Origin of the sequence: Streptomyces pyxinicus, from assembly GCF_024753135.1 — a bacterium.
Taxonomy (GTDB): domain Bacteria; phylum Actinomycetota; class Actinomycetes; order Streptomycetales; family Streptomycetaceae; genus Streptomyces; species Streptomyces pyxinicus.
The window spans coordinates 1-47,905 of sequence record NZ_JANUGP010000043.1; the positions used below are offsets into that span (position 1 = coordinate 1).

At 72.6% G+C, this 47,905-nt stretch carries 39 protein-coding genes; 16 read left to right on the plus strand and 23 right to left on the minus strand.

Going from position 1 to position 47,905, the window contains the following annotated elements; translation table 11 throughout:
- Positions 1 to 245: 245 nt before the first annotated feature.
- On the minus strand, positions 246 to 1,253 hold the full coding sequence (locus NX794_RS33255; protein ID WP_258783403.1) for a stage II sporulation protein M: 1,008 nt from the start codon (positions 1,251 to 1,253) through the stop codon (positions 246 to 248).
- Positions 1,254 to 1,396: 143 nt separating this feature from the next.
- Between NX794_RS33255 and NX794_RS33260 the strand changes: the two genes are divergently transcribed.
- Complete coding sequence (locus NX794_RS33260) at positions 1,397 to 2,296, plus strand: RDD family protein (protein WP_258783404.1); 900 nt, start codon at positions 1,397 to 1,399, stop codon at positions 2,294 to 2,296.
- 24 nt (positions 2,297 to 2,320) lie between these two features.
- Here NX794_RS33260 and NX794_RS33265 read toward each other — a convergent pair whose 3' ends face one another.
- The 8 genes from NX794_RS33265 to NX794_RS33300 form a co-directional block, all read right to left on the minus strand.
- On the minus strand, positions 2,321 to 2,935 hold the full coding sequence (locus NX794_RS33265) for a hypothetical protein (RefSeq protein WP_258783405.1): 615 nt from the start codon (positions 2,933 to 2,935) through the stop codon (positions 2,321 to 2,323).
- A 186-nt stretch (positions 2,936 to 3,121) separates the two neighbouring features.
- The gene (gene ahcY, locus NX794_RS33270) at positions 3,122 to 4,579 is read right to left on the minus strand and encodes an adenosylhomocysteinase (RefSeq protein ID WP_258783406.1); all 1,458 of its coding nucleotides are present in this window, start codon (positions 4,577 to 4,579) and stop codon (positions 3,122 to 3,124) included.
- A gap of 313 nt (positions 4,580 to 4,892) precedes the next feature.
- On the minus strand, positions 4,893 to 5,876 hold the full coding sequence (locus NX794_RS33275; RefSeq protein ID WP_258783407.1) for a cation diffusion facilitator family transporter: 984 nt from the start codon (positions 5,874 to 5,876) through the stop codon (positions 4,893 to 4,895).
- Between the two features lie 149 nt (positions 5,877 to 6,025).
- On the minus strand, positions 6,026 to 7,177 hold the full coding sequence (gene manA, locus NX794_RS33280; protein WP_258783408.1) for a mannose-6-phosphate isomerase, class I: 1,152 nt from the start codon (positions 7,175 to 7,177) through the stop codon (positions 6,026 to 6,028).
- 101 nt (positions 7,178 to 7,278) lie between these two features.
- A complete protein-coding gene (locus NX794_RS33285; protein WP_258783409.1) occupies positions 7,279 to 8,406 on the minus strand; it encodes an SIS domain-containing protein in 1,128 nt (375 codons plus the stop codon).
- Between the two features lie 76 nt (positions 8,407 to 8,482).
- On the minus strand, positions 8,483 to 8,653 hold the full coding sequence (locus NX794_RS33290; protein ID WP_014673093.1) for a Trm112 family protein: 171 nt from the start codon (positions 8,651 to 8,653) through the stop codon (positions 8,483 to 8,485).
- A 659-nt stretch (positions 8,654 to 9,312) separates the two neighbouring features.
- Entirely contained in the window at positions 9,313 to 10,677 is a 1,365-nt protein-coding gene (locus NX794_RS33295) for a phosphomannomutase/phosphoglucomutase (protein ID WP_258783410.1), read from the minus strand.
- Positions 10,678 to 10,765: 88 nt separating this feature from the next.
- Entirely contained in the window at positions 10,766 to 11,143 is a 378-nt protein-coding gene (locus NX794_RS33300; protein WP_258783411.1) for a DUF3499 domain-containing protein, read from the minus strand.
- Between the two features lie 331 nt (positions 11,144 to 11,474).
- On the opposite strand from NX794_RS33300, the gene NX794_RS33305 reads away from it, so the two are divergent.
- Positions 11,475 to 11,927 (plus strand): metallopeptidase family protein, encoded by a 453-nt coding sequence (locus NX794_RS33305; RefSeq protein WP_258783436.1) that lies wholly within the window; start codon positions 11,475 to 11,477, stop codon positions 11,925 to 11,927.
- Positions 11,928 to 11,958: 31 nt separating this feature from the next.
- On the opposite strand, the gene NX794_RS33310 is transcribed toward NX794_RS33305, so the two are convergent.
- The 3 genes from NX794_RS33310 to NX794_RS33320 all read right to left on the minus strand — a co-directional run bounded on the left by NX794_RS33310 (position 11,959) and on the right by NX794_RS33320 (position 17,787).
- Positions 11,959 to 13,467 (minus strand): DUF5719 family protein, encoded by a 1,509-nt coding sequence (locus tag NX794_RS33310; protein WP_258783412.1) that lies wholly within the window; start codon positions 13,465 to 13,467, stop codon positions 11,959 to 11,961.
- The gene (locus NX794_RS33315; protein WP_258783413.1) at positions 13,464 to 17,318 is read right to left on the minus strand and encodes a glycosyltransferase; all 3,855 of its coding nucleotides are present in this window, start codon (positions 17,316 to 17,318) and stop codon (positions 13,464 to 13,466) included. The genes NX794_RS33310 and NX794_RS33315 overlap by 4 nt, the downstream gene beginning before the upstream one ends.
- A gap of 205 nt (positions 17,319 to 17,523) precedes the next feature.
- A complete protein-coding gene (locus NX794_RS33320; RefSeq protein ID WP_010986447.1) occupies positions 17,524 to 17,787 on the minus strand; it encodes a WhiB family transcriptional regulator in 264 nt (87 codons plus the stop codon).
- Positions 17,788 to 18,461: 674 nt separating this feature from the next.
- Between NX794_RS33320 and NX794_RS33325 the strand changes: the two genes are divergently transcribed.
- The 4 genes from NX794_RS33325 to NX794_RS33340 all read left to right on the plus strand — a co-directional run bounded on the left by NX794_RS33325 (position 18,462) and on the right by NX794_RS33340 (position 22,453).
- Positions 18,462 to 18,956, plus strand: a complete 495-nt coding sequence (locus NX794_RS33325; RefSeq protein WP_258783414.1) for a cupin domain-containing protein — start codon at positions 18,462 to 18,464, stop codon at positions 18,954 to 18,956.
- A 113-nt stretch (positions 18,957 to 19,069) separates the two neighbouring features.
- Positions 19,070 to 20,029, plus strand: coding sequence for a 2-phospho-L-lactate transferase (cofD, locus tag NX794_RS33330; protein WP_258783415.1), 960 nt, complete (start codon positions 19,070 to 19,072; stop codon positions 20,027 to 20,029).
- Positions 20,026 to 21,351, plus strand: a complete 1,326-nt coding sequence (locus tag NX794_RS33335) for a coenzyme F420-0:L-glutamate ligase (RefSeq protein WP_309506058.1) — start codon at positions 20,026 to 20,028, stop codon at positions 21,349 to 21,351. The genes cofD and NX794_RS33335 overlap by 4 nt, the downstream gene beginning before the upstream one ends.
- A 79-nt stretch (positions 21,352 to 21,430) precedes the next feature.
- Positions 21,431 to 22,453: a DNA-3-methyladenine glycosylase family protein gene (locus NX794_RS33340; RefSeq protein ID WP_258783416.1), complete on the plus strand. Its 1,023-nt coding sequence runs from the start codon at positions 21,431 to 21,433 to the stop codon at positions 22,451 to 22,453.
- A 60-nt stretch (positions 22,454 to 22,513) separates the two neighbouring features.
- On the opposite strand, the gene manB is transcribed toward NX794_RS33340, so the two are convergent.
- The gene (manB, locus tag NX794_RS33345; protein ID WP_258783417.1) at positions 22,514 to 23,596 is read right to left on the minus strand and encodes a mannose-1-phosphate guanylyltransferase; all 1,083 of its coding nucleotides are present in this window, start codon (positions 23,594 to 23,596) and stop codon (positions 22,514 to 22,516) included.
- 196 nt (positions 23,597 to 23,792) lie between these two features.
- Positions 23,793 to 25,163: an N-acetylmuramoyl-L-alanine amidase gene (locus NX794_RS33350; RefSeq protein ID WP_428986008.1), complete on the minus strand. Its 1,371-nt coding sequence runs from the start codon at positions 25,161 to 25,163 to the stop codon at positions 23,793 to 23,795.
- Positions 25,164 to 25,274: 111 nt separating this feature from the next.
- Here NX794_RS33350 and NX794_RS33355 point away from each other — a divergent pair, with 111 nt between their 5' ends.
- The 4 genes from NX794_RS33355 to NX794_RS33370 all read left to right on the plus strand — a co-directional run bounded on the left by NX794_RS33355 (position 25,275) and on the right by NX794_RS33370 (position 31,128).
- Complete coding sequence (locus NX794_RS33355) at positions 25,275 to 26,030, plus strand: TIGR03089 family protein (RefSeq protein ID WP_258783419.1); 756 nt, start codon at positions 25,275 to 25,277, stop codon at positions 26,028 to 26,030.
- A gap of 136 nt (positions 26,031 to 26,166) precedes the next feature.
- Positions 26,167 to 27,366: an LCP family protein gene (locus tag NX794_RS33360; protein ID WP_258783420.1), complete on the plus strand. Its 1,200-nt coding sequence runs from the start codon at positions 26,167 to 26,169 to the stop codon at positions 27,364 to 27,366.
- 231 nt (positions 27,367 to 27,597) lie between these two features.
- Entirely contained in the window at positions 27,598 to 29,352 is a 1,755-nt protein-coding gene (locus NX794_RS33365) for an LCP family protein (protein WP_258783421.1), read from the plus strand.
- A gap of 177 nt (positions 29,353 to 29,529) precedes the next feature.
- Positions 29,530 to 31,128 carry an LCP family protein gene (locus NX794_RS33370; protein ID WP_258783422.1) on the plus strand — a complete coding sequence of 533 codons (1,599 nt, stop codon included), beginning with the start codon at positions 29,530 to 29,532 and terminating at the stop codon, positions 31,126 to 31,128.
- Between the two features lie 76 nt (positions 31,129 to 31,204).
- On the opposite strand, the gene NX794_RS33375 is transcribed toward NX794_RS33370, so the two are convergent.
- Positions 31,205 to 32,236, minus strand: a complete 1,032-nt coding sequence (locus NX794_RS33375; RefSeq protein WP_258783423.1) for a glycosyltransferase family 2 protein — start codon at positions 32,234 to 32,236, stop codon at positions 31,205 to 31,207.
- 129 nt (positions 32,237 to 32,365) lie between these two features.
- On the opposite strand from NX794_RS33375, the gene NX794_RS33380 reads away from it, so the two are divergent.
- Positions 32,366 to 33,889 carry an LCP family protein gene (locus tag NX794_RS33380; protein ID WP_487416685.1) on the plus strand — a complete coding sequence of 508 codons (1,524 nt, stop codon included), beginning with the start codon at positions 32,366 to 32,368 and terminating at the stop codon, positions 33,887 to 33,889.
- Between the two features lie 362 nt (positions 33,890 to 34,251).
- Here NX794_RS33380 and NX794_RS33385 read toward each other — a convergent pair whose 3' ends face one another.
- The gene (locus NX794_RS33385) at positions 34,252 to 34,800 is read right to left on the minus strand and encodes an acyl-CoA thioesterase (protein ID WP_258783424.1); all 549 of its coding nucleotides are present in this window, start codon (positions 34,798 to 34,800) and stop codon (positions 34,252 to 34,254) included.
- Positions 34,801 to 34,919: 119 nt separating this feature from the next.
- Here NX794_RS33385 and NX794_RS33390 point away from each other — a divergent pair, with 119 nt between their 5' ends.
- A complete protein-coding gene (locus tag NX794_RS33390; protein WP_258783425.1) occupies positions 34,920 to 36,191 on the plus strand; it encodes an LCP family protein in 1,272 nt (423 codons plus the stop codon).
- Positions 36,192 to 36,259: 68 nt separating this feature from the next.
- Here NX794_RS33390 and NX794_RS33395 read toward each other — a convergent pair whose 3' ends face one another.
- Positions 36,260 to 36,619, minus strand: coding sequence for a four-helix bundle copper-binding protein (locus tag NX794_RS33395; protein ID WP_258783426.1), 360 nt, complete (start codon positions 36,617 to 36,619; stop codon positions 36,260 to 36,262).
- A gap of 99 nt (positions 36,620 to 36,718) precedes the next feature.
- Complete coding sequence (locus NX794_RS33400) at positions 36,719 to 37,876, minus strand: acyl-CoA dehydrogenase family protein (protein WP_258783427.1); 1,158 nt, start codon at positions 37,874 to 37,876, stop codon at positions 36,719 to 36,721.
- A 200-nt stretch (positions 37,877 to 38,076) separates the two neighbouring features.
- Between NX794_RS33400 and NX794_RS33405 the strand changes: the two genes are divergently transcribed.
- Entirely contained in the window at positions 38,077 to 39,420 is a 1,344-nt protein-coding gene (locus NX794_RS33405; protein ID WP_258783428.1) for a UDP-glucose dehydrogenase family protein, read from the plus strand.
- Between the two features lie 183 nt (positions 39,421 to 39,603).
- The gene (locus NX794_RS33410; RefSeq protein WP_258783429.1) at positions 39,604 to 39,993 is read left to right on the plus strand and encodes a VOC family protein; all 390 of its coding nucleotides are present in this window, start codon (positions 39,604 to 39,606) and stop codon (positions 39,991 to 39,993) included.
- Between the two features lie 82 nt (positions 39,994 to 40,075).
- Here NX794_RS33410 and NX794_RS33415 read toward each other — a convergent pair whose 3' ends face one another.
- The 3 genes from NX794_RS33415 to NX794_RS33425 are packed head-to-tail and all read right to left on the minus strand — an operon-like array spanning position 40,076 to position 42,917.
- A complete protein-coding gene (locus NX794_RS33415) occupies positions 40,076 to 41,254 on the minus strand; it encodes a dipeptidase (protein ID WP_258783430.1) in 1,179 nt (392 codons plus the stop codon).
- Positions 41,255 to 41,259: 5 nt separating this feature from the next.
- Positions 41,260 to 41,781: a 5-(carboxyamino)imidazole ribonucleotide mutase gene (purE, locus tag NX794_RS33420; RefSeq protein WP_258783431.1), complete on the minus strand. Its 522-nt coding sequence runs from the start codon at positions 41,779 to 41,781 to the stop codon at positions 41,260 to 41,262.
- Positions 41,778 to 42,917, minus strand: a complete 1,140-nt coding sequence (locus NX794_RS33425) for a 5-(carboxyamino)imidazole ribonucleotide synthase (RefSeq protein WP_258783432.1) — start codon at positions 42,915 to 42,917, stop codon at positions 41,778 to 41,780. Before NX794_RS33425 ends, purE begins: the two co-directional genes overlap by 4 nt.
- Before the next feature lie 194 nt (positions 42,918 to 43,111).
- On the opposite strand from NX794_RS33425, the gene NX794_RS33430 reads away from it, so the two are divergent.
- A complete protein-coding gene (locus NX794_RS33430) occupies positions 43,112 to 43,606 on the plus strand; it encodes a GtrA family protein (RefSeq protein WP_258783433.1) in 495 nt (164 codons plus the stop codon).
- A gap of 16 nt (positions 43,607 to 43,622) precedes the next feature.
- Here the strand turns inward: NX794_RS33430 and NX794_RS33435 are convergent, their stop codons facing one another.
- Complete coding sequence (locus tag NX794_RS33435) at positions 43,623 to 44,894, minus strand: ATP-binding protein (protein WP_258783434.1); 1,272 nt, start codon at positions 44,892 to 44,894, stop codon at positions 43,623 to 43,625.
- A 32-nt stretch (positions 44,895 to 44,926) separates the two neighbouring features.
- Entirely contained in the window at positions 44,927 to 45,604 is a 678-nt protein-coding gene (locus tag NX794_RS33440) for a response regulator transcription factor (protein WP_030653180.1), read from the minus strand.
- 489 nt (positions 45,605 to 46,093) lie between these two features.
- Here NX794_RS33440 and NX794_RS33445 point away from each other — a divergent pair, with 489 nt between their 5' ends.
- Positions 46,094 to 47,632, plus strand: coding sequence for a peptide MFS transporter (locus tag NX794_RS33445; protein ID WP_258783435.1), 1,539 nt, complete (start codon positions 46,094 to 46,096; stop codon positions 47,630 to 47,632).
- Positions 47,633 to 47,905: the final 273 nt, after the last annotated feature.

Consider the following 47,905-nt stretch of genomic DNA (forward strand, 5'->3'; position numbering starts at 1 on the left):
CGGCGGTTCCGACTTTATCAGAAGTTCTTGGCCGGTCTGACCGGCCGTTCATTTCCGAGTAATCGGGAGGATGCTTCTTTGGAATGTCGATGTTCGACTTCTGTGAAGCGAAGTAGAGTCTAGCGGCTGCCTCCGAACTTGTCCAGTTCTAGGCAACTGTTTGAATCTACCTCCCCGCGCCTGCCGTGTCAACAGCTTTTGCGGGGCGAAGAGGAGACTAGCAGCTCAGGAGGGCCGGATGCACATCAGGCGGCCGTGGGCACGGCCGCACTGCGCTCGTCCGTCTCCAGGTCGCCCGTCTCTCCGGCGTGTGCCGCCCGGCCGCCGAGGACGTAGACGTATGCCAGGAAGGCCAGCTCGGCGACGACCCCGATGGTGATGCGGGCCCAGGTGGGCAGGCCGGACGGGGTGACGAAGCCTTCGATGGCGCCGGAGACGAACAGGACCAGGGCGAGGCCGATGGCCATGGCGATGGCCGCGCGGCCCTCCTCGGCCAGGGCGGTGCGCCGGGTGCGCGGGCCCGGGTCGATCAGCGTCCAGCCCAGGCGCAACCCCGTACCGGCCGCGACGAAGACGGCGGTCAGTTCCAGCAGGCCGTGCGGGAGGACCAGGCCGAGGAAGGTGTCGAGGCGGCCGGCCGAGGACATGAGGCCGAAGCCGATGCCGAGGTTGAGCATGTTCTGGAAGAGGACGAAGAGGACCGGCAGGCCCAGGAAGATGCCCAGGACCAGGCATGTCGCGGCGGCCTGGGCGTTGTTCGTCCATACCTGTGCGGCGAACGAGGTCGCCGGATGGCTGGAGTAGTAGGTCTCGTACTCGCCGCCCGGGCGGGTCATTTCGCGGAGCTGGCTGGGGGCGGCGATGGACGCCTGCACGTCCGGGTGGCCGCCGATCCACCAGCCGAGCAGGATCGCCACGGCGGTGGAGACGAGTGCCGTGGGCACCCACCAGTGCCGCGCGCGGTAGACGGCGGCCGGGAAGCTCCGCCCGAGGAAGCGGGTGACGTCGCGCCACGAGGCACGGCGGGTTCCGGTGACGGCGCTGCGCGCGCGAGCGACGAGTTGGCTGAGCCGTCCGGTCAGCTGCGGGTCGGGAGCGCTGGACTGGATGAGGGAGAGATGGGTGGCGGTGCGCTGGTAGAGGACCACGAGTTCGTCGGCTTCGGCTCCGTCGAGGCGGCGCCGACGGCGCAGCAGGGTGTCGAGCCGGTCCCATTCGGGACGGTGACGGGAGACGAAGACGTCCAGGTCCATCGGGTCTGTCTGCTCCTTGGCCGGTCGCCGGCCGCTGGTGGCGGATGCTCGTAGCTGCTGTCAGCTTGTCGTACTGCGGCGCGATGCGCCCACAGCTTGGCAGACTTGCGGTTCACCGGGTGGACCAGGGAAGGGCGGCGGGCGTGAGTGAGCTGGTGACGGGCGAGGCGGTGGCCCTGGAGCTACGGCCCGCGAAGCTGCCCAGCAGGGCGTTGGCGGTGCTGCTTGATCTGGCGGTGGCCTTGGTCGTCTACGTCCTGGTGACCGCGGTGCTGGTGGCGACGACGTCCTCGCTGGACGACGCCGCGCAGACGGCGCTGGCGATCGCGGCGTTTCTGCTGGTGCTGGTCGGCGGGCCGATCGCGGTGGAGACGCTCAGCCACGGGCGTTCGCTGGGGAAGCTGGCGCTCGGGCTGCGGGTGGTGCGGGACGACGGCGGGCCGATCCGGTTCCGGCACGCGTTGGTGCGCGGTGCGATCGGGGTCGTGGAGATCCTCATGACGTTCGGGGTGGTGGCCTGTATCGCCTCGCTGGTGTCGGAGCGCGGGCGGCGGCTCGGGGACGTGTTCGGGGGCACGCTGGTCGTGCGGGAGCGGATACCCGTCGGGCGGGGTGGTGTCGTGCCGCCTCCGCCGCCGTGGCTCGCGGACCGGTTCGGCGGCCTCGACCTGTCGGCGGTTCCGGACGGGCTGTGGCTGGCGGTCCGGCAGTATCTGAGCCGGATGCATCAGCTCGATCCGCAGGTCTCCCTGGGGATGGCGCGGCGGCTCGCGGACGATCTCGCGGCGCGCACGGCCGCTCCGGTGCCACCGGGGATCGCGCCGGCGGCCTTCCTGGCAGCCGTGGTGCACGAGCGGCAGTCGCGGGAGGCCCGGCAGGCTTTCGGTGCCGGTGCGTACAGCGCCGGTGGGTACGCGCCCCCTCCCCCGGTTCCCTGCTCCACCTCCCCGCTCCCGGCCCCCGCTCCCCCCGTTCCGGTGGCGCCGCCCGAGGAAGCGCGCTCCGGGGACCGTCCGGCCACCGGGTTCGCACCGCCCGCCTGACGCGCCGGTCCGCCGGGTGTGCGGTCAGGCGAAGCGGGAGGGCGGTGCGGCGAGGTCCTCCAGCTCGATGCCGGGCGCGGCCAGGACGACGTCGCCGGCGATGTGGACGGAGTGCCGTTCGCCGGTGTCCAGGGCTGTGACCTGGTATTCGTCCACGGTCAGGGGGCCGTTGTCAGTGGCGTGTGCTTCGCTGTTCACCAGTGCCCAGGACTGGTCCACGGTGCGGGGGGCGAGGACCGGGTCCGTGAACGCGACCAGGCGTACGCGGGTGCCGGCGGCGGAGGGGGTGAGGCGCAGGAGACGGGCGGTGGCGACGAGGAACGCGGGGGACGTACCGGTGAAGGCGTGGGCGCGCACAGTGCCTTCGGCTGCGTCGGTTCCGGTGGGGTCGGTGCGGACCCAGGTGACGCCGTCGAGGGCGGCGCCGCGCACCTGCCAGCCGCCCGCGTGGAGTTCGAGGCGGAGGGGGCGGCCGAGTTCGTCGAGGGCGAGGTCGACCGAGCCGCGATGGTCTCCGGCGGGGGTGGTGAGCTGGGAGACGTAGCGCCAGCCGGACGGTCCGGGGGCGCACTGGAAGTGTTCTTCGGCGAGGGGGGTGTGATCGTGCGGATCGTGGAGCGAATACCGGCCGCGGGGCATGGGGGTCCTGGATCGTGACGGGGTGATCGGGCCGCGGCGGCCAAAGGGGCAGGCCCCCGGCACGGGGGTGCGGGGGCCTGCCTCGGAGGTTCTGCCGCCGAGGAGCGCGCCAGTGGGGCCGGCGCGCTCGCCGTGGGCTGTGCCGGGCCGCGTGACGGCGGCCCGGACTGCTCGGTACGGACTCGCTCAGTAGCGGTAGTGGTCCGGCTTGTACGGGCCGTCGACCTCGACGCCGATGTACGCGGCCTGCTCCGGGCGCAGCTGGGTGAGCTTGACGCCCAGCGAGTCCAGGTGGAGGCGGGCGACCTTCTCGTCCAGGTGCTTGGGCAGCGTGTACACGCCGACCGGGTAGGCGTCGGGCTTGGTGAACAGCTCGATCTGGGCCAGCGTCTGGTCCGCGAAGGAGTTGGACATCACGAACGACGGGTGGCCGGTGGCGTTGCCCAGGTTCAGCAGGCGGCCCTCGGACAGCACGATGATGACCTTGCCGTCGGGGAAGGTCCAGGTGTGGACCTGCGGCTTGACCTCGTCCTTGACGACGCCCGGGATCGCGGCCAGGCCGGCCATGTCGATCTCGTTGTCGAAGTGGCCGATGTTGCCGACGATGGCCTGGTGCTTCATCTTGGCCATGTCCGAGGCCATGATGATGTCCTTGTTGCCGGTCGTGGTGACGAAGATGTCGGCCTTGTCGACGACCTCGTCCAGCGTGGTGACCTGGTAGCCGTCCATCGCCGCCTGCAGCGCGCAGATCGGGTCGATCTCGGTGACGATCACTCGGGCGCCCTGACCGCGCAGGGACTCGGCGCAGCCCTTGCCGACGTCGCCGTAGCCGCACACGACAGCGGTCTTGCCGCCGATGAGGACGTCGGTGGCGCGGTTGATGCCGTCGATCAGGGAGTGCCGGCAGCCGTACTTGTTGTCGAACTTCGACTTCGTCACGGCGTCGTTCACGTTGATCGCCGGGAAGAGCAGGATGCCGTCGCGCTGCATCTCGTACAGGCGGTGGACACCGGTCGTGGTCTCCTCCGTGACGCCACGGATCTCGGAGGCCAGCTGGGTCCACTTCTGCGAGCCGTCCGTGATGGTGCGGTGCAGGAGCTGGAGGATGACGCGGTGCTCGTCGGACTCGGCGGTCTCCAGGCCGGGGACCTTGCCGTCCTTCTCGTACTCGACGCCCTTGTGGACGAGGAGGGTGGCGTCGCCGCCGTCGTCCAGGATCATGTTCGGGCCGCCGGTGGGGCTGTCCGGCCAGGTCAGGGCCTGCTCGGTGCACCACCAGTACTCGTCCAGGGTCTCGCCCTTCCAGGCGAAGACGGGGACGCCCTGCGGGTTGTCGGGCGTGCCGTTGGGGCCGACGGCGATGGCGGCGGCCGCGTGGTCCTGGGTGGAGAAGATGTTGCAGGAGGCCCAGCGGACCCGGGCGCCCAGGGCGACCAGGGTCTCGATGAGCACGGCGGTCTGCACCGTCATGTGCAGCGAACCCGTCACGCGGGCGCCGGCCAGCGGCTGCGCCTCGGCGTACTCCTTGCGGATCGCCATCAGACCGGGCATCTCGTGCTCGGCGAGGGTGATCTCCTTGCGGCCGAACTCGGCCAGCGAGAGGTCGGCGACCTTGAAGTCCTGTCGGTTCTCGACAGTCGTCATTGCGAGCTGCTCCTCGGGGTTGGGGCGAGGTGGGTACGGCTGGTCTGCGCGGCGGCGGACACACAGGTGCCCGAGAAGAGGTCACGGGCATGCCCACGTACGCGCAGCGCAGTCCGTCGGAGGCCCTCTCTCCCTCGGCCGGTCCGTCGTGGGACCGCCCGACCGCCATCAGCAGCGACGTCTGGCTCCGATCCAAGCTACACCGCCCGGCCCGGCGGGCCCCAGTCCGCCCGCGCGTGGTTCGGGCCACGGACGTGCCGATGACGAGCCCCTCGCGAGCGCGCGGTGGCGTGGCAGGAGGCCGGGTGCCGGGTCAGTGGGCGCCGGTGGCGTGCGGGTTGGGGCCGCCCGGGGTGGCTTCCGGGTCCGGTCCCTTGGCGGCCTCGGTCTCGCTGTAGACGTCCGGCTCCAGGTAGATGACCCGGGCGATGGGGACGGCGGCGCGGATGCGGGTCTCGGCGGCGTCGATGGCCCGGGCGACCTCGGTGGCCGTGTCGTCGTGCCGGACGGCGATCTTGGCGGCGACCAGCAGTTCCTCGGGGCCGAGGTGGAGGGTGCGCATGTGGATGATGCGGGTGACCGTGTCGCCGTCGACGGTCGCCGCCTCGATCTGCTTGATCACGTCCAGGCCGGCGGCCTCGCCGAGCAGCAGCGACTTGGTCTCGGCGGCCAGGACGAGGGCGATCAGGACGAGCAGGACGCCGATGCAGGCCGTGCCGACGCCGTCCCAGACGCCGTCGCCGGTGAGCAGGGAGAGGCCGACGCCGCCGAAGGCGAGGACCAGGCCGATGAGCGCGCCGAAGTCCTCCAGCAGGACCACGGGCAGCTCGGGGGCCTTGGCGCGGCGGATGAACTGCGACCAGGACAGCTTGCCGCGCAGTTGGTTGGACTCCTTGATGGCCGTGCGGAACGAGAAGCCCTCGGCGATGATTGCGAAGGCGAGGACGCCCACCGGCCAGTACCAGTGCTCCAGCTCGTGGGGGTGGCTGATCTTCTCGTAGCCCTCGTAGATGGCGAACATGCCGCCGACCGAGAAGAGGACGATGGAGACGAGGAAGGCGTAGATGTAGCGCTCGCGGCCGTACCCGAAGGGGTGCTGCGGGGTGGCCTCGCGCTGTGCCTTCTTGCCGCCGACGAGCAGCAGGAACTGGTTGCCGGAGTCGGCGAGCGAGTGGACGCCCTCGGCGAGCATCGAGGAGGAGCCGCTGAACGCGAACGCCACGAACTTCGACGCCGCGATCGCGAGGTTGGCGCCGAGTGCCGCCACGATCGCCCTGGTACCGCCTGACGCGCTCATGTGTCCGCGTTGTCCCTTCGCCTCTGGCGACTGTCGCCCTCGTACGTCCCACGCCGTCCTGGCGTGTACCCGGCTTTGCCCGGACTTTGCCGGTGGGTCATTCTTGCAGCCCGGCCGGGTCCGGATCCGTCAGGTATCCACCACCCCGGTCATACGATCACAGTGGCGCGGAAGAGGGTGCCGGCGCCGGAGATCTCCGCCTTCTCGCCCGCCGGCACGAACACCGACCGGCCGGGCGTCAGTTCGTGTTCGCCGGCCAGCACGGACCCGGCCGTGCAGAGCAGGATCTGCGGGGTGTCGCGGGTGACGTCGTGGGCGCTGCCGCCCTCGGACAGGACGTACCGGGAGAGCCGGAACTCGTCGATCGGCGTCTCGTAGACCTCCTCGCCGTCCGGGGACGCCTCCGGACGCAGTACGCCCGGGTCGCCGGCCTCGAAGCGGACGACGCGCAGGAGTTCGGGGACGTCGACGTGCTTGGGGGTCAGGCCGCAGCGCAGGACGTTGTCGGAGTTGGCCATGATCTCGACGCCGAGGCCGTTCAGGTAGGCGTGCGGGATGCCGGCGCCGAGGTAGAGGGCCTCGCCCGGTTGCAGGCGGACGTGGTTGAGCAGCATGGCCGCGATGACGCCGGGATCGCCCGGGTAGTGGTGGGCGATGTCGGCGTAGGGAGCGAGGTCGCCGCCGAGACGGGTGCAGGCGGCGGTGGCCTCGGCGACCGTGTGGGCCATGTCGTCCGGGTCGGCGGTGAGGATCGCGGTGAGCACCTCGCGCAGGGCCGCGTCCTCGGGGTGGGCGCGCAGCAGGTCGACGTACGGCTTGAGGGAGTCGACGCCGAGGCGGTCCAGCAGGTCGGCGGCCTGGTCCGGGGCGCGGAAGCCGCACAGGCCGTCGAACTCGGTGAGCGCGCAGATCAGTTCGGGCTTGTGGTTGGTGTCCTTGTAGTTGCGGTGCGGGGCGTCGACGGGGACGCCGTGCCGCTCCTCGTCGGCGAAGCCCTGCCTGGCCTGCTCCAGGTCGGGGTGGACCTGGAGGGACAGGGGCGCGCCGGCGGCGAGGATCTTCAGCAGGAAGGGCAGGCGGGGGCCGAACCTGGCCACCGCGCGGGCGCCGAGTTCCCGCTCCGGGTCGGCCTCGACGACCTCGACGAGGGTTCCGCGCGCGGTGCGCGAGGGGGCGCCGGGGTGGGCGCCCATCCACATCTCCGCCTGGGGTTCGCCGGTCGGCTCGACGCCGAGCAGGCGCGGGATGGCGGTGCGGGAACCCCAGGCGTAGGGGCGGACGGTGTTGTCGAGGCGATCCATGTGTCTTCTCTGTCTCCGTACGTACGCTGCTCGGCCGGCGGCTGCCCTTGCTCGGTGAGCCGTGCCGGTGGTGGGCGCGGGTCGGCCGGCCCGGAGCCAGGTCAGGCCCTGGAAGCGAGCGCCAGGTAAACGGCGGCGAAATCCGTGACGGCGATCAGTTCCGCGAGGGTCTCCAGTTCGCCGCCCTCCTCCGGTTCGAGTTCACTGATCGGGGTGTCGTGGCCGAGGGCCGTGTCCCGGGCGGTGGGGGCGGCGGTGAGGCCGCCGAGCGGGCGGTCGCGGAGCAGCACCACGCGCGCGTGCAGCGCGGGCGGGTCCTCCACGCGGTCGCGGAAGAAGTCGTCCGGGTCGGCGCTGGCGGCGAGCGGGCCGGCCAGCAGGGTGCTGTGCGCGGCGAGCGCCTCGGGCAGTTCGGCGACGAGCGCGGGGCGGCCGGCGAGTTCGGCGAGCGCGGCGGCGAAGCGGCGTCCCGCCGGGCCCGCGGAGGTGCCCTCGGTCCACACCACGGGGAGCGCGTCGGCCAGTTCGGCGGCGAGGGTCTTGGCCGGGTTGCCGTAGGTGGCGATGGCGGGGCCGCAGCGCTCGGCGACGTGGTCCAGGCGGTCGGCGATCCGGTCCAGGGCGTCCGGCGGGGCGGTGATCAGACCGATGCGGTCCAGCAGCGCCAGGAGCGGGGTCAGCAGGGCCCAGAAGACGCCCGGGGAGGACGCGGCGAGGGGTTCCTCCTGGTCGTACGGCGTGGTCGCCATCGGTACGAACAGGCCGTGCGCGCCGGCCACGGACTCGGCGAGCGGGGTGCGGGGCGGGGCCACGGCGACGACCGAGAGGCCACGGCGGTAGGCCTGGTCGGCGAGCAGGGAGAGGCCGGGTTCGCCGCCGTCCGGGGTGGCGATCAGGAGCAGGTCCACGGAGCCCGCCCAGCCGGGGAGTTCCCAGCGCAGGGCGCCCGCGGCCGGGGCGACGCCGGTCGGGGCGAGGCGGACGACGGGGCTGCCGGCGCCGGCCAGGGTGCCGAGGAGGTCGGCGGTGTGGGTGGCGGCGGCGCCGGGGCCGGCGATCAGTACCGCGCGGGGGCGGCCGTCGGGCTTGAGGCCGCCGACGCCGGCCTCGGCGGCGCCCCGGGCGGCGGTGCGGACGCGGGCGCCGGCCTCCGCCGCGCCGCGCAGCAGGCCTCGGCGGTCGGCCTCGGCGAGGCCCTCCGGGGTGTCGAGCAGCGATTCGTCCAGCATGGGCGGAGCTTCTTCCGGTCGCCGGGGTGCGCAGCGTCTCGTCGGGCGCCGCGTTGCTACGGGGCGGGGGTGGGCGTCACTCGGGGCGGCGGGCCTCGTCCACGAGGAGGACGGGGATGCCGTCGCGGACGGGGTAGGCGAGGCCGCAGTCCTGGCCCGTGCAGATCAGCTCGGTGTCCTGCTCCTTCAGGGGGGCGTGGCAGGCCGGGCAGGCGAGGATCTCCAGGAGGCCGGCTTCGAGCGGCATGAGGTGTCCCTTCGGAGGCGGGTACGGCTGTATGGACGTGCTGGTCAGCGTACCGCCGGGCGGGCGGCGCCGGGGGGTTCGGCCGGTTTCCGGTCCCCGTCCAGGGGGCTCCGCCCCCTGGACCCCCGGGCCTTTGCCCACCCACCACCCGAAACTGTCGGCTGGAGGGCCGCCGAGAAGAGCCGACGGCACCTCGACCGGTCTCGGCTCGGGGGCGTGCCCGACACGACACCGAGCGCCCGGACCGGTCGGCCGGAGGTGCCCGGGATCGGACTCGGCACTCTGCGGGTTGAGCGGCCCGGCGGACGAACGGGCGGCCTCCGCTCGGACGGCCGAGCACGGGCGGATCCCCGACCGGACGGCCGAACTCGGACGGCTCCCCGACCGCACGCCCGAACGCGCAACCGGCCGTGGGGCCAGCTGAGCGGGCTGTCGGGGCGGCCGGCCAGGGGCGGCCGCCCCGCGTACGAGGGCCGCCCCGAGAGGCCGCTGGGAGGCGGGCGGTAGGAAGCGGATCGATGAGCCTTGGGCAGTTGTCGGCGCCCGACACCTGTCGCCGCGGTTCGGGGCCCGCGCCCCGGGCTCCGGGGACTGGGGCCGGGCTCCGCGGACAGTGGCCCGTGTGAGGTCGGGGGCCGGGGCACGCCCAGGGCTTCAGGTCAGGCCCTGATGATCGCCAACGCCTCGTCGCGGATCTTCGTCATCGTCGCCGGGTCCTTCGCCTCGGCGTTCAGGCGGAGGAGGGGTTCGGTGTTGGAGGGGCGGACGTTGAACCACCAGTCGGGGGCCGCGACCGTGAGGCCGTCGAGGTCGTCGAGGGTGACGTCGGCGCGGTGTTCGTAGGCGGAGCGGATGGCGGCGAGGCGGCCGGTCTGGTCGGCGACGGTGGAGTTGATCTCCCCGGAGCCCGTGTAGCGGTCGTACTGCGCGACGAGCGCGGACAGCGGGCCGTCCTGGCCGCCGAGGGCCGCGAGGACGTGCAGCGCGGCCAGCATGCCGGTGTCGGCGTTCCAGAAGTCCTTGAAGTAGTAGTGCGCGGAGTGCTCGCCGCCGAAGATCGCACCGCTGCGGGCCATCTCGGCCTTGATGAAGGAGTGGCCGACGCGGGTGCGGACCGGTGTGCCGCCGTTCTCCCGGACGACCTCCGGGACGGTGCGGGAGGTGATGAGGTTGTGGATGACCGTGCCCGTGCCGCCGTTGCGCGCCAGCTCCCGCGCGGCGACCAGCGCGGTGACCGCCGACGGCGAGACCGGGTCGCCGTGCTCGTCCACGACGAAGCAGCGGTCGGCGTCCCCGTCGAAGGCGATGCCGAGGTCGGCGCCCTCCGCGGGCACCCGCTTTTGCAGGTCCACGAGGTTGGCCGGGTCGAGCGGGTTGGCCTCGTGGTTGGGGAAGGTGCCGTCCAGCTCGAAGTACATCGGCACGAGGGTCAGGGGCAGGCCGGCGAAGACCGTGGGGACCGTGTGGCCGCCCATGCCGTTGCCGGCGTCGACCACGACCTTCAGGGGGCGGATCGAGGTCAGGTCGACCAGCGAGCGCAGATGCGCCGCGTAGTCCTCCAACGTCTCGCGGGTGCCGAGGGTTCCCCGCCCGGCGGCCGGCTCGGGTGCCCCCGACTCCAGCCATTTCTCGACCAGTTCGCGGATCTGCGCGAGGCCGGTGTCCTGGCCGACCGGCGCCGCGCCGGCACGGCAGAGCTTGATGCCGTTGTACTGGGCGGGGTTGTGGGAGGCGGTGAACATCGCGCCGGGCAGGTTCAGCGCGCCCGAGGCGTAGTACAGCTGGTCCGTGGAACACAGGCCGATCTCGGTGACGTCCACGCCGCGGTCGGCCGCGCCGCGCGCGAAGGCGCGGGACAGGCCGGGGGACGAGGGCCGCATGTCGTGGCCGACGACGATCGCGGCGGCGCCCGTCACCTCGGCGAAGGCGGCGCCGAAGAGCGCGGCCAGTGACTCGTCCCACTGGTCCGGGACCACTCCGCGCACGTCGTACGCCTTCACGATCTGCGACAGATCAGCAGCCACGGCCAACCCTCCTGAAAGTCCTATGGGTGCCCACAAACTACCCGTCCGGGGTAAGCCGGGAGTGCGCGGACACCAGGTGCAGGCGGTCTCAGTTGTCCGGGGAGCGCAGCACCCGCAGGTGGCCGCGGCGGGCCACCTCCATGGGGTCGGCCGTACGGCCACCGCCGCCGCCCGCCTCGGCCGCCCGCTGCTGGGGGCGAGCCGCCTCGCGCACGGCGTTGGCGAGCGCTTCCAGGTCGTCGCCGCTGGGGCGGGCCGGGGCCGAGCCGTCCAGGAGGCGGACGACCTCCCAGCCGCGCGGGGCGGTGAGGCGCTCGGAGTGCTCGGCGCACAGGTCGTAGCAGTGGGGTTCGGCGTAGGTGGCGAGCGGGCCGAGGACCGCGGTCGAGTCGGCGTAGACGTACGTCAGCGTCGCGACGGCGGGTCGGCCGCAGGCGGTGCGCGAACAGCGACGTACAGGGCTCACGACGTTGGACGGTACCGCACTCTTGAGCGGGCCGCGACGACTCTCCCCCAGGTCACTCCACCGTGTCGTCTTGTGAAACGCACCACACGGGGCTTCTCGCGCGCCTCGCTGACCTGCGAGTACGAGGGTCCGGCGGGGCGCGGGCGCTACTGCATCCGGTCATGAGTCGGCACAAACACCGTCAATTGCCTTGAGTTCGGTGGTCTTGGAGGGTTACGGAAACGAGCCAGACCTTGGCCGGATCGGTCATCGTGCGACAGGGGGCCGACGGTGGCCGGTTGCCGCGTCGGGTCCGGCGGCCGGGGCGCCCGGGGAATAGGCTTCACCGGTGATGGACAACCGTGTACCGCCCAGTGCCGCCGGCCCCGGGCCCCGCCGCCGCGATCGCCATGGCAGGGGCATGCGGGGGCCCATCGCGCCGCCCCAGGTGCCGTTGGCCGCGAGCAGGGCCGAGGTCTTCGCCGACCTGGTGCGGGACTCCGTGGAGCGGCTGGAGCGGCGGTGGCCGCAGCTCGCGGACATCGATTTCCTGGTGCTGGAGGTGCCGCGGCCGGAGAGCCCGGACGCGGCGGTGTGGGGGGACGACGCCGTGCCGCTCGGCGGGATCATCCCCGCGCAGGACGGGCGCCGGGCCCGCGTGGTGGTGTACCGGCGGCCGGTGGAGATCCGGACCAAGGGCCGCGACGAGCGGGCCGAGCTGGTGCACGAGGTCGTGGTGGAGCAGGTGGCCGAGCTGCTCGGACTGACACCGGAGACGGTGGATCCCCGGTACGGGGAGGACTGACCCGCCCCGGTACGGGGAAGGTCAGGGCGCGCTACCGCTGGAGCACCGACAGGTCCTCCTCCGTGTGCGGCACCGAGACCGTCCCCCGGTCGTCCGGGAGGGTCTGGACGGTGAAGCCGGGGACGCCGTCCTCGGTGGCGGCGAGGGTGCGGGCGGCGTAGACGGGGGCGCCGGAGACGGGTTCCACCGTGAGGGCGTAGGTGCCCTTGGCGGTGGGGGCGTCGATGTTCTGTGTGGTGCCCGCCTTGATCGTGTACGTCTTCGTCACCGCCGACCCGCCCTCGGTGCCCGCCGACGCCGTGACCTTGACCGTGGCCGTGCCGGTGGGGGCCGTGAGGGCGAGGGTGGTGCCCTTGGCGTTGTTGTCGGCCGAGGTCGCGCGGGTGCCGACGGGAGCGGTGGCCGGAATGTAGGCGGTCTCCTGCTTGTCGCCCTTGCCGCGCACGACACGCAGCGCCGCGACGACCGGCACCGATTCGTCGGTGGGGGTCAGGACCAGGGAGCCGGCCTCGCCGCGGGTGACGTCGTGGAGGTCGGCGGCGGTGGTCATGCCCGACTTGACGTGCAGGGTCTCGCTGCCCGCCGGGGTGATCAGGCCGTCGGGCGAGGCCAGGCGGACCTTGAGGTCGGCGTCGTCGCCGCCGGGCGTGAAGGCGATCAGGCGGACGTCGGTGGCGTCCTTGGGGATGCCGGGCAGCACCAGGCTTCCGGCCGGGTCGGTCGCGGCGGCCAGCCAGTCGCCGCCGGTCTTGGCGTCCAGGGCCTGCACGGTCGCGCCGACCCGCCCGCTGCGCACGCTGACGTGCAGGGTGAGGTCGTCCTCGTGCTTGTCGGTGAGGGTGGAGAGCAGGATCGGCTCGCTGGAGTGCGGCTTGACCGTGAGGTTCTCCCCGAGCGGGGACTTGATCGCGCCGTTCTTGCCGTACAGCTCCACGTCGACGACGGCCGCGGAGTCGTCCGGGTTGGTCAGGTGTACGTAGTCGGTGCGGCCGGTCGCGGTGCTGGCGCCCGGGAACCAGAACTCGGTGTCGGCGGCGGTGCAGTTGACGCCGTGCAGTCCCCGGCCGGTGCCGGCGGCGACCTCGGTGGTCTCCTGGACGGTCCAGCCGGGCGCGAACTTCCCGTCGGCGGTGCCGATCAGCGCGGTCGCGTCCGATCCGGAGGTGTCGCCGGTGGCCGGGGTGCCCGGGGACTTGGGCGCGAGCACCGGCTGGTCGGTCTTCTTCCCGCCCTTGCCGTCCTTCCCGCTCCCCTTGCCGCCGCTCCCGCCGTCCGCCGAGTCCTCGGTGGCGGCCTGGAGTTGGGCCTTGCCGCTGCCCGCGGTGCCCTTGGTGACGGGGGTGAAGGAGGTGTACGACGTCTCGGCGATGTCGGAGACGCTCGGCGCCGGGCACAGCAGGCCGGTGCGCTCCACGGGCAGGTGGGCGGCGGCCTCCGGGGCGGACGCGCCGGACGCCGAGGGGCCCTCCAGCGCGGCGAACGCGGTGACGGCCGCCAGCACGGTGGTGCCGGCGATCAGGGACAGGGTGGTGCGGTTCACTGCTGGCTCCCGTCGGGACGCTGGCTGCCGGTGCCGTGGGGGTGCCGGGCCGGGTCGTAGCCCTGCCGGCCGGGGTCGTGTCCCGGCCCCGGGTCGTAACCCTGGCCATGTCCCTGGTCGTAACCCTGGCCATGTCCCTGGTCGTAACCCTGGTCATGCCCCGGGTCGTGGCCCTGGTCATGCCCTTGGTCGTGGCCCTGCTGGTAGGCCGCCGGGTCGTACGGCGCCTGGTCGGCCGTGCTCCCGTAGGCGTACGGGTCGTAGGGCGCCGTCCGGTAGGGGTCGGCGGGGTAGGCCTGCTGGTCGTAACCGGTGTTCTGGTACTGCTCGGCGCCATAGCCGCCGTACCCGGCGCCCGTGTAGGTGGCCGGGTCCCACTCGTCGTAGGACTGCTGGTGCGGTACCGCGGCGGCGGGGTTCTCCTGCGGGGCCGGCGGGGTGGCGAACCGGCCCTCAACGGGCTGCTCTTCGGCGGATCGCTCTTCGACGGGTTGTCCCTCGGCGAACTGGTCGCCGGTGAACTGGTCCCCGACGGGCTGTGTGTCGGCCGCCGGTTCCTCGGCCTGGGCGCGCAGGCGGCGGGCGCGGCGGCCCTCGCCGGTCGTGGCCTGGGCGGGCAGCGGCTGCTCCTCGGGCAGGTCGTCGTCGACGTCGCGGCGGCGGCCGGGGAGGGCGAGGACGACGAGGACGAGAGCGAGCGCGCCCTGGGCCCACAGCCAGGCGGTGTGGGTGAGCGGGGCGTCGTAGCTGACGTCCAGCCGGCCGCCGGCGGCGGGCAGTTCGAAGCCCTGGGCCCAGCCGTCGACCATGGTGGCGGTGAGCGGCTTGCCGTCGAGGGTGGCGGTCCAGCCCTCGGCCTTGCTGTCGGCCAGGCGCAGTACGCGGCCGTCGGAGCCGGCCGGGATCGTGGTGTGGACCTCGACCGGTCCGGCGGCGATCGGCCGCGGTGTGCCCGTGTCGCCGGCCGGCACGATCGCGGCGCGGGAGACCTCCCGGCCGACGCGCCACAGGGCGCTGCCGTCCTGCCGGCTGAGCCGGGCGAGGCCGGGGGTGGCGTCGAGGACGCGGGTGATCGCGCGGGGCGCGCCCTGGTGGACGAGGACGTACCGCACGGCGAAGCCGCCGAGTTCGTCGGTCTGGTCGGCGCCGGAGCCGGCGACGAGGTTGGCGACCACCTTGTCCAGGCGGGCGTTCCGGCCGTCGGCGGCGGTCAGTTCGGCGTCGCCGAGGCGGGCGCCGGCGCCGCGGACCAGGCTGTAGCGCACGCGCGCGGTGGAGTCGCTGTCCAGGACGAGGGTGCGGGCCTGGTCGCCGCCGGCGGAGTCCTCGGCGACGAACGCGGGCACCTGGGCCGGGTCGCGGCGCTTGAGGGGGCCGTCGGCGCCGCCGAGCATCCAGCCGGCGGCGACCAGCAGCGGGCCCGCCGCGCAGGCGAAGGCGATCAGGGCGGCGACGGGCTGGCGCCAGCCGAAGTTCTGCTCGGCCACGCGCGCGCGGGCGCCGTCGGCGCCGAGGACGGCGGCGGCGATCAGGGCGATGCCGTAGACGAGGGTGGCGGGGCCGGCCCAGGTGGAGCGGTTGGACAGCACGGCGAGGACGAGGCCCAGCAGGGCGACGGCCCAGGCGGCGCGGATGCCGAGCCGGCGCTCGGAGCGCAGGAGTGCGGCCAGGGCGGCGAGCACGATGCCGATGAGCAGCAGGCCGTGCACGGTGCCGGGGCCGCCGGGGCTGGTGCCGAGCAGGTCGGAGGCGGAGGCGGCCGAGGCGCCGTACTCAAGACCGGCCTCCTGGAAGAAGCCGGTCGGCAGCAGGGTCAGCGACCAGGGCGCGAGGACCAGCAGCGGGGTGCCGAGCTGGGCGAGGAAGCGCAGGCCCTGAGCGAGCGGGTCGCGGCGGCGCAGCACCAGGACGGCGAGGCCGAGCACCAGGGCGAGCGGCCAGACGATCGGCGTGAAGGCGGTGGTGATGGTCAGCAGCAGCGCGTACGCCCAGGTGGCGCGCCAGCTGCCAGGGGTGCCGGTACGGCTCGTCAGACCGCTCGCGGCGACGCCCGCGCGCGCGATGAGCGGGAGCAGCACGGCGAGGACGGCGGTGCCGACGCGGCCGCCGGCCAGGGCTCCGGTGGTGGCGGGCAGGAAGGCGTAGGCGATGGCGGCCCACGCGCGCAGCAGCCGGGAGGGGACGAGCGGCCGGGAGGCGAAATAGGCGGTGAGTCCGGCGAGCGGCACCGAGCCGACCAGCAGGACGGTGACGGCCAGGCCGGTGGAGCCGAGGAACAGGGCGGCGAAGGACGCGAGGACGGCGAGGTAGGGCGGTGCGGCGGGGGTGCCGCCCGCGCCGACCGGGTGCCAGGCGTCCAGGTAGCGCGACCACAGCTCGCCGGCGCCGGACGGGGCGGGCAGCAGGGCGCCGCCCGCGAGCGCGCCGCCGCCGAGCAGGGCGCGGCAGGCGACGAGGGAGACCACGAGCAGGGCGAGGAAGAGCACGGGGCCGGGCTTGCGGGCGATGCGCTTGAGCCGGGCGAACTGCTCGATCTCCAGGAAGTCGGCGTCGTCGCCGCCGGGCCCGGACTCCACGGCGCCGCCGTGCCGGCCGGCGGTGGTGTCGGTGTCGGAGCCGCTGGAGAAGTTGCCGGCGATCTGTTCGACGGTGGCCCGGACCGTGGCGCCGGGCGGCGGGAGGAGTTGGCGCAGCTCGCCCTTGTCGAGCTGGGCGGTGCCGCGGCGGCGCCGGGCGGCGATGATCCGCTCGGGTCGCAGCAGGGTGCTCAGCAGGCCGCGGATCTCGTCGACGGCCTGGCCGGGGACCTTGCCGACCAGGTAGGCGACGGTCCTGACGAGGGTGCCGAGGACGAGGCGCAGCAGCACCCAGGGCAGGGCGGCGGTGCGGGTGTTGGCGAGCAGGGTGTAGACGGCGCCGGCCTTGTCGACCTTGTGCGGGGAGGCGGTGGCGCGGCCGGCGCAGTCGACGGCGCGGCGCTCGCGGGAGGCGGCCTCGGCGTGCCGGACGACGGCGTCGGGGGCGACCAGGACGCGGTGGCCTGCGGCGTGGGCGCGCCAGCACAGGTCGACGTCGTCGCGCATCAGGGGCAGCCGGCGGTCGAAGCCGCCGAGCTGTTCGAAGACGTCGCGGCGGACGAGCATGCCGGCGGTGGAGACGGACAGCACGGTGCGTACGTGGTCGTGCTGGCCCTGGTCCTGTTCGCGGCGGTCGAGGCCGGTCCAGCGGCGGCCGGAGTTGGCGATGGAGACGCCGACCTCCAGCAGCTGCCGCCGGTCGTACCAGCCGCGCAGCTTGGGGCCGACGACCGCCACGTCGTCACGGCCGAGTTCGTGTTCGGTGTCGACGACGCGGAGCAGCTGGGCGAGGGCGCCGGGTTCGGGGGCGCAGTCGTCGTGCAGCAGCCAGAGCCACTGGACGGGTTCGCCGTGCGGCAGTTCGGGCAGGTCGTAGGCGTCGTCGCGCCAGGTGCGGGTGACCGGGTCCCAGCCGCTGGGGCGCTTGAGGTACGGCAGCTCCTCGGGCGTCAGGACCGGGGCGACGCGGCTCGCCTCCTCCACGGCCTGGCCGAAGCCGGTGCGGCGGGCGAGGTGCAGGACATTGCCGTCGCCGAGGGCCTCGGTGAGCAGCCGGGCGGAGTCGTCGGCGCTGCCGGTGTCGGCGGCCACCGCGTGCTGGACGGGGCGCTCCTGGCCGAGCAGGCCGGCGAGGGCGTCGGGCAGCCAGCGGGCGCCGTCGTGGGAGACGAGGACCGCGGTCACCACGTGGCGCGGGAACTCGGGCGGGCGGGACGGGTCAAACACGGCGGTGGCAGCGTCGTGTCGGGCTGCCGCATGGCTGTGCACGGACATCGAGGTACGGGCCCCGGTTCGCTGGACTGCGGTGGACGGCCGCGTCTCCTCGAAGGCGAGGGGACGGCGGGGCGTCTCGGACGAGCGCCCACACTATCGGCTGGCATGACGGCGGCCCGCCGCCTGTGGACAACCCACCCGCGACGGGCCGTTCACGACGGTCCGCTGTGGAGGCCCGGGCGCCCGGGCGGTGCTGCGCGGCCGGTCAGATGGCGGCCTTCTTGAGCCTGCGGCGCTCCCGCTCGGACAGGCCGCCCCAGATGCCGAAGCGCTCGTCGTTGGCGAGGGCGTATTCGAGGCACTCGGAGCGGACCTCGCAGGCGAGGCAGACCTTCTTGGCCTCTCTGGTGGAACCGCCCTTCTCGGGGAAGAAGGACTCGGGGTCGGTCTGGGCGCACAGCGCGCGCTCCTGCCAGCCGAGTTCCTCGTCCGCGTCGTCGACCAGCAGTTGCTGCACCAGCTCGGTCATGTGCGCCCCTCGTCCGTCTTTTTCGCGTCCCCGTGCGTGGCCGTCGCCGATGTCGGCTGAACGACACGAGTGAAATTACAAGTGTGCTGATCCGGGCGAGTCAAGCCGAGATCTGCTATTGGGCCCGTTATTCACTCTGCGGAACCAAGGCCGTGCGTTAAGTGTTCAAATCGCCATAAACCTTGACACGCAGACAGGTCCCCGGGGCGGCCGGATCTCCGTACAGCTCCCTGTACGGAGAAAGACGCCTCCGTGTTCGATCGCGTTCCGAGAGGCCCGAGCGCTCGGATGTGCCCCATGTGTCCCCGCTTCCCGGTGAACAAACCTTTCACCTGACAGATGAACCGGATGAGGTGAAACATGTCCCACATGCCGGGTCCGGAGTTGACACCGCTGGTGTGAACCGGTGTCCTAGTGGGCATGCTCGCGAACTTGGCACTCACCTCGACCCGCATCGCCGGGTCCCACGGTGCCGCCCGCGCGCGCTGTCGCTGTTGTTCCAGCTGTTGAGCCCAGTCCGCTCCGGCTGTCGCCGAGTCCATCCCGACCCGGCCGCGCTCGTCTCTTCGTGAACCCGTACCCCGGGCTCCCCTTCCGTCCGTGATCCGGACGGCTCGCACGCGCCACTCAGAACTCCGGCCCCCCACTTCTCAGCCGAGGACCACCGCACCCCGATGAACAGCGAGAACGACCTCCAGATCGCCGGCGACATCCTCGAAGTCCCGCATCTGCTCCAGCCGCCGCGCGAGCACCCGGCCACCGTCGCCGAGTTCGTCGGGCTGGCCCGCGCCATCGCCGCCGACCGCGACCAGTGGGCGCACCTCGTCCGCTACGACGCCACCACCCGCTGGTACCACCGGCTGCGCACCGGTCCCGGCTACGAGGTGTGGCTGCTGTCGTGGGTGCCCGGGCAGGGCAGCGGGTCGCACGGCCACGGCCGTTCCTCGGGGGTGCTGACCGTCCTGGAGGGCACGCTGACCGAGCGCACCGAACGCGGCACGCGCGCGCTGGCGGCGGGCGCCCAGCGGGTGTTCGCCCCGGGGTACGCGCACGAGGTCGTCAACGACACCCTGGAGCCGGCGGTCAGCCTGCACGTGTACCACCCGGGCCTCACCGAGATGCCGATGCACACCGCACAGCACTGCGAGGCGCGTCCGGTGACCGCCTGACGCGCTGACCGCCGGACACGTCGACTGCCCGACGCGTCGACTGCCCGACGCGTCGACTGCCCGACGCGTCGACTGCCTGACGCGTTGTCGGACCCGCCTGCGAGACTTGGCCCATGCGCATTGTGGTTCTGGCAGGCGGCATCGGTGGTGCCCGGTTCCTGCGCGGCCTGAAGCAGGCCGTGCCGGACGCGGACGTCACGGTGATCGGCAACACCGGCGACGACATCCACCTCTTCGGGCTGAAGGTCTGCCCGGACCTGGACACGGTGATGTACACGCTGGGCGGCGGCATCAACGAGGAGCAGGGCTGGGGACGGACCGACGAGACCTTCCACCTCAAGGAGGAACTGGCGGCCTACGGCGTCGGTCCGGACTGGTTCGGGCTGGGTGACCGGGACTTCGCCACCCACATCGTGCGGACGCAGATGCTGGGCGCCGGCTACCCGCTGAGCGCGGTCACCGAGGCGCTGTGCGACCGCTGGCGGCCCGGCGTGAAGCTGATCCCGATGACGGACGACCGCGTGGAGACGCACGTGGCCGTCGAGGTGGACGGCGAGCGCAAGGCGGTGCACTTCCAGGAGTACTGGGTGCGGTTGCGGGCCTCGGTGCCCGCCGAGGCCGTGGTCCCGGTCGGCGCCGAGGCGTCCAAGCCTGCGCCGGGCGTGCTGGAGGCCATCGCCGCGGCCGACGTCATCCTCTTCCCGCCGTCCAACCCGGTCGTGTCCATCGGCACCATCCTGGCCGTGCCCGGCATCCGGGAGGCCATCGCGGAGGCGGGCGTGCCCGTGGTCGGCCTGTCCCCCATCGTCGGGGACGCGCCCGTGCGCGGGATGGCCGACAAGGTGCTCGCCGCGGTCGGTGTGGAGTCCACGGCCGCCGCGGTCGCCGAGCACTACGGCTCGGGGCTGCTGGACGGCTGGCTGGTCGACACGGTGGACGCGGGCGTGGTGGAGCGGGTCGAGTCGGACGGCATCCGCTGCCGGGCCGTACCGCTGATGATGACCGACGTGGACGCGGCCGCGCGGATGGCGCGGGAGGCGCTGGCGCTGGCCGAGGAGGTGCGGGGAGCGTGAGCGAGGAGCGCCCGCAGTACACGGTCCGGGCCCTGACGGGCATGCCCGAGGTGCGGCCGGGCGACGACCTCGCCAAGCTGATCGCCGCCGCGGGTCCCGACCTCGCGGACGGTGACGTGCTGATCGTCACCTCCAAGATCGTCTCGAAGGCCGAGGGCCGGATCGTGCGGGCGGACGACCGGGAGGCGGCCATCGACGCCGAGACGGTCCGGGTGGTGGCCCGGCGCGGCGCGCTGCGCATCGTGGAGAACCGGCAGGGTCTGGTCATGGCCGCCGCCGGGGTGGACGCCTCCAACACCCCTGCCGGGACGGTGCTGTTGCTGCCCGAGGACCCGGACGCGTCCGCGCGCGCGATCCGCGCGGGCCTGCGCGATTCCCTCGGGATCGACGTGGGCGTCCTCGTCACCGACACCTTCGGGCGGCCCTGGCGCGCGGGGCTCACGGACGTGGCGATCGGCGCCGCCGGGGTGCGCGTGCTGGACGACCTGCGCGGCGGCACGGACGCGCACGGCAATCCGCTCGGCGCGACCGTCGTGGCCACGGCGGACGAACTGGCCGCGGCCGGCGACCTGGTCAAGGGCAAGGCGGCCGGGCGGCCGGTCGCCGTGGTGCGCGGTCTCGGACATGTCGTGACCGGTGCGGACGACCCTGCCGAGGGCCCGGAGGACGGTGCGCGGGCGCTGGTGCGGTCCGCGCGGGACGACATGTTCCGGCTCGGCACCTCCGAGGCGGTCCGGGAGGCCGTCACCCAGCGGCGCACCGTGCGCGCCTTCACCGACGAGCCCGTGGACCCGGGCGCGGTACGGCGCGCGGTGGCGGCGGCGGTCACCGCGCCCGCCCCGCACCACACCACGCCCTGGCGGTTCGTGCTGCTGGAGTCGGCCGACTCCCGGACCGGGCTGCTGGACGCGATGCGGGACGCCTGGATCGCCGACCTGCGCCGGGACGGCAAGAGCGAGGAGTCGGTCGCCAAGCGGGTCCGGCGTGGGGACCTCCTGCGCGCCGCGCCGTATCTCGTCGTCCCCTGCCTGGTCATGGACGGCTCCCACCACTACGGCGACGCGCGGCGGGACGGCGCCGAGCGGGAGATGTTCGTCGTCGCGATGGGCGCGGGCGTGCAGAACCTGCTGGTCGCGCTGGCCGGGGAGCGGCTGGGCTCGGCGTGGGTGTCGTCCACGATGTTCTGCCGGGACGTGGTGCGCGAGGTGCTCGGCCTGCCGGCGGACTGGGACCCGATGGGCGCGGTCGCGGTCGGCCACCCGGCCGAGGACCCGAGACCGCGCCCCGAGCGGGACGCGGGGGCGTTCGTCGAGGTGCGCTGAATCATGCCGCGGATCGCCGCTGCGGGGCGTGGGTCTGGCCTAGTCTCTGAGGACGCACCCGGCACCCTAGGACTCACCAGTGGCAGGACGTTTCGCCCCGCGCCCCACGCGTACGACCACGCGCGGCGGGCAGGTCGGCGTACCCGCGACGGCGCGTGCCGGGATACCGCGCCCGTCGGCGGCTCCGGCTCGGACACGGCGGTGGGTGCCGCCGGGGCCGCTGGACCTCGGGCTGGTGCTCGGGCCGCTGCGGCGCGGACCCGGCGATCCGACGTTCCGGGCCACGGCGGACGGCTCCGTCTGGCGGGCCTGCCGTACCCCGGCCGGACCGGGCACGCTGCGGGTGCGGGCGTACGGCGGTGAGGTGCTCGGCGAGGCCTGGGGACCGGGCGCGCAGTGGCTGCTGGACGGGTTGCCGGAGCTGCTCGGCGCGGCCGACGACCCCGAGGCGTTCGTGCCCCGGCACCGGGTGGTCGCGGGGGCCCGGCACCGGCGGCCGGGGCTGCGGCTGACGCGGACCGGGCTGGTGCTGGAGTCGCTGATCCCGTCGGTGCTGGAGCAGAAGGTCACGACCGACGAGGCGTACCGCGCGTGGCGGCTGCTGGTGCGCTGGTTCGGGGAACCGGCGCCGGGGCCCGCGGGTGCGGGCGAGCGGCCGATGTTCGTGATGCCGGGGGCGCGGACGTGGGCGCTGATCCCGTCCTGGGAGTGGCACCGGGCCGGAGTGGACGACAAGCGGGCGTCCACGATCCTGCGGGCGGTGCGGGTCGCGGCGCGGCTTGAGCAAGGGGTGGGGATGCCGGCGGCGGGGGCCCGGGCGCGGCTGGAGGTCGTACCGGGGGTGGGGCCCTGGACGTCGGCGGAGGTCGTGCAGCGCAGTCACGGCGCGGCGGACGAGGTGACCGTCGGGGACCTGCATCTGCCGGGGATCGTCGGGTGGGCGCTCGCGGGGGACCGTTTCGCCGACGACGAGACGATGCTGCGCCTGCTGGAGCCGTACGCCGGGCACCGGCACCGGGCGGCCCGGCTGATCCTGCTGAGCGGGGTCGCGCCGGCGCGCCGGACACCGAAGATGCCGAGGGTGGACATCGGGCTGCTCTGAGGACTGCGGCCCCTTTGAACGGCCCCTCACGTGGAGCGGCCCCTCACGCGGGGGCGCTCCCTACTGATCCGACGAGAACCGCACCGCCCCCGCCGGAATGCGGGCGTCGCACCACACCCGTACCCCCGAGCGCAGCTCGTTGTCCGCGCCCACGACCGCGCCGTCCCCGACGACCGTCCCGGTGAGTACGGTGCGCTCGCCGACGCGCGCCCGGGAGCCGATGAGGGAGTCGGTGACGACGGCGCCCGGTTCGATGACGGCGCCGGGGAGGATCGTCGAGCCGAAGACGCTCGCGCCCTCCGCCACGAACGCGCCCTCCCCCACCACCGTGCCGCCGGTCAGCTTGGCGTCGGCGGCGACGGTGGCCGTGGGCAGCACGAGCCGGTCGCCGCAGCGGCCCGGCACGGCCGGCGAGGGGGCGCGGCCCAGCACCAGGTCCGCCGAGCCCCGGACGAAGGCGGCCGGGGTGCCGAGGTCCAGCCAGTAGGTGGAGTCGACCATGCCCTGGAGGTGCGCGCCCGCGGCCAGCAGCCCGGGGAAGGTCTCGCGCTCCACGGACACCGGCCGCCCGGCCGGGATGGTGTCGATGACCGAGCGGCGGAAGACGTACGCCCCCGCGTTGATCTGGTCGGTGACGATCTCCTCCGGGGTCTGCGGCTTCTCCAGGAACGCCAGGACCCGCCCGGTGTCGTCGGTGGGGACGAGGCCGTACGCGCGCGGGTCGGTCACCTGGGTCAGGTGCAGGGAGACGTCCGCGCCCGTCGACTCGTGAGTGGCGACCAGCGCCCTGATGTCCAGCCCGGTGAGGATGTCGCCGTTGAAGACGAGTACCGGGTCCTCGGGCCCGGAGTGCAGCCGCGAGGCCACGTTGCGGAGCGCGCCGCCGGTGCCGAGGGGCTCCTCCTCGGTGACGTACTCGATGTGCAGGCCGAGGGCCGCGCCGTCGCCGAAGTAGGGCTCGAAGACCTCGGCGAGATAGCTCGTCGCGAGGACGATGTGGTCGACGCCCGCCGCTCTCGCGCGGGCCAGCTGGTGCGTGAGGAACGGCACCCCGGCGGCCGGGACCATCGGCTTGGGCGTGTGCACCGTGAGCGGGCGCAGCCGGGTGCCTTTGCCGCCGACCAGGAGGATCGCTTCTGTCACCTGTCGTCTCCGCTTCCTGCCGGGACCGGCCGGACTGCTCGTCTGCTCGTCACTACTCGTCACTACTCGTTTCGGCCGGTCAGTGTACGCAGACCGGCGGACGACGCCCCGACGGCCGCGCGGCGCAGCGCGGGATCGGCGCCCGGATTCCCCTGTTCGCCCCCGCCTCGGCGCCCCCCGCCTGAGGGTCCCCGCCTCAGCGCCCCTGGTAGCGCGCCGCGCTGGAGCGGACCGTGCCGAGCTTGGCGTAGAGCGATGTGCCGGGACAGTCGGTGGCGTAGCCGTCCCGGTGGCCGGAGACGACGTTGAGCCGGACGCTCGTCCCCTTGGGATAGAGGTTGCCGCCGCCCGAGGTGAGGGAGGTCCTGCCCCTCGGGTCGGCCCCGTAGAGTCCGAGCTTCCACGCGGTGAGCCGGGCGAGGGCCGTCACCGCGGCGCCGGCCGGCTTGGTGGAGCCGTAGCTGCCGATCACGGCGACGCCCATGCTGTCGGTGTTGAACCCGAGGGTGTGCGCGCCGAGGACCGCCTTCGCGACGCCGCCGGCCCGGCCCTCGTAGAGGGTTCCGCACTTGTCGACGAGGAAGTTGTAGCCGAGGTCCCGCCAGCCCATGCTCGTGACGTGGTAGCGGTAGATGCCGCGGATGACGGAGGGGGCCTGGGAGCAGCTGTACTTGTTGCCCGAGGCCGTGTGGTGCACGAAGGCCGCCTTGACCCTCTTCGTGTAGACGAATCCGCCCCCGCGCAGCGACTCGTCCGCGCCCCAGCCCCGCCGGGTGACGATCTTCGGGCGGGCCCCGATGTACGGCTTGGCCTGAGCTTCCTCGTGGAGCCGGGCCAGTTCCTGCTCAGTGGCCTCCCGGCTCAGTTCGGGGATCTCGGTGGCGCCGAAGCCGGTGACGTCGGTGTTGGTGGCCGAGGCGGCGATCGCCGCCTCCGAGTGCAGCCCGGTGCGGGGCGCGTCGACGGGCGCGCCCTCCGGCGGGGCCTCGTCGCCCGGGTCGACGAGTTCCAGGCGCAGCCCCGAGGGCAGTACGGCGGGTCGCGCTCCGGCGCGGCTGCCGCGCGGGGTGGCGGCGGGCTCCGCGCGCACCCGTACGTCCACGCCGTCGGAGTCGTTCACCCACAGCGGCGCGGTCGCGCCGCGCACGCCGCGCGAGGTCCGCTCGGCCGTGCCGGGGTCGGCGCCGTGGTCGGTGTTGTGCGTCTCGACGTCCTGCCAGCCGGACCACGTGCCGGTGGCGGCGGAGCGGGTGCGTACCTGGACCCGGCCGCGCAGTTCGGCGTCCGGGTCGTCCCAGGCGACCCCGACCAGGGAGAAGCGGTCGATGTCGGCGCGAAACAGGCCCTGTTGGGGCGCCGAGCCGAGGACACGGTCACGGGTGAGGGGGACCAGCGGCAGCGAACGGGTGCTTCCCGGCACGGCGGACACGTCGGGCGCCGCGTGGGCCGGCGGGGCCAGGGGCAGGGCGAGGGCCGCGACGCACGCGACGCCGAGCGAGGACGCGACGAGCGAGGAGGCACCGAGGGAGGGAGTGAGGAATCCGCGCATGGCCATGATCTTGAACATAGTCGGACAAATATGTCCAATGATGAACTGACGGGCCGTCGGGCCGGGTTCCGCCGAACCGGTGTCCGCGACGCTCGGTGCGCCCGCCCGGCCGCGCGTACCCTGTGCCGGGTGAACGCCACCGATCGCACCCCCGCCGACCTGCTGACTTCCGCACTCGCCGCGGACCCGGGCCGCCCGCTGGTCACCTTCTACGACGACGCCACCGGCGAACGCGTCGAACTGTCCGTGGCCACCTTCGCCAATTGGGTGGCCAAGACCGCGAACCTCCTCCAGGGCGACCTGGCCGCGGGTCCCGGCGACCGGGTCGCGCTGCTGCTGCCCGCGCACTGGCAGACGGCCGTGTGGCTGCTGGCGTGTTCCTCGGTGGGCGCGGTCGCGGACGTGGCCTGGGACCCGGCGGCGGCCGACGTGGTGGTCAGCGGACCGGACGCGCTGGAGGCGGCGCGGGCCTGCCGCGGCGAGCGGGTCGCCCTCGCGCTGCGCCCGCTGGGCGGCCGGTTCCCGCAGCCGCCCGCCGGGTTCGCGGACTACGCCGTCGAAGTGCCGGGCCAGGGCGACCGGTTCGCCCCCTTCACGCCGGTGGACCCCGCGGACTCGGCGCTGATCGTGGCCGGGGCGGAGTACAGCGCGGCGGAGGTCGTGGAGAAGGCCGTCGCCGACGCCGGGGCACTCGGACTGACGGGGCCCGGCGCTCGGGTGCTGTCGGGGCTGCCGTACGACACCTGGGAGGGGCTGAGCGCGGGGCTGTACGCGGCGCTCGCCTCCGGCGGGTCGGTGGTGCTGTGCCGGAACCTGGACCGGCTGGACGCGGAGGGCCTCGACCAGCGCGTCGAGACCGAACGGGTGACCGTGGTGCGCCGCTGAGAGACGGGCGGCCGTTTCTCCCTCGTCTGGAGTAGCACCGGGCGCCTCCTCCCCCGCGTCACCGCATCGTCGTAGGAACGGCGCGTGTCGCGGGAACGGGGCATGTGCCGGTGACAGCACGTGACGCTCGTCCGCCATGAGGGGGTGCCCGTTCGTGACCGACGACGCCGAGGGGGCCCATGGGGCGGGGCCGGGCGCCTGTGCCACCGGCGCGGGGCTACGGCGGCGGCGTCGGCGGCGGTGGACCGGGCGCTCGGTGAGCGCGGCCACCGTCCTGCTGCTCGCGGCCGGCGGTGCCGGCTGGCTGGTGTACGCCAAGCTCAGCGGCAACATCACCGCCGACGAGGCCGCCGCCCGCGAGCTGGCCCGGTACGAGCGGGAGCGGCCCACCGCACTGGTGCGCGGCGCCCAGAACATCCTGCTGATCGGCTCCGACACCCGGGCCGGGGACGGCAACGACGCGTACGGCCGGGACCACGGCACCGAGCGGTCCGACACCACGATCCTGCTGCACCTGGCCGCCGACCGGCGCAGCGCCACCGCCGTCTCGCTGCCCCGGGACCTGATGGTCGACGTCCCCGGCTGCCTGCGGCCGGACGGCAGCCGCAGCGAACCGGTGTTCGCCATGTTCAACCACGCCTTCCAGGTGGGGGGTTCGGCGTGCACGATCCGGACCGTCGAGAAGCTGACGGACATCCGGGTCGACCACCACATGGTCGTGGACTTCAGCGGGTTCAAGCAGATGGTGGACGCCGTCGACGGCGTGCGGATGTGCCTCAGGGAACCGATGAACGACAAGGCGGCCAAGCTCCGGCTGCCGGCGGGCCTGGTCACCCTCGACGGCGAGCAGGCGCTCGGCTACGTACGGGCGCGCAAGTCGCTCGGCAACGGCAGCGACACCGACCGGATGGAGCGCCAGCAGCGGTTCCTCGGCGCGCTGGTCGACAAGGTGCAGAGCAACGACGTGCTGCTCAACCCCGGGAGGCTGTACCCGGTGCTGGACGCGGCGACGTCCTCGCTGACCACCGACCCCGCGCTGGCCAGTCTGCGCGGCCTCTACCAGTTGGTGCGCGGTCTGCGGGACATCCCCACCGAACGGGTGCAGTTCCTGACGGTGCCGAGGGAGTCGTACGTCTACAACGCCAACCGCGACCAGCTCGTGGAGCCGGAGGCCGAGAAGCTCTTCGCGCGGCTGCGGGCGGACCGGCCGGTGGCCGTGGCCAAAGGAACTCCACAGGAAACTCCCGGGAATTCGACGGGCGGGGACGGCGGGAGCGGCGCGTCGCCGGCGCCGACGTTCAGCGGGAACACCGCGGCCGAGCATCCGTGCGAGTAAGGCGTTCACCAAGTCGGGGAACTTTCGTTCAGTAAATGAGGGGGATTGCCCAGTTGTAGGGAGGTGGAATTTGTCACCGGCGTCGCTCAACGCTGAACTGGGCGGATAGTGTGAGCGATCCGGTGCACCTGGCCGCTTGGTCCGTCCTGGGTCGTGCACTGTTTCACCGAGACCCGAGCGCCTCTGGAGGGGGGAGGCGCCGCGTGGCCCCGACGGAGGATTCGGACAACCGTGGACGCGCAAGGCCGTGGGCGGGCGGACAACATCGACCCCGCAGACCAGTGGGTACTCAATCCGAACACCGGCGAATACGAACTGCGACTGGGTCCTTCCACAGCGCAGTCGCCGGTCCCCGGCCCCCGGAGACCGGCACGGGGTGACGGCGGCGCGCCGCGCCGTCAGCGCCCGGCGCCCGGCGAGCGGCGGCAGCCGCCCCGGGAAGGCGCCGGGGAGGTGCCCCCGCCGCGCGGCAGCCGGCGCAAGGGCGCCGAGCCCGAGGCTTCGCAGGGGCGGCGCGCCACTCGGCGGCCGGTGAAGAAGAAGTCGAAGGCGAAGAAGGTACTGGCGTGGACCGCCGGCGGTACGGCGTTCGTCCTGGTCGCCGTCGGCACGGCCGGCTACCTCTACCTCAAGCACCTTGAGGGCAACGTCACGACGACGGACGTCGGCAGCGCGGCCAAGGACGGCTTCAGCAAGGACGACGCCTTCAACATCCTGCTCATCGGCACCGACAAACGAACGGGCAAGGGGAACGAGGGCTACGGCGACAAGGGCAGCGTCGGGCACGCGGACACGAACATCCTGCTGCACGTCTCCAAGGACCGGACGAACGCGACGGCGCTCAGCATCCCGCGCGACCTGATCGTCGATGTCCCGGACTGCGCGACCAAGCAGCCCGACGGCTCCACGAAGGTCATCCCCGGGACGGCCGACGTCCGCTTCAACACCAGCCTCGGCCAGGACGGCCGGGACCCGGGCTGCACGATGAACACGGTGAAGGCGATCACGGGCATCGCACCGGACCACTTCATGATGGTGGACTTCAACGCGGTGAAGACGCTGACCACAGCGGTCGGCGGCGTCGACGTGTGCCTCGCCCACGCCGTCAAGGACAAGGACTCGCACCTGGACCTGCCCGCGGGCCCGTCCACGATCGAGGGCGAGCAGGCACTGGCCTTCGTCCGTACCCGGCACAGCTGGGGCAACCAGGGAGACCTGGACCGGATCAAGGTGCAGCAGCAGTTCATGGCCTCGCTGATGCGCAAGATGTCCGACGGCGACACCCTGACCAGCCCCACCAAGCTGGTGAAGCTCGCCGAGGCGGCCACGAAGGCGCTGACCGTGGACAAGGGCATCGGTTCCGTGAGCACGCTCAAGGACGTGGCCCTGGAGCTGAAGAAGGTGCCGACCAAGAACATCTCCTTCCTCACCGTGCCGGTGACGGACAATCCGGCGGACGGTGTCGTCCACAAGACCGTGATCGTGAACCCGGCCCTCGCCCCCCAGGTGTTCGACGCGATCAGCAACGACGTCTCCTTCAGCGACGTCAAGAAGAAGGAGAAGGCGGCGAAGGACGCCCAGGCCGCCCGCCTCAAGGGCCCCAAGGCCGACGCCGCCGACGTGCGGGTGCGGATCCTCAACGGCGGGGCCGAGGCGGGCAGCGCCCAGGCCGAGCTGAGCTGGCTGCAGAACGAGAAGGGCGTGACCAAGTCGGAGAACGCGGGCAACGCGCCCGCGCCGCTGTCGAAGACCACGCTGGAGTACGCGCCCGACCAGGCGGACCAGGCCCGCAGGCTGGCCGACATCATGGGGCTGTCCGGCTCGGCCCTCAAGCCCGGCAAGAGCGTCACCAACTCGCAGGGGCTGCCCGCGATGACGCTGACCCTGGGCAAGGACTTCAAGGGCGCGGGCATCTCGCTCAAGGCCGCCACCAAGGCCCCGGACGTCGACAAGTCGACGGCGGACAAGGTGACATGCGCCAAATAGGCGCGGGAACAGTACACCGTCAGCACAGATGAGGTGCGCCTCGTAGGTAACCCAAGGGGCCCGTCGTGCGTCTAACCCGACGCGGGACGGGCCCGTTGCATGGCGCAGGGCGTGGGGAGGGCAGAGGTTGTGGCGCGGAGCGAGGTGCGCGGAGAGGCTCCTGCGGTCGAGGACACTATGTCGCTCGCGCCGCAGACTCCGGACGGGGCGGCGGGTTCCGGACGGCGCGGCGGCGGGCAGCGGCCCGGCGGTGGCGGCAAGGACGGCCGGCCGCGGCGCAGACGGCGCGCGTTGCGCTGGTCGGCGACGGTGCTGGCGGTGGTGATACTCGGTACGGCCGGCGCCGGATACCTGTACTACCAGCACCTCAACGGCAACATCCAGAAGGGCAGGCGCAGCAGCGCCGACGACTCCAAGGCGCACCGCACCGAGCCGAACGCGGCCGGCCAGACCCCGCTGAACATCCTGCTGATCGGCTCCGACAGCCGTAACTCCGACGAGAACGTCAAGCTGGGCGGCAGCAGGGACCACCGCGGCGACCCGCCCCTGGGCGACGTGCAGATGCTCATCCACCTCTCCGCGGACCGCGAGAGCGCCGCCATGATCAGCATCCCGCGTGACACCCGGGTCGACATCCCCAAGTGCACGGACCCCGACACCGGCAAGGTCTACCCGGCGACCAACGACATCATCAACGTCAGCCTGGCCCGCGGTGGCGCCGGCTGCACGCTGGCCACCTGGGAGAACCTCACCGGGGTCTACATCGACCACTGGATGACGATCGACTTCGCGGGCGTGGTGCGGATGGCCGACGCCATCGGCGGGGTCGAGGTGTGCGTGAAGCAGAACGTGTGGGACCGGCCGACGGCCACGGTGCCCGGCGGCTCGGGCCTGAAGATGAAGGCCGGCACGCACAAGGTGCAGGGCAAGCAGGCCCTGCAGTGGCTGCGCACCCGGCACGCCTGGGGCAGCGACCTGATGCGGGCCCGCGCCCAGCACATGTACCTGAACTCGATGGTCCGCACCCTGCGCGGGCAGAGCGTGTTCACCGACACCGGGCGCCTGACGGACCTGGCGGAGGCGGCCACCAAGTCGCTCAAGGTCTCCGAGGAGATCGGCACGGTCAAGAAGCTGTACGACCTCGGGATGCAGCTCAAGTCGGTGCCGTCGGACCGGATCACCTCGCTGACCATGCCCAACGTGCCGGACCAGCGGGACGGCAACCACGTGGTGCCGGACGGGGCCAACGCCGACAAGGTCTGGCAGATGCTCAAGGACGACGTGCCCTTCGACAAGAACGGCAAGTCCTCCGGCGAGAAGAAGGCCAAGGAGACGACACCGGCCAAGGAGCCCTCGCTCGACCCGAGCAGGCTCGGTGTGCTGGTGCAGAACGCCACCCGGACCGGCACCGAGGCACCGGTGCGGCAGCGGGCGGGTGCCATCGCGCGGGCGCTGGCGCAGAAGGGCTACGGCCGGGCGAGCGCCGACACCAGCGGGACGCTGTCGCAGGACAGCACGGTCGTGCGGTACCCGAGCGCCGACCTGCGGGGTGACGCGCAGGCGGTGGCCAAGTCACTCGGTATTCCGCTGAGTTCGGTGAAGCAGTCGACCGACGTCTCCGGTGTCACGGTCGTCGTCGGCGCCGACTGGCGCACCGGCACCGCGTATCCGAAGCGGTCCGCCCCGAAGGCCGGGGACCTACCCGAGGGCAGTGACGCGGTCAACGGCTCGGACACCGGCAAGTGCATGGACGTCTACAGCGTCTACCGCTGGTAGCTCCGCCGCCGGAGGTACCTGCGTCGGCCCGGAACCCTCGGCGAGGGTTCCGGGCCGACGCGCGTACGGCCTGGGCTCAGGCCACCGGGGCCGTCACCGCCGGGCGCCGGGAGGCGATGACCTTGCGGGCCAGGGAGCGGGGGCTGGTGAGGAAGCCCCAGCCCCACGACATGTGCATGGTGGCGAGGGCCACCGGAATCCGCAGCCGGGCCTTCACCGGCAGGCCCTTGCCCGCCGGGACGGAACCGGCCGCTATCGCCGCCAGATAACCGCCCGGTATGACGAGCCCCCACGGGGTGAGCGCCACGCCCACCACGAGACCCGCGGCGATCGCGCACACCGCGACCGGCGGGGCGAGGTAGCGCAGGTTGATGGAACCGGCGTGGTAGCGGGCGACGACGTGCCGCCAGCGGCCGTAGTCCTTGTACTGCTTGGCCAGCGCCCGCACCGAGGGCCGCGGCCGGTACGACACCTTCAGCTCCGGCGAGAACCAGATCAGGCCGCCCGCCTCGCGGATGCGGAAGTTCAGCTCCCAGTCCTGGGCGCGGATGAACTCCTCGTTGTAGCCGCCCTGTTGCTCCAAGGCGGGGCGGCGGAAGACACCGAGGTAGACGGTCTCGGCGGGGCCGGCCTGGCCGCCGGTGTGGAAGGCCGCGTTGCCGACGCCGATCTTCGAGGTCATGGCGGCGGCGACCGCGTGCTCCCAGTCGTTCTCGCCCTCGGCGTGCATGAGGCCGCCGACGTTCTGCGCGCCGGTCTCCTCCAGCAGGCGGACGGCGGTGGCGATGTAGTTCGGCGAGAGCATGCCGTGGCCGTCGACCCGGACCACGATCGGGTGCCGGGAGGCCTTGATCGCGGCGTTCAGCGCGGCGGGGGTGCGGCCGGTCGGGTTCGGCACGGTGTGGACGCGGGGATCTTCGGCCACGAGCTGGGCGGCGATCTCGTCCGTGCGGTCCGTGGACGGACCGAGGGCGATCACGACCTCCATCTCGCCGGCGTACTCCTGCGCGAGGATCGCTTGGACGGCCCCGCGCAGATGCCGTTCCTCGTTGAGGACGGGCATGATCACGGAAACAGCGGGGTGCCGCACGTCGGGCTTGGCGTTCATAGGACGCTCACGTTACCGCGAACGGGGGACACCGGTGCGCGCCGCCGGGGCCGGAAGGCGGGCTGGAGATCGTATCGGCCTACTGTGCTCACGGATCCCACGTACGGCCTCGTCCGGAGGTGTCCCCACTTGTCCAGCCCGCCTCGGTCTCCCTCCCCCACCGGCAAGAACGCGGGGGGCGCCGCCAGGCCGCGGCGCCGTCCGCGGCCGCCGCGCCGGGTGCCGCGCCCGCCCGAGCGGGGAGCCCGGCCCGCCCGGCCGCCCCGGCCCCGCTGGGCGATGCGGGCGGCCACCACGCTGTCGGTGGTGGTGCTCGCCTCCGCCGGCATCGGGCACGCCGTCGTCACCAGTCTGGACGCGGGCATCGCCCGGATCGACGCCTTCAAGGACATGAAGAACCGGCCCCGCGCGGGGCACGGCATGAACGTCCTGCTGGTCGGCACCGACGGCCGCGACAAGATCAGCGAGCGGGAGCGGCGCGAGTTCCGGCTCGGCGGCCAGCCCTGTCACTGCACCGACACGATGATGATCGTGCACATCTCGGAGGACCGGGAGCGGGCCACGGTGGTGAGCCTGCCGCGCGACTCCTACGCCGAGACACCCGCGCACGTGGACATCAACTCGGGGCAGCGGCACGGGCCGCATCCGCTCAAGCTGAACGCGGCGTACGCGGAGGGCGGGCCGCAGCTCACCATCCGCACGGTGGAGGACATGACCCATGTGAAGATCGACCACTATCTGGAGGTCGACTTCACCAGTTTCATGCGCACCGTGGACGTGCTCGGCGGGGTGCGGGTCTGTACGCCGACGCCGCTGAAGGACTCGTACACCGGGCTCGACCTGGCACCCGGCACGTACACCCTCAACGGCGGGCAGGCCCTCCAGTACGTACGGGCCCGGCATGTGGACGGGGCGAGCGACCTGGGCCGGATGAAGCGGCAGCAGCGGTTCCTGGCGGCGCTGATCGGCAAGACGACGTCCTCCGGGGTGCTGCTGAACCCGATGAAGTTCCGGGACGTGACGCGGGCGGTGCTGGGCTCGGTGCGTGCCGACGCGGGCTTCGGCACCGACGAGCTGCTCGACCTGGGCCGGGCGATGCGGAACTTCTCCCCCTCCTCCTCCGAGTTCACCACCGTCCCGATCGGGCAGCTGAACTTCCCGGTCAAGGGCATCGGATCGACCCTGAAGTGGGACCCGGCCGGGGCGGGGCACCTCTTCGAGTCACTGCGCGAGGACAAGCCGCTCACCGCCGACCGCCCGCACCGAGGGCCCCTGGCGACACCGGTCGAGGTGGACCCGGCGCAGATCAAGGTGCTGGTGGCGAACGGCACGGCCACCGCCGGGCTCGCCAAGCGGGTCGACGCGGCGCTCGCCGCGGCCGGCTTCGCCACCACCCGCCGGCCGGTGACCGCGCCCGCCCACGTGCCGCGCACGGTCATCTCCTACGACCCCCGCTGGGACCGCTCGGCCCGCTCCCTGGCCGCGGCCCTCCCCGGCAGCGAACTCCGCGCGGCCCCGGGGCAGGGCCCCCTGCTGAAGGTCACCGCCGGCCCCGACTTCAAGCAGGTCCACAAGATCCGCTTCGAGGACCCGGGCCGCCCGGACCAGACGGTGGTCCGCGGCAACGAGGTGACGTGCACGGGGACGGCGTAGCGGGGTCGGGGTCGGGGTCGGTGCAGGCGGTGCCGGAGCGGGTCTGGTGCGAGCGGCCCCGGACGCGGACCGGTCAGGCGATCCCCCGGACAGGCCCCGCCAGGCCCCGGCGGCCGCGGCCCGGCGGCGGGTGGGCGTCGGCCCCCGCCGCGGAGCAGCACGTGATCCGGGCCGGCCAGGTGATCCACCTGGTCGAGTCCCGGTAGCCCCGCGCCGGGCGCGAGGCCGGTCCGCTCGGCCCGGGCCGGATGAGAGACGGGGCAACGGACGGACCGGTCACCCCGGCGCTCGACGGTGGACGGACACCCGAGCCCGCCGGCGGGACGGCTCGTGGGCCGGGGCGCCCAGTGATTCGGGCCGGGTCAGTCCTGGAAGCCCTCGGCGGCGCGTTGTTCGCGGAGTTCGCGGATGGCGCGGCGGCGGGCCAGGCGGTGGGTGCGGCGGATCTGGGCCTCCTGGTAGCGGCGGCGGTCGCGGTCGGTCTCCGGTAGCACCGGGGGCACGCGGCGCGGCTTGCCGTCGGCGTCGACCGCTGCGAAGACCAGGTAGGCGGAGCCGACCTGGGTGGGCGGGGTCGACTCGTTCCAGCGCTCGGCGAGGACCCGTACCCCGACCTCCATGGAGGTCCGGCCGGTCCAGTTGACCTGTGCCTTCACATGGACCAGGTCACCGACCCGGACCGGCTCCAGGAACGCCATCTCGTCCATGGACGCGGTGACGGCGGGCCCCCCGGAGTGCCGCCCGGCCACGGCGCCCGCCGCGTCGTCGACGAGCTTCATGATCACGCCGCCGTGCACGGTCCCCAGCAGGTTGGTGTCGGCCTGGGTCATGATGTGGCTGAGGGTGGTGCGCGAGGCGGACGTGGCCTTGCCCGGTATGCCGGGGTCCGTGTCCGTGGCCGGATCTGTCATGCCCCCTACCTTATGCCGAGGCACCCTTCGCGGAATTTGTGTCAGGTTGGCAACAGCGCCGCCCTGATTTTCCGACATCCCTTGTAAGGGACATACCCGCGCCCTGCACACTGGTCCGCATGAATGACTGGCCCGAGGGATGGTCCGACGACAACCGCGGCCCGCGCTACGGACGCGGCAGCGCCGGCGCGCAGCCGGAGGGTGCCCGCGTGATGCGTCAGGTGCGGCGCGGCCCGGCGGCTCCGCCGCAGGGGGCCGGGGTCCCGCAGCAGCCGTCGTACGTCGACGGCCAGGGGTACGACGGGGCTCCCGGCTACGACAGTGGCTACAACACGGGCCACGTCTACGGCACCCCCGGCGGCCGGGGCCCGGGCGGCCCCGACGGCACCCCCACCCGCGCCCCGCGCCCCGCCCCGAACTGGCGGCGCCGGATCAAGTGGACGGCGATCACGGTGGCGACAGTGGTGGTCGTCACCTCGGTGGCGACCTACTTCTGGGCCGACTCCAAGCTGCGCCGCGAGGTCGACCTCTCCACGGTCATCGACCGTCCCGAGGCGGGCGACGGCACGAACTACCTGATCGTCGGCTCGGACAGCCGTGAGGGCATGTCCAAGGAGGACGAGAAGAAGCTGCACACCGGCGGCGCCGAGGGCAAGCGCACCGACTCGATGATGATCCTGCACGTCGGCGGCAACGGGGACACGCTGATCTCGCTGCCGCGTGACTCGGACGTCGTCGTGCCGTCGTACAAGGGCTCCACGTCCGGGAAGACCTATCCGGCGCGCGGCAGACACGAGAAGCTGAACGCCGCCTACGCCGAGGACGGCCCGACCCTCCTCGTGCGCTCCGTCGAGTACAACACCGGCCTGCACATAGACCACTACGTGGAGATCGGCTTCCAGGGCTTCGCGAACATCGTGGACGCGGTCGGCGGTGTCGAGATGACCCTCGACAAGGGCTTCAAGGACAAGTGGTCCGGCGCCGACTTCAAGGCCGGCAAGCAGACGCTGAACGGCCAGCAGGCGCTCGCCTTCGTCCGTACCCGGCACGCGTTCGCCGCCTCGGACCTCCAGCGCACCAAGAACCAGCAGAAGTTCCTGGCCGCCCTGGCCCACCAGGTGGCCACCCCGTCGACGGTGCTCAACCCGTTCCGGTTCTACCCGACCATGGGCGCGGGCCTGGACTCGCTGATCGTCGACAAGGACATGGGCCTGTGGGACCTGGCCTCGATGTTCTGGGCGATGAAGGGCGTCAGCGGCGGCGACGGCACCTCGATGAACATGCCGATCTCCGGTTCCTCGGGCGGCAACCTCGTCTGGGACAAGGCCAAGGTGAAGACCCTGGTGAACGAGCTGAACAACGACGAGAAGGTCACGGTCTCCGGGAACTAGCCCGGCCGCGAGCACACTCAAGGGCGCCCCGAGGGGTGCCCTTGAGTGCTGTCGGGCCGGTGCCGGCCTCAGACGGCCGCCATGGAGCGGCACATCTCCGCGCAGCGGCGACACGCCTCCGCGCAGCGCATCAGCTGCGGGTCGTCGGGCATGGACCTACACGCCTCGGCGCACATGTCGCACGCCTTGGCGCACATCGCACACATCTCGCCCGACATGGGCGAGCGGCGCATCATCATGTCGGCGCACATCCGGGTCATCTCGGAGCAGTCCATGAGCGCGCGCATGACCTGCATCTGGGCCTGCCCGCCCTGCTGCATGCAGGAGCTCATGGTCTCCTCGCAGATGCTGTGGCAGTTCATGCAGGCCTCGATGCAGTCCTGCATCCGCTGGGTCATGGCGGGCATCGTGGTCTCGGGCTGGGCCATGGCTCCTCCTCGGGAGCGGGGGGACCCGGGAACGGGTCCTGTGTGCTTCCGTCCTACGTCCCCCGCCCCCGCCCCGCATGTGACCGACCGGTCGGGAGGTTACGGCAGGTTGCGCGCCATCACGATGCGCTGTACCTGGTTGGTGCCCTCGTAGATCTGCGTGATCTTGGCGTCCCGCATCATGCGCTCCACCGGGTAGTCACGGGTGTAGCCGTAGCCGCCGAGGAGTTGGACGGCGTCCGTGGTGACCTCCATCGCCACGTCCGAGGCGAAGCACTTGGCGGCGGCGCCCTGGAAGGTGAGGTCGCGGTCGACGCGCTCGGAGGCGGCCGCGGCCTGGTAGGTGAGGGCGCGGGCGGCGGCGATCTTCATGGCCATGTCGGCGAGCATGAACTGGATGCCCTGGAAGTCGGCGATCGGCTTGCCGAACTGCTTGCGCTCCTGGACGTAGCCCTTGGCGTAGTCGAGGGCGCCCTGGGCGACACCGAGGGCCTGGGCCGCGATGGTGACGCGGGTGTGGTCCAGGGTCTTCATCGCCGTGGCGAAGCCGGTGCCCTCCTCGCCGATCATGCGGTCGGCGGGGATGCGGACGTTGTCGAAGTAGACCTCGCGGGTCGGGGAGCCCTTGATGCCGAGCTTCTTCTCCGGGGCGCCGAAGGAGACGCCCTCGTCGGACTTCTCCACGACGAAGGCGGAGATGCCCTTGGAGCGCTTGGTGGGGTCGGTGACCGCCATCACCGTGTAGTACTCGGAGACGCCCGCGTTGGTGATCCAGCGCTTGACGCCGTTGAGGATCCAGTGGTCGCCGTCGCGGACCGCCTTGGTCTTCATGCCGGCCGCGTCCGAGCCCGCCTCCGGCTCGGAGAGGCAGTACGAGAACATGGCGTCGCCCTTGGCCAGCGGGCCCAGGTACTTCTTCTTCAGCTCCGTGGAGCCGGAGAGGATCACCGGGAGCGAGCCCAGCTTGTTCACGGCCGGGATCAGCGAGGACGACACGCAGGCGCGGGCCACCTCCTCGATCACGATGACCGTGGCGAGCGCGTCGGCGCCGGCGCCGCCGAACTCCTCGGGGACGTGCACGGCGTGCAGGTCGTTGGCCACCAGGGCGTCGAGGGCCTCCTGCGGGAAGCGGGCCTCCTCGTCCACCGCGGCGGCGTACGGCGCGATCTTCGCCTCGACCAGGGAGCGGACGGCGTCACGGAGCATGTCGTGCTCCTCGGACGGGCGGTACAGGTCGAAGTCAGCCGATCCGGCCAAGGTCTCTCACGCTCCAAAGACGCAGTGATGGTGACGCTAATTACCGTTAAGTAACCCAAATTTTAGTGCTCGCCCCGGATCACGCCTACGTGACCTACGCGACAGCCGCACGACGACTACCCGACAGCGGGGAATTTCCCCGGCGGGCGGCCCGACTATGCTCGGCTCCGCATCACCGACGTACCCGATCTGGAGCACCCATGAGCCTGAAGATCACCGTGATCGGCACCGGCTACCTCGGCGCCACGCACGCCGCGGCCATGGCGGAGCTGGGCTTCGAGGTGCTGGGGCTCGACGTCGTACCCGAGAAGATCGCCCTGCTGGAGCGCGGCGAGACCCCGATGTTCGAGCCGGGTCTCGAAGAGCTGCTGCGCAAGCACGTGGCCGGCATCGAGGGGTCGAGCGGCCGGCTGCGCTTCACCACCGACTGGGCCGAGGTCGGCGCCTTCGGCGACGTGCACTTCGTGTGCGTCAACACCCCGCAGAAGCACGGCGAGTACGCCTGCGACATGTCGTACGTCGACTCCGCCGTCGCCTCCCTCGCCCCGCACCTGCGCGGCCCGGCCCTGGTGGTCGGCAAGTCGACGGTGCCGGTGGGCTCGGCCGACCGGCTGGCCGCCTACCTCGCCGAGCACGCGCCGGCCGGCGGCGACGCCGAGCTGGCCTGGAACCCGGAGTTCCTGCGCGAGGGCTTCGCCGTCGAGGACACCCTGCACCCGGACCGGATCGTGGTCGGCGTGCGCGGCGAGCGGGCCGAGAAGCTGCTGCGCGAGGTGTACGCCACGCCGGTCGGCGAGGGCACGCCGTTCGTGGTCACCGACTTCCCGACCGCCGAGCTGGTGAAGACGGCCGCGAACTCCTTCCTGGCGACGAAGATCTCCTTCATCAACGCGATGGCCGAGGTCTGCGAGGCCGCCGGCGGTGACGTGGCCAAGCTCGCCGAGGCGATCGGGCACGACGACCGGATCGGCCGCAAGTTCCTGCGCGCCGGCATCGGCTTCGGCGGCGGCTGCCTGCCCAAGGACATCCGGGCCTTCATGGCGCGCGCGGGCGAGCTGGGCGCGGACCAGGCGCTGACCTTCCTGCGCGAGATCGACTCCATCAACATGCGCCGGCGCGGCCAGATGGTGGAGATGACCCGGGAGGCGCTCGGCGGCGGCTCCTTCCTCGGCAAGCGGGTCGCGGTGCTCGGCGCCACCTTCAAGCCGGACTCGGACGACGTCCGTGACTCGCCCGCGCTGAACGTGGCCGGCCAGATCCACCTCCAGGGCGGCCAGGTGACGGTGTACGACCCGAAGGGCATGGCCAACGCCCGCAAGGTCTTCCCCACCCTGGGCTACGCCGACACGGCGCTGGACGCGGTCCGGGGCGCCGACGCCGTGCTGCACCTGACCGAGTGGCGGGAGTTCCGCGAGCTGGACCCGGCGGCGCTCGGCGAGGCCACCGCGACCCGCCTGATCCTGGACGGCCGCAACGCCCTCGACCCGGAGCTGTGGCGCCGGGCGGGCTGGACGTACCGCGCGATGGGCCGCCCCACCGCCTGACCCGCCTGTCGGTGACGCCGGTTCGGCCGAGGCTCAGTCGGCCGAACCGGCGTCCTCGCGCATTCTGCCCCAAGTCCCGGTCCGCCACGGCCCCTTCACACGGCACCGGCGCCTCGCGTGTGGGCCTCGGCCCGCCGGGGCACTCGTCTCTCCGCTGTGCCCGCTGACCCAGGGAGGTCGATGATGGCGTCCGTCGCCCGTTTCCGTTCCGTGGTGCTCGACTGCCCCGATCCGCGCGCGCTGGCCGCGTTCTACGCGGCGGTGGCCGGGGGCACCCCGGCGGCCGAGGACGACGACTGGGTCGTCCTCCAGGTACCGGACGGCCCCCGGCTGGCCTTCCAGCGCGCCGAGGGGCACACCCCGCCCGAGTGGCCGCGCGCGGACCGCAACGGCCAGCAGTTCCACCTCGACTTCGACGGCGGCCGCAGCTGGGCGGAGATGGACGCGGCGCACGAGCGCGTGCTGGCGCTGGGTGCCCGCCCGCTGGACCTGGAGGACCGGGAGAAGAAGGACTTCGTGGTCTACGCCGACCCGGCCGGCCACCCGTTCTGCCTGTGCCGCATCGAGGAGTGAGCGGTCGGTACGCCACGGACACGGGCGGGGCCGCCGGCTCCACCGACCGCCCCGCCCGTCCCGTTCCCGGAGACCCGCGCGGTCAGCCGTCGAGCGACTCGATCGTGGCGTTGGACGGGCCGCGCGTGGCCTGGACGCTCCGGGCCACGTCCTCCGCCGCGCCCAGCACCCGCACCGCGTTCTGCCAGGTCAGCTTGGCCAGGTCGGCCCGGGACCAGCCGCGGTCCAGCAGTTCGGCGAGCAGGTTCGGGTAACCGGAGACGTCGCTGAGGCCGTCGGGGGTGAACGCGGTGCCGTCGTAGTCGCCGCCGATGCCCAGGTGGTCGACGCCGGCCACCTCGCGCATGTGGTCCAGGTGGTCGGCGACCGTGGCGACCGTGGCGACCGGGCGCGGGGTGCGCTCCTCGAAGGCGCGGTGGACCTTCATCGCCTCGGGGCTGCTGTCCAGGTGGTGCAGGCCGTGCGCGCGCATGTTCTCGTCGGCGGCGGCCGTCCAGTCCACGGCCGCCTGGAGCACGAACTTCGGCACGAACGTCACCATCGCCATGCCTCCGTTGGCGGGCAGCCGCTCCAGCACGTCGTCGGGGACGTTGCGCGGGTGGTCGCAGACGGCGCGCGCGGAGGAGTGCGAGAAGATCACCGGCGCCGAGGAGGCGTCCAGCGCGTCCCGCATGGTGGTCGCCGCGACGTGCGAGAGGTCGACCAGCATGCCGAGGCGGTTCATCTCCGCGACGACCTCGCGGCCGAACGCGGTCAGGCCGCCGGCCCGCGGCGCGTCGGTGGCGGAGTCGGCCCAGTCGACGTTGTCGTTGTGGGTGAGGGTCAGGTAGCGCACGCCGAGCGCGTACAGACCGCGCAGGGTGCCGAGCGAGTTGGCGATGGAGTGGCCGCCCTCGGCGCCCATCAGGGAGGCGATCCGGCCGTCCGCGCGGGCCGCCTCCATGTCGGCGGCCGTCAGCGCGGCCCGCAGTTCGCCCGGGTGGCGCGCGATGAGCTGCCGTACGCAGTCGATCTGCTCCAGCGTGGCCGGCACCGCGTCCGGCAGGTCCGAGCGCACGTACACCGACCAGTACTGCGCCCCGACCCCGCCCTCGCGCAGCCGCGGCAGGTCGGTGTGCAGATGGGCGTCCTGCCGTACGGCGATGTCGCGGGCGGCGAGGTCGTAGCGGACCTGCGCGCGCAGCGCCCACGGCAGGTCGTTGTGGCCGTCGACGACGGGGAACTCGCGCAGCAGCTCCCGGGCCTGGTCGAGAGAGGTCATCGCGGTCACTTCCCGAATCCGAAGCCGCCGGTGCCCTCGACCTTGGAGCGCAGCCGCTTGCCCTTCTCGGTGGCCTGGTCGTTGAGGTCCTGCTGGAAGTCGCGCATCCGCTGGAGCAGGTCCTCGTCGTGCGCGGCGAGCATGCGGGCCGCGAGCAGCCCGGCGTTGCGGGCCCCGGCGACGGAGACGGTGGCGACCGGGACGCCGGCGGGCATCTGCACGATCGACAGCAGGGAGTCCATGCCGTCGAGGTACTTCAGCGGCACCGGCACGCCGATCACCGGCAGCGGGGTGACCGAGGCGAGCATGCCCGGCAGATGGGCGGCGCCGCCCGCGCCGGCGATGATCGCCTTCAGCCCGCGCTCGGCGGCCTGCTCGCCGTAGGTGATCATCTCGCGGGGCATGCGGTGCGCGGAGACGACATCGACCTCGTAGGCGATCTCGAACTCGTCGAGGGCCTTGGCGGCGGCCTCCATGACGGGCCAGTCGGAGTCCGACCCCATGACAATCCCTACGACGGGGCTCATTCGGTGATCGTCCCTCTCAGGTAGCCGGCAGCGTGACGGGCGCGCTCCAGCACGTCGTCCAGGTCGTCGCCGTAAGTGTTGACGTGCCCCACCTTGCGGCCGGGCTTCACGTCCTTGCCGTACATGTGGATCTTGAGCTTGGGGTCGCGGGCCATGCAGTGCAGATACGCGGAGTACATGTCCGGGTAGTCGCCGCCGAGGACGTTGACCATCACGGTCCACGGGGCGCGCGGGCGCGGGTCGCCGAGCGGCAGGTCGAGGACGGCGCGGACGTGGTTGGCGAACTGGCTGGTGATCGCGCCGTCCTGGGTCCAGTGGCCCGAGTTGTGCGGGCGCATCGCCAGCTCGTTGACCAGGATGCGGCCGTCGCGGGTCTGGAACAGCTCGACGGCGAGGTGTCCGACGACGCCGAGTTCCTTGGCGATGGTGAGGGCCATCCGCTCGGCGTGCAGCGCGAGGTCCTCGTCCAGGTCGGGCGCGGGGGCTATGACCGTGTCGCAGACGCCCTTGACCTGCCGCGACTCGACCACCGGGTAGGCGACGGCCTGGCCGTGCGGGGAGCGGACGACGTTGGCGGCCAGCTCGCGGACGTAGTCGACCTTCTCCTCGGCGAGGACCGGGACGCCCGCGCGGAACGGGTCGGCGGCCTCCTCGGCCGTCTCCACGACCCACACGCCCTTGCCGTCGTAGCCGCCGCGCACGGTCTTGAGGACGACCGGGAAGCCGTCGCCCTCCGCCGCGAAGCGGACGACGTCCTCGGGATCGGTCACGATCCGGTGCCGTGGGCACGGGACGCCGATCGCGTCGAGCCGGGCGCGCATCACCCCCTTGTCCTGGGCGTGCACCAGCGCGTCGGGCCCCGGGCGCACGGGGATGCCGTCCGCCTCCAGGGCCCTGAGGTGCTCGGTGGGCACGTGTTCGTGATCGAAGGTGATCACATCGCACCCGCGCGCGAACTCGCGCAGCGTGTCCAGATCGCGGTAGTCGCCGATGACGACATCGCTCACGACCTGGGCCGCCGAGTCCTGGGGGGTGTCACTGAGAAGCTTGAACCTGATGCCCAACGGGATGCCCGCTTCGTGCGTCATACGCGCGAGCTGCCCCCCGCCGACCATGCCGACTACCGGGAACGTCACACCCCTAGGGTATCGGCCACGCCGAGTACGGCCGGATCGTGTCCCTCCGCCGGGGTCGCTCCGGTCTCTTACCTCCTGCTTTCCCGCCTCTTTCCGACCTGTTTCCGGGCCCTGGCCCTGTCCACGGGCGGGAGGCGGCGGCGCTGGATAGCATGGCGGGGTTGAGGAAACCTACCGACGGGAGCTGCACAGCCATGGAACCTCGTTCCTCGGGGGTGCAACGCCTCGTACGCGAGATGGCCAAGTTCGGCGCCGTCGGCGGTGCCGGCGTCCTCGTCAACCTCGGTGTGTTCAACCTGGTCCGGCACGTCTCGGACCTGCCCGTGGTGCGCGCCAGCATCATCGCGACGGTGGTCGCGATCGCCTTCAACTACGTGGGCTTCCGCTACTGGACGTACCGGGACCGCGACAGGGGCGGCCGCACCCGTGAGCTGACGCTGTTCCTGCTGTTCAGCGCCATCGGCCTGGTGATCGAGAACGGCCTGCTGTACCTGGCGACCTACGGGTTCGGCTGGGACAGCCCGCTGCAGAGCAACGTGTTCAAGTTCGTCGGCATCGGGGTCGCGACCCTGTTCCGCTTCTGGTCGTACCGCTCGTGGGTGTTCCGGGCGCTGCCGGCCCGGGAGGCGGAGTCGATCCTGGTGGCCGAGGGCACCCGGCCGCACCCGCCGAAGCAGCGGGTGCCGTAGCCCGGCGGCCGGCCGCTCAGCGGACGGTGGGCAGTTCCTCGTCCGGCTTGCGGGCCGGGGGCGTCCGGGACAGGAACAGGCCGAACACCGGGGGCTGGGCCTGGAGCAGCTCAAGGCGGCCACCGTCGGCCTCCGCGAGGTCACGGGCGACGGCCAGACCGATACCGGTGGAGTTCCGCCCGCTGATGGTCCGCTCGAAGATCCGCGCGCCGAGGTCGGCCGGCACGCCGGGCCCCTCGTCGGTGATTTCGATGACCGCCTGGTTGCCGGTGACCCGGGTGCGCAGGGCGACGGTGCCGCCGCCGTGCATCAGCGAGTTCTCGATCAGCGCGGCCAGCACCTGGGCGACCGCGCCCGGGGTGCCGACGGCCCGCAGGTGCCGTTTGCCGGAGCTGACGATGGCCCGGCCGACCCCCCGGTAGGCGGGCCGCCACTCGGCGAGCTGCTGCTGGATGACCTCGTCCAGGTCGAAGGTGACCGCGGAGCCGGTGCGCGGGTCGCGCGAGTTGGTCAGCAGCCGCTCGACGACGTCGGTGAGCCGCTCGACCTGCGTCAGCGCGATGGTCGCCTCCTCCTTCACGGTGTCCGGGTCGTCGGTGAGGGTGATCTCCTCCAGGCGCATGGACAGCGCGGTCAGCGGGGTGCGCAGCTGGTGGGAGGCGTCGGCGGCCAGCCGCCGCTCGGCGGTCAGCATCCGGCCGATCCGCTCGGCCGAGGAGTCCAGCACGTCGGCGACCCGGTCCAGCTCGGGCACGCCGTAGCGCTTGTGCCGGGGCCGCGGGTCGCCGGAGCCGAGGCGCTCGGCGGTCTCGGCGAGGTCGGTCAGCGGGGAGGCGAGCCGATTGGCCTGCCGGACGGCGAGCAGCACGGCCGCGACCACGGCGAGCAGCGCGACCAGGCCGATGATCAGCAGGGTGCGGCCGACCTCGCGGGTCACCGAGGAGCGCGGCTCCTGCACGGTGACCGTCTCGCCCTCCTCACCGTGCTGTACGGCGTGGATGACGTCGCCCTCCGGCCGCTCGCCGATCTCGATCGGCGTCTTGCCGGGCATGGTGATCCGGACGTACTGGTCCTTGCTGACCGGGTTGCGCAGCACGTCCGCGTTGACGTTCTCCGCGGCGAGGATCCGGCTGTCCACGATGCTGGCCAGCCGCACCGCCTCGGACTCCACCCGTTCCTGGGCGCTGTTGCTGATGGTCCGCGTCTCGACGATCACCAGGGAGACCCCGAAGACGGCGATCACCACGAGGACGACGGCGAGAGTGGACTGGATGAGACGTCGGCGCATGTGCGGTCACCCGAGCCGGCCCCGGAGGGGGCTCAGCTCTTCTCGAAGCGGAAGCCCACGCCTCGGACGGTGGCGATGTAGCGAGGGTTCGCCGCGTCGTCGCCGAGCTTCTTGCGGAGCCAGGAGATGTGCATGTCGAGCGTCTTGGTGGAGGACCACCAGGTGGTGTCCCAGACCTCGCGCATCAGCTGGTCGCGGGTGACCACCCGGCCGGCGTCCCGCACCAGCACCCGCAGCAGGTCGAACTCCTTGGCGGTGAGCTGCAACTCCTCGTCGCCCATCCAGGCGCGGTGCGACTCGACGTCGATCCGCACGCCGTGCGTGGCCGGCGGCTGCTGCGGCTCGGCGGCGCCGCGGCGCAGCAGGGCCCGCACCCGGGCGAGCAGTTCGGCGAGCCGGAAGGGCTTGGTGACGTAGTCGTCGGCGCCCGCGTCCAGGCCGACGACGGTGTCCACCTCGTCGGCCCGCGCGGTCAGGATGAGGATCGGCACGGTGTGGCCGTCGGCGCGCAGCCGGCGGGCGACCTCCAGGCCGTCCATGCCGGGCAGCCCGAGGTCCAGCACGACCAGGTCGACGCCGCCCTGCATGCCGGCGTCGAGTGCGGCGGGTCCGTCCTCGCGCACCTCGACCTCGTAACCCTCCCGGCGCAGGGCGCGGGCCAGCGGTTCCGAGATGGACGCGTCGTCCTCGGCGAGCAGTACACGAGTCATGAGGTGATGGTAGACCGCCCGCGCGCGGTGCCGGGGTGTGATCGGTTTCCGGGATTCTTACCTTCACACCGCGTTGGTACGAACCATGGACCTGGGGGTGCGATCGTAGAAGGGACCTTCGAATGGTGTCGTACGGTTCCCGCGACACCTGTGATCCGCGTCTCAAGTCCTTCCTTATCCGGCCGTGTCCTGACGTACAGTGACGTGAACGCCTGTAGTACACCGGGGACCTTCGGCGGATTCGACGCTGGGGGTCTCTTTCGTGTGCGGGCTGGTGCGAGCCGGCCTTGAAAGGAATGACCTCTGGCCGGGCTCCGGACGCAGTGAAGCGTCGCGGGGCGTGGATCCCGGTGGTCGCCGTCCGCCGCTCCGCGATCCGGAGCGGAATCCCCCTGGGCGTGGGGGTGGACGGCCGACCCCGCCGGTGCCGGCCGACCCCCACCGGGCGCGCGACGCTCCAGCGCGCGTCCCGATCAGCAAGGAACGACCATGGCGTCCAGCCTGACGAAGGACTCGGTCAAACCGGGCACCCCCGGTTTCGAGAAGACCTTCCTCGGCCACCCCCGCGGACTGGCCACTCTCTTCATGACCGAGATGTGGGAGCGGTTCTCCTACTACGGCATGAAGGCGCTTCTCACCGTCTACCTGCTCTCCGGCGGCCCCGGCGCCGGCAAGGGGAGCATGGGCGGCGGCCTGGCCATGGACGTGGCCACCACCACCGTGATCGTCTCCGTCTACTCGGCGATGGTCTACCTGCTCGCCATGCCCGGCGGCTGGCTGGGCGACCGCGTCTGGGGTCCGCGCAAGACGGTGGCCATCGCGGCCGTCACGATCATGTGCGGTCACATCGTGCTGGCCGTGCCCGGCGGCGAAGGCCCGTTCTTCGCCGGTCTCGCGCTGGTCGCGGCCGGTTCGGGTCTGCTCAAGGCCAACATCTCGACCATGGTCGGCCACCTGTACGACGGTCCCGAGGACCCGCGTCGCGACGGCGGCTTCACGATCTTCTACATGGGCATCAACATGGGCGCCTTCTTCGCGCCGCTGGCCATCGGCACCGTCGGCCAGAAGGTCAACTGGCACCTCGGCTTCGGCATGGCCGCGGTCGGCATGGCGATCGGTCTGGCCGCGTTCCTGCTCGGCACCCGGAGCCTGAACCCTAAGAGCAACCTGGTCCCGAAGCCGCTGAGCGCCGAGGAGCGCACCTCCTGGCTGCGCAAGAGCGCGCTCTGGGTGATCGTGGCGGCCGTCTTCTACGGCATCGTCGGCGGCACCGGCCACTTCACGCTGAACTGGGCGATGATCCCGCTGACCGTCATCGGTCTGCTGATCCCGGCCGGCGTGCTGCTGCGCATCAAGCGGGACAAGGAGCTGTCGGTCACCGAGCAGTCGAAGATGTCCGGCTACATCTGGTTCTTCGTCGCCGCCGCCGTCTTCTGGATGATCTACGACCAGGGCGCGTCCACGGTCCAGGCCTTCGGTGAGGGCAAGGCCTCGCACGACATGCTGGGCTTCGACTTCCCGACCTCCTGGTACCAGTCGCTGAACCCGCTCTTCATCATGGCGCTGGCCCCGGTCTTCGCCTGGTTCTGGGTGTGGCTGAACCGCAAGGGCAAGGAGCCCAGCACCATCGTGAAGTTCTCGATGGGCCTGGTCCTGGTCGGCGTCTCGTTCTTCTTCTTCCTGATCCCGCTGTTCATGGCGGCGAACGGCACCGCGGTCAGCCCGATGTGGCTGGTCGGCATCTACTTCATCCAGACCGTCGGCGAGCTGTGCCTCTCCCCGGTCGGCCTGTCGGTGACGACCAAGATGGCCCCGGCCAAGTACGCCAGCCAGATGATGGGCGTCTGGTTCCTCGCGGTCACCGCGGGCGACTCCATCACCAGCCTGCTGTCCAACCCGGCCGTCGCCGGCGTCGACCTCGGCGGCAAGGGCGCCGTCTTCGGCGAGGCCCTGCTCGCGGCCCTGGCCGGCTTCGCGGTCTGGATGTACCGCCGCAAGGTCAAGACCCTGATGGGCGACGTCCACTGACCTGACCCCGGCTCCCACGACACAGGCCCCGCATCTCCGGATGCGGGGCCTGTCTCACGCATGCCGCGATCTCCGGGCGCGCGGTGCCGACACGCCCGGTTCGGCTGGGGTCGTCTCGCCGGGTCGGCCGGCGGGCCGTACGACGGGGACGTGCGGGGCTTGCGGGGCGGCCCGGGGGGTGCGGGGGTTGGGGGGTGCGGGGGCCGGGCGATGGGGGGGCCGGGGGGTGCGGGGCCCGGGGGGTGCGGGGGCCCGGCTGGGTGGGGGGGTGGT

Coding starts and splice junctions, on each gene's coding strand:
- NX794_RS33255 (WP_258783403.1), bottom strand. CDS start 1,253: ATGGACCTGGACGTCTTCGTCTCCCGTCACCGTCCCGAATGGGACCGG.
- NX794_RS33265 (WP_258783405.1), bottom strand. CDS start 2,935: ATGCCCCGCGGCCGGTATTCGCTCCACGATCCGCACGATCACACCCCC.
- ahcY (WP_258783406.1), bottom strand. CDS start 4,579: ATGACGACTGTCGAGAACCGACAGGACTTCAAGGTCGCCGACCTCTCG.
- NX794_RS33275 (WP_258783407.1), bottom strand. CDS start 5,876: ATGAGCGCGTCAGGCGGTACCAGGGCGATCGTGGCGGCACTCGGCGCC.
- manA (WP_258783408.1), bottom strand. CDS start 7,177: ATGGATCGCCTCGACAACACCGTCCGCCCCTACGCCTGGGGTTCCCGC.
- NX794_RS33285 (WP_258783409.1), bottom strand. CDS start 8,406: ATGCTGGACGAATCGCTGCTCGACACCCCGGAGGGCCTCGCCGAGGCC.
- NX794_RS33290 (WP_014673093.1), bottom strand. CDS start 8,653: ATGCCGCTCGAAGCCGGCCTCCTGGAGATCCTCGCCTGCCCGGCCTGC.
- NX794_RS33305 (WP_258783436.1), top strand. CDS start 11,475: ATGGACAACCGTGTACCGCCCAGTGCCGCCGGCCCCGGGCCCCGCCGC.
- NX794_RS33315 (WP_258783413.1), bottom strand. CDS start 17,318: ATGTCCGTGCACAGCCATGCGGCAGCCCGACACGACGCTGCCACCGCC.
- NX794_RS33320 (WP_010986447.1), bottom strand. CDS start 17,787: ATGACCGAGCTGGTGCAGCAACTGCTGGTCGACGACGCGGACGAGGAA.
- NX794_RS33325 (WP_258783414.1), top strand. CDS start 18,462: ATGAACAGCGAGAACGACCTCCAGATCGCCGGCGACATCCTCGAAGTC.
- cofD (WP_258783415.1), top strand. CDS start 19,070: ATGCGCATTGTGGTTCTGGCAGGCGGCATCGGTGGTGCCCGGTTCCTG.
- NX794_RS33350 (WP_428986008.1), bottom strand. CDS start 25,163: ATGTTCAAGATCATGGCCATGCGCGGATTCCTCACTCCCTCCCTCGGT.
- NX794_RS33360 (WP_258783420.1), top strand. CDS start 26,167: ATGAGGGGGTGCCCGTTCGTGACCGACGACGCCGAGGGGGCCCATGGG.
- NX794_RS33370 (WP_258783422.1), top strand. CDS start 29,530: ATGTCGCTCGCGCCGCAGACTCCGGACGGGGCGGCGGGTTCCGGACGG.
- NX794_RS33375 (WP_258783423.1), bottom strand. CDS start 32,236: ATGAACGCCAAGCCCGACGTGCGGCACCCCGCTGTTTCCGTGATCATG.
- NX794_RS33385 (WP_258783424.1), bottom strand. CDS start 34,800: ATGACAGATCCGGCCACGGACACGGACCCCGGCATACCGGGCAAGGCC.
- NX794_RS33390 (WP_258783425.1), top strand. CDS start 34,920: ATGAATGACTGGCCCGAGGGATGGTCCGACGACAACCGCGGCCCGCGC.
- NX794_RS33395 (WP_258783426.1), bottom strand. CDS start 36,619: ATGGCCCAGCCCGAGACCACGATGCCCGCCATGACCCAGCGGATGCAG.
- NX794_RS33405 (WP_258783428.1), top strand. CDS start 38,077: ATGAGCCTGAAGATCACCGTGATCGGCACCGGCTACCTCGGCGCCACG.
- NX794_RS33410 (WP_258783429.1), top strand. CDS start 39,604: ATGGCGTCCGTCGCCCGTTTCCGTTCCGTGGTGCTCGACTGCCCCGAT.
- NX794_RS33415 (WP_258783430.1), bottom strand. CDS start 41,254: ATGACCTCTCTCGACCAGGCCCGGGAGCTGCTGCGCGAGTTCCCCGTC.
- purE (WP_258783431.1), bottom strand. CDS start 41,781: ATGAGCCCCGTCGTAGGGATTGTCATGGGGTCGGACTCCGACTGGCCC.
- NX794_RS33430 (WP_258783433.1), top strand. CDS start 43,112: ATGGAACCTCGTTCCTCGGGGGTGCAACGCCTCGTACGCGAGATGGCC.
- NX794_RS33435 (WP_258783434.1), bottom strand. CDS start 44,894: ATGCGCCGACGTCTCATCCAGTCCACTCTCGCCGTCGTCCTCGTGGTG.
- NX794_RS33440 (WP_030653180.1), bottom strand. CDS start 45,604: ATGACTCGTGTACTGCTCGCCGAGGACGACGCGTCCATCTCGGAACCG.
- NX794_RS33445 (WP_258783435.1), top strand. CDS start 46,094: ATGGCGTCCAGCCTGACGAAGGACTCGGTCAAACCGGGCACCCCCGGT.